Raw genomic sequence first — 55,573 nt, forward strand, 5'->3', positions numbered from 1 at the left:
CTGGCCTTCGGCTACCTGAAGAAGGCCCGAGCGCTGGGCGTCAAGGTGCACCCGGCCAGCCCGGTCCAGGGCTTCGAGACCCGCGGCGGCGTGCACTACCTGACCACCCCGGGCGGGGTGGTCAAGGCCCGGGCGGTGGGGATCGCCACCGGCGGTTACACCTCCCAGAGCCTGCATCGCGAGCTCAAGAACCGCCTGCTGCCGATCCTGTCGAACTCGATCGTCACCCGGCCACTGAGCGACGATGAGCTGACGGCCTGCAACATGCACACCCATCAGGTCATCACCGATACTCGGGTGCTGCGCCACTACTATCGGCTGCTGCCGGACAACCGGCTGCAGATCGGCAGCCGCAGCGCCATCACCGGCCGCGATGCCCCCCAGCAGAAGTACGAGAACCTGCTGATCGGCAACATGCATCGCAAGTTCCCGGCGCTCGAGGGCATCGAGATCGACTATTCCTGGTGGGGCTGGGTGGATGTCAGCCATGACATGATGCCACGCATCCACCAGCCCGATCCCGGGGAAACCGTCTACTATGCCCTCGGCTACGGCGGCAACGGGGTCATGTACTCGGCCCAGGCGGGACGGCGCCTGGCCCAGTGGATCGCCGGCCACGGCCAGGAGCTGGATCTGCCGATCTTCACCTCCAAGCTGCCGTTCCCCAACGTCCGGGAGATGGTCGAGTCCCAGGCCTTTGCCCCCTTCCGGCGCTTCGGCCAGCATTTCCTGTATCGCTGGTACTATTTGAAGGACGAGGTGCTCTAGGCGCTTATCCCGATATCCCCCGCCTGAAGCCGCCCTCGAGGCGGCTTCTCTGGTGAGCGAGGACGGGCAGTGCTCAGGACGTGCCGATCGCCTGGGGCACCAGCGCCGCCAGGCGCTCGATCCCCGGTTCGATGCGTGACTCGGCGATGGTCGAGAACCCCAGCCGGAAGTACTCGAGGCGCGGGGCATCGAAGAAGTGGATGTCGCCGCACTCGATCAGGATGCCCTGCTCGGCGGCCAGACGCTGGAGCGCATGGCAGTCGAGGCCGTCGGGCCCCTTCACCCAGAAGCAGGAGCCGCCATAGGTGGAGGGCACCGAGGCGTTGGGCATGTGCCGGGCCAGCGCATCCCCCAATCGCTGCCAGCGGCTGTGGAAGGTCTGATGGATCTGGCGCAGCAGGGCATCGTGATAGCCGCGATCCAGGAACAGGGCCACGGCCCGCTGGTTGTTGGTCGGCGGGTGGCGCAGCATCAGGCGTCGCAGGGCGCGGGCCTCGTGGATCAGCGTCGGGGGACCGACCATGTAGCCCAGGCGCAGGCCCGGTGCCAGGGTCTTGGAAAGGCTGCCCACGTAGATGACCCGGTTGTGGCGATCCAGGCTTTTCAGGGCCGGGGTGGGGTTGTCCAGGTAGTTGGTCTCGCTCTCGTAGTCATCCTCGATGATCAGGAAGTTGTCGGTCTCCGCCATGTCGAGCAACTCGCGGCGACGCTCCAGGGGCATGGTGACGGTGGTCGGTGACTGGTGGCTCGGCGTGACGTAGAGCAGCTGGCAATCGGCGATGTCTGCCTCGAGGCGCATGCCCTGGTCGTCCACCGGCAGCAGGCGGATATCATCGGTAAAGGTGCGGGCGATGTTGTACATGTCCACGTAGCCGGGGTTTTCCATGCCGAACCGCCGGCCGGCCTTGAGCAGCAGCATGCAGGTCATCCATAGCGCCTGCTGGGCACCCACCGTGACCAGGATCTCCTCGGGGGCGGCCCAGACCCCGCGGCGGGGGAGCAACCGCTGGTGAATCTGCTCGATGAGCAGGGGATCGTCGTCGTTGAGATGGTCGACCGCCCAGCTGCGAATGGCCGGCACGCTCATCGAATCCCGGCTGCATTCCCGCCAGTGCTGGGTCGGAAACAGCTCGGGGTCGATCTGGCCGTAGAGGAAGGGGTAGTCGTAGCGATACCAGTCGCTGGGCTTGCTGATGGTGGCCTGCCGCGACGGGTGCATGGTGAGCAACTCTTCCCAGGGCAGGCGCTCGGCATCGATATCGTTCAGGCGCACGGGCTTCTCGGCACGCCCCTCGAGGATCTCGGGATTGACGAAGTAGCCGCTGCGTTTCCTGGCGATCAGGTAGCCGTCATCGAGGAGTTGCTCGTAGGCCAGCATCACCGTGTTCCGTGCCACATGCAGTTCCTTGGCCAGCTTGCGGCTGGAGGGCAGCGCCTCGTCCAGGGGAAGATGACCGTCGAGGATGGCGCGAGCGATCTGCTCGCGCAGTTGTCGCTGGAGGCTTTCCGGCCGGTCGGGGTCGAGGTGGAAGAGAAGCTGGCTCATTGGAAGTTGTGTCTCGCCACGGCTGATGAATCGGCAATCCCCGAGTATGCCATACCCCCCGGCGGGCATGGGCCTGGCGCGCTGCACCAGGCGGGGTCCCGCCGGCCGACTGCGCCCTCTTTCCGGGCTGGACCAATCGACGGTGTCCCACTGGTTCTAGTGGCACGAAGAACGAGTGCGTAGAACATGATAATCAGGATATGGCGAACTGCACGTATCCCGATGATCGGCGAGGAGAGCGCCCGGCGGTCGCGATACAGGCGACAATACCAGGATGGCACCTCCGGGCTTGCCGCGGTGACTCACCTCGGACAGTCTTTCCAGGCTCACCGGTCATCCAGGAAGGCGTCGCATCACGCTTCCCTCCTGTCTTTCCGACAATAACAAGGTTTGGAGATCACAATGCGTATCCAGAATCTGATCATCCCCATGGCAGTATCCGCCGCAAGCCTGGCCCTGAGCGGTCACGTCATGGCCGAGACCTGGAAGATGGCCCTGGGCGATGCCGCCGGGGGCACCCAGTACGAGCTGGGCACGACCTTTGCCGATCTCGTCGAGGAGAAGACCGAGGGTGAGGTCACCATCGACCTCTTCCCCAACGGCCAGCTCGGCAGCGAGCAGGACACCGTCAACAATGCCAGCATGGGGCTGCTGGACCTGTCGGTCCTGGCCATCAACAACATCACCCCCTTCTCGCCGACCGTGGGCGTGATGACCTTGCCCTACGTGATCCAGGGGCCCGAGGATGCGCGCACCCTGACCCAGGGGGATATCGGCGAGGAGCTCACCCAGAACACCATCCGCGATGCCGGCGTCCGCATCCTGGGGTGGGCCTATTCAGGCTGTCGCCGCCTGACGAACTCCACCAAGCCGGTGGCGACGCCCGCCGACCTGGAGGGTCTGGTGATCCGGGTACCCAAGAACGAGATCATGATCTCCGCCTATCAGGCCTGGGGCGTCAACCCCAACCCGCTGGCCTGGTCCGAGACCTTCACCGCCCTGCAGCAGGGCGTGGTCGATGGCCAGGACAACCCCTATATCACCATCGATGCGATGAAGTTCTACGAGGTTCAGGACTACGTCACCGAGAGCTGCTACGTGTTCTCGATGGAACCGCTGATCATCAGCGAGGGCAAGTTCCAGAGCCTGAGTCCCGAGATGCAGGAACTGGTGCTGGAAGCCGGCCAGGAAGCCACCGATCACAGCTATGAGTATCTGCTCGAGACCGAGGCCTCCATCAAGGAGCGTCTCGTGGAGGAGCACGGCATGGAGATCACCCAGCCCGCCAACGACGAGCAGGAGTGGATCGAGCTGGCGACTGGTATCTGGCCCGAGTTCTACGACAGCATCGGCGGCAAGGAGAAGCTCGACGAGGTGCTCGCCGCCCTGGGCCGCGATCCCGCGCCAGCCGAGTGACCCCTGCCAGCATGGCATGCAGTGACTCCCGCATCGGCCCTGGGGCCGGTGCGGGAAGGTGCCCACCGGGAGCCTGATCGTCAAGGGGCCAGCCTCATGAAACAGCTACTCTTCAAGATCATCGACAACCTGGAAAGCGTCCTCTGTCAGCTTCTCCTGGTGTCTTTCGTCGTCCTGTTGTTCGCCCAGATCGTCCTCAGGAACCTGTTCAGCTACTCGCTTCCCTGGGGGGATGAGCTGGCGACCTATGCCTTCGTGTGGTTCGCCTACCTGGGGGCGGTCTATGCCACCAAGATGTCGGCCCATAACCGGGTCACCTTCCAGTTCAAGTTCTTTCCCCGTTGGGTCGAGACGTTCTGCGCCGTGCTCACCGACATGATCTGGATCGGCTTCAATGCGGTCTTCATCTACCTGAGCTACGACTTCGTCTTCAACAAGATGAACCTCTTCTGGAAGTCCCAGACCCTGGGAATTCCGATGAAGTATTTCTACCTGATCCTGCCCATCGCCTTTATCGCCATGACGCTGCGTATCCTCCAGAACAACTACCTCAAGTTCGTCAAGAAGGTGGATATCGTCGACCCAGAGTCCCAGGCGGTCGAGGAGCTCAAGCACCACGACGACGCGAACGGTGATGGCCCGAAACCGCGGGAGCAATGAGTATGGATCCCACGATTGTCTATATCCTGTTTGGTGCCTTCTTCCTGCTGTTGATCCTCGGGGCGCCCATTACCGTCTCGCTGGGGGTGGCAGCACTGGCTACCTATTTCAGCCTGGGCGAGAACCCCATGGCGTTCGTGCAGATCGCCTTTACCTCGGTAGGGTCCTTCCCCCTGATGGCCCTGCCGGCATTCATCCTTGCCGGAGCGCTGATGGAGGCTGCCGGTATTTCCAAACGCCTAGTCGATATCGCCGAGGCCTTTGCCGGCCCCGTCACCGGTGGCCTCGCCGCGGCAACGGTGTTCGCCTGCATGTTCTTCGGGGCGATATCCGGCTCCGGACCGGCGACCACCGCGGCGGTGGGCATGCTGATGATCCCCGCCATGGCCAACCGCGGCTATGACCGCGGCTACGGCTCTGCCATTACCGCCTCCTCGGGGGGGCTTGGGGTGGTGATTCCGCCCTCGATTCCGATGGTGATCTTCGGTATTTCCGGCATGGGACTACAGCCGCCGCCGGAGGCCGTCGCCGAGCATGGGGCCTTCCAGACGCTGTCGATCCCCAAGCTGTTCATCGCCGGCATCATGCCCGGGGTGGTCATCGCCGGCTGCCTGCTGACGATCAACTACCTCATCTCGCGAAAGCGCGGCTACCGGGGGCTGACCGACCACTGGTCCTTCCCGCAGATCCGCGGGACCCTGCGCAAGGGCATCTGGTCGATGCTGGCGCCCCTGATCATCCTCGGCGGCATCTACAGTGGGCTGTTCACGCCAACCGAATCGGCCATCGTGGCGATCTTCTATACGCTGATCGTGGGCATCTTCCTGCACAAGGAGCTGGCATGGAAGCCAGCCATGAGGACGCTGGAGACCACCACCTGGATCACCGGTAGGGTACTGTTGATCCTGTTCACGGCCACCGTGTTCGGACGCCTGCTGGTGGAGCAGCGAGTCCCCGCCTACATTGCCGAGGTGATGCTGGGGGTCACCGACAACACCTACGCCATCTGGGCGATGATCATCTTCTTTTTGCTGTTCGTGGGCATGTTCATGGAGACCCTGGCGGCGATCATGATCCTCACGCCGGTGCTGCTGCCGATCATGTACATGCTGGGCATGGATCCGGTGCACGTGGGCATCGTGGTGGTATGCGCCCTGGCCATCGGCTTCCAGACGCCTCCACTCGGGGAGAACCTCTTCGTGGCCTCGGGGATCGGCGGCGCCTCGATCGAGGAGATCTCGTTGAAGGCGCTGCCCTTCGCTGCCGGCTCCATCGTGGCGCTGTTCATCATCGCCTACTTTCCGCAGATCTCGCTCTGGTTGCCCAGCGTGATGGGCTACTAGTCGCTATCCGTTGCGACATCGCCGTGGCACTTCCCCGTGGGGGCCGCCGATGTGAGGAGGAATCATGAGTCATGGTATCCGTCGTATCCTGTGCTGTGTGGGGCTGAGAGGCGACTGCGAGCTGGTGCTGACACAGGCGGTGGGCCTGGCGCTGGCCACCGGGGCCGAGCTTCACGTTCTGCACGCGGTCAAGTCCCTGTCCGACGACGTGGTCAACACCCTCAAGGTCAATATCCGCGATCGCAAGGTGCTCGAGACCCTGATGGCGCAACGCCTCGATCAGGCCCACGAAGAACTCGATCAACGCATCGACACCTTCTGGACCCGCCATGCTGAGCTTCGTGAGGCCTTCGGCGACCGGGAGGTGACGCGCAGCGTGCTAGAGGGCTATCCGGCCTCGGTGATCACCCATTTCGCCACGCGCTCCGGCAGCGACATGATCGTGATGGCGGCCAACAAGCGAAGCTTCACGGCCACCTACGCGGGCAAGATCACCAAGGGCGTGATCAAGCGGGCCAGGGTGCCGGTGGTGGTGGTGCCGACCCGTCGTGACTAGTCCCCAGCCAGCTGGCTCGACGCTCCCGATCCTCTGAATGACGCCCGGCCTCGTGCCGGGCGTCGCCGTTGGTCCAGGGCCATGCCCTTGGTCTCAAGCCTCGTCCCTAACTGGTCCTAACTTCCCTCCCGGCACCCATGCACCATGGCCTTCATGTCGGCCGGCGAGGGCGTGCTCCTGCCGGGCTTGACGTCCTGGGAGGACGTCTCCGGCGCTCCCTTTCCGGGACCCGTATTCCAACAACGAAGGGCCGATCCCGTCGCAGGAGGCGACGATCGTCCCGTGGCTTACAAGGTGACGATATGACTCGTCGAGACGCCGATGGCGCATCCGATATGTCGACCCTTCAGGGTAACAAACGGGCTTTACCCCGTAGCCTGCAACCGCTCCAACGCATCATGCCGGGATTGATGATCTGCATCACCATCGCCCTGGCGACGACCTTTATCGCCGATCATTACGGCGGGCCGACCCTGCTCTACGCCCTGTTGTTCGGCATGACCCTGCATTTCCTCTCGGAGGAGGGACGCTGCCTGGCCGGTGTCGAGTTTGCCGCCAAGAAGGTCCTCCGGCTCGGCGTCGCGTTGCTGGGCGTGCGCATCACCATCGAGCAGGTCGCCGAACTCGGCATCGGACCGGTCCTGACCGTGGTCTGTGGCGTGATGCTGACCATTGCCCTGGGGGCCGTGCTGGCGCGCCTGATGGGCCTCGATCGGGACATGGGGCTGCTGACCGGCGGGTCGGTGGCGATCTGCGGCGCCTCGGCGGCGCTGGCCCTGTCGGCGGTCATGCCACGCCATGCCAGCCATGAGCGCAACACCATCATGACGGTGGTGGGCGTGACCACCCTGTCCACCATGGCCATGGTGACCTATCCCCTGATCGTCGGCGTGCTGGGGCTAAGTGATACCGACGCGGGGATCTTCCTTGGCGGCACCATCCATGACGTGGCCCAGGTGGTCGGTGCCGGCTACATGATCTCCGAGGGCACCGGCGATGTGTCGACCTTCGTCAAGCTGCTGCGCGTGGCGATGCTGGTGCCGGCGGTGCTGGTCTTCATGTTCCTCTTCCGGCGCCATCGCCATGAGGAAGGGAGCGGTAAGGTACCGATGCTGCCGGGCTTCCTGGTCGCCTTCGTCGCCCTGGTGATCGTCAACAGCCTCGGCTGGATCCCGCCGATGGTCACCGAGGGCTTCACCGACCTGTCGCGGTGGTGCCTGGTGACCGCCATTGCCGCCCTGGGCATCAAGACGTCCTTCCAGAAGTTGGCCGTGGTGGGCTGGAAGCCGGTGATCCTGATGGTGGCGGAGACGGTCTTCCTGCTGCTGCTGGTGCTGGCCTTCATCCACTTCGACCTGGCGAGCCTGTGATGATGAGAATCCACGTCAACGGCCAGGAACGCTCTGTCGAGGCACGAGGCACCCTGGCGTGCCTGCTCGAGGCGCTCGGCCTGGCAGCCTCGCGCATCGCCGTCGAGGTGAACGAGGAAGTGGTGCCCGCCAGCCGCCACGCCGATACCGTCCTCGCCGCCGGCGACCGCATCGAGGTCGTGCATGCCATCGGCGGCGGCTGAATCCCGCTCGACGAGGAGATCCCGGATGACAGTTTCCGATCAACCGCTGCGCATCGCCGGCCGCGAGTTTGCCTCGCGGCTGCTGGTCGGCACCGGCAAGTACCGCGACGCCGCGGAGACGGCGGCGGCGCTCGAGGCCAGCGCTAGCGAGGTGGTGACCTTCGCCGTACGTCGCACCGATCTGGGCCAGGGCAACGACGAGCCTGCCCTGCTCGAGGTGGTCCCGCCGTCTCGCTATACGTTGCTCCCCAACACCGCGGGGTGCCATGACGCCCGGGCCGCCGTGCGTACCTGCCGGCTCGCCAGGGAACTGCTGGACGGCCACAATCTGGTCAAGCTCGAGGTACTGGGGGACGAGACGACCCTCTATCCCAACGTGGTCGAGACCCTCAAGGCCGCCGAGGCGCTGATCGCCGATGGCTTCGAGGTCATGGCCTACACCAGCGACGATCCCATCGTGGCCGCCGAACTCGAGGCCCTGGGGTGTTGCGCGATCATGCCCTTGGGCTCGCTGATCGGCTCCGGCTGCGGCATCCAGAACCCCCACAACATCCGGCTGATCATCGAGCGGGCGTCGGTGCCGGTGCTCATCGATGCCGGTATCGGCACCGCCTCGGAGGCGGCGCTGGCCATGGAGCTGGGCTGCGACGCCGTGCTGATGAACTCCGCCATTGCCCATGCCCGGGACCCGGTGGCCATGGCCAGGGCGATGAAGGCGGCGGTCGAGGCCGGACGCGGCGCCTATCTGGCCGGGCGCATGCCGCGCCGAGGCCAGGCCAAGCCCTCCTCGCCCATGGCCGGTCGTATCAAGGAGTGAAGCCGCGCGCACCTCGCCAGGCCTCGGTGCGGTGATCCCTGGCGCCTCAGGGGCGGCAGTAGTAGAGCTTCGCCGGGAGGATGTTGAGCGGCTCGAAATCACACTCCACCTCGGAGAAGACCTGGCGCAGGTCGGGCAGCACCCTGGAGGAGAACTGGTAGATCAACATGGCGCCCTGGGGCGCGAGCGCGTCCAGGCTGCTGGTGAGAACGGACTCGCGGCTCGTGGCCGACATGGTGCTGAAGGGGATGCCGGCCAGCACGTAGTCGGCAGTGGGCAGCCCCAGGCGACCCAGCTCGGCCTGGACCGTCTCCGCGGAGCCGCGGACCACCCGGAGACGGGGATCCGGCAGTGACCGTTGGAGGAAGTCGACGAACTCCTGGTTGGTCTCCAGCACCAGCAGGGTACTCTCCGCTGGCATGCGTTGCAGGAGCTCCCGGGTGATGGTCCCGACTCCGGGCCCGTATTCGACGATGACCTGTACGGAGCGCCAGTCGATCTGTTCGAGCAGGCGACGAACCAGAAAGGGGGAGCTGGGGATGATCGAGCCCAGCATTCGGGGATGCTTGAAGAAGTTGCGTGCGAAGAGAGACAGCTGGGCGCGTCGCCCGTTTCCTGCCAAGGCCGTGGGCTGGTCTTGCGCGGTCATGGGCGAGCCTCCTGCCGTGGAATGGTGACCTATGCATCCACTCTAGGTCGGTAGAGTGGAGGGGGGAAGGGCGCGCCACTCCCATGTCGTCAGGCGCGGCCGGCGCCGGCGCACTCAATCGCCCTGTCCGGCCTGGATGGCGGTCAGGGCGATGGTGTAGACGATGTCGTCGACCAGGGCCCCGCGGGAGAGGTCGTTCACCGGCTTGTCGAGCCCCTGCAGCATGGGACCGACGCTGACCACCCCGGCGCTGCGCTGGACCGCCTTGTAGGTGGTGTTGCCGGTATTGAGGTCGGGGAACACGAACACCGTGGCGCGCCCGGCCACCGGGGATCCCGGCGCCTTCTGTCGGCCGACGCTCTCGATGGCGGCGGCATCGTACTGCAGGGGACCGTCGATCAGGAGGTCCGGGGCCCGCTGCCGGGCCAGCTGGGTGGCCTGGCGCACCTTGTCGACGTCGGCCCCGCGGCCGGATTCGCCGGTGGAGTAGCTGAGCATGGCGACTCGGGGCTCGATGCCGAAGGCGGCGGCGGAGCGCGCGCTCTGCACGGCGATCTCCGCCAGGGCCTCGGCATCGGGGTCGGGATTCACCGCGCAGTCGCCGTAGACCACCACTTGGTCCGGCAGCAGCATGAAGAATACCGACGAGACCAGCGAATAGCCGGGGGCCATCTTGATCAGCTGGAAGGCGGGGCGGATGGTATTGGCGGTGGTGTGCACCGCCCCCGAGACCAGGCCGTCCACCTTGCCCTCGGCGAGCATCATGGAGCCCAGTACCACGTTGTCGTGGAGCTGCGCCTCCGCGGTCAGGGCGTTGAGCCGGCCCTGGCGGCGCGCCACCATCGGCTTGACGTAGCGCAGGCGAATGCGGTCCGGGTCGATGATCTCCAGCGTCTCGGGCAGCTCGAGGCCGCGCTGGCGGGCCGCCTCGGCGATCGTCTCGCGCCGGCCGAGCAGCACGCAGTCGGCGATGCCGCGGCGCTGGCAGACGATGGCGGCCTCCAGGGTGCGCGGCTCGTCCCCCTCGGGCAGTACGATGCGTCGCCGGGTCTGCTGCGCCATCTGCACCAGCCGATGACGGAAGGCCGCCGGGGACAGCCGGTGGGGAAAGCCATGGCTCAGCGTCTGCCGGAGCCAGTCGAGGTCCAGGTGGTCGGCGACGAAGCGCGTCACCCGCTCGGCCCGCTCGGGATCGTCCCGGGGGATGTCGCGACTCATCTGGTCCAGTCGACGGGCCGTGGCATAGCTGTCGCTGTCCACGGCGAGCACCGGCAGACCGGTCTGCAGGGCCGGGCGGCAGAAGTCGATCATCGCCGCCTCCGGCGGCTCGCCATGGGTCAGCAGGAGCCCGGCCAGGCGGACCCCGTTCATGGTGGCCAGCGCCGTCGCCAGCAGGGTGTCATCGCGATCCCCGGAGCTGACGATCAGCCGCCCCGGCTGGAAGGCAGGCAGTGAGCGTGCCGCACTGCGGGCACACAGGCTGGTCCCCAGCACCCGGCGTGTCGTGGCCTCCCCCTCGTGGAGGAAGCGCGCGTCCAGGGCGCGGGCCACGTCCAGGATCCGCGGGGCGCTCAGGGCGGCGTGATAGGGGACCGCCGCGATCAGCGGGGGCGTCTCGGCATCGAGGTCGGCCAGGCGCTCCCGCCAGGTCGCGAGGATGGCCGGGGCCCGGTGGGCCGAGGCCTCCGGGGGTTCGGCGGTGGCCTCTTCCTGGGGCGGCAGCCGCATCAGCAGGCAGCCCAGGGTGCGCCGCGTCCCGTCGCCGTCGAAAGCCTGGGCATGCATGTCCAGCCGCTCGGCCAGGGCCTGGGGATCGGCGGGGTCGCCATCGGTGACCAGCAGGATGCGGGCATCCAGGGCGTGGGCCAGTTGGGCGTTGAGCCGGGTGGCATAGCTGCTGTGCGGGCTGGGCGCCAGCCCTTCCACCAGGATCAACTCGGCGGGCTCGCCGTCTGTCGGGGCGGCCAGCTCGGCGTGGCGCGCCACGGCATGCTCCATGAGGTCGTCGAGCCGGTCCTCGCGCAGCAGCCGCTCCAGGACGGGCTGGGGCAGCGGCAATGGCGGCGTCAGGCCCAGGGTGCTGGCCACCAGGGCCGAGGAGCGGTCCGGACCCTCGCCGTTGAGTTCGTCCTGGCGGAAGGGCTTCATGAAGGCGCTGCGCAGGCCCAGGGTGTCCAGGGCCCGCAGCAGGCCGAGACAGGCCGAGGTCAGGCCGACGCCGCCGTCGGTGGGCACCACCAGCAGGGTGCGGGGCTCGGTGGCCGTGGCATCGACGGGGCTCATGGGCAGGGGATCTCCAGCAGGCGGCGCGTCTCCGCGGCGATATGCGCCTCCTCGTCGGTGGGGATGACCCAGACCTGGGGGCTAGGCTCGCCGGCATCGATGCGTCCTTCCTCGCCACCCACGGCGCGGGCGTTGGCCGCCGCCGAGAGGCGCAGCCCGAAGTGGGGTAGCTGGTCGATCACTCGGGCGCGGATGGTGGCGGCATTCTCGCCGATGCCGCCGGTGAAGACGATGCCGTCCAGGCGGGGCAGGGCGCAGGTGAGGCCCGCCAGGGACTTGGCGAGCCGGTAGCAGAACACCTCGATGGCCAGGGTGGCGCCGGCGTGGTGCTCCGCGGCGGCTTGCTCGAGGCGGCGCATGTCGTTGGACAGCCCCGACAGGCCCAGCAGGCCGCTCTGCTTGTTGAGCAGGGTGTCGATGCGTTCCAGCGACCAGCCCAGCCGGCGGGACAGATGGACGTGCAGTCCCGGGTCGACATCGCCGCTGCGCGTGCCCATCACCAGGCCCTCGAGGGGCGTCAGGCCCATGCTGGTGTCGAGGCTTCGGCCCTGCCAGACCGCACAGGTGGAGCAGCCGTTGCCCAGGTGGGCGATCAGCCAGCCCCCGTGGGGGCGATCGCTCAGGTGCTCGACACGACGGCTGACATAGGCATGGCTGCTGCCGTGGAAGCCGTAGCGACGGACCCCCTGGTTGCGGTAGAGGGCCTCGGGAAGGGCATAGCGATAGGCCCGGGGCGGCAGGCTCCGGTGGAAGGCGGTGTCGAACACCGCCACCTGGGGCAGCGTCGGGAACAGCCGCCGCGTGGCGGCGACGCCCTCGAGGTTGGCGGGGTTGTGCAGCGGCGCCAGCTCGCTGATGGTCTCGAGGCCGCGCAGTGCCGCATCGTCGAGCAGGGTGGCGTCGCTGAAGCGCTCGCCACCGTGGACGATGCGGTGGCCCACGGCGATCGGCGCCAGGTCCTCCAACTGCTCCAGGATCGCCGACATGGCCTCGTGATGCCCGGCACCGTTCAGGGCGCGGGAGACGCGCTGGCCCCGGCGGTCGGTCCCCGTGAGTCGGGCATCCACGGCCCCCAGCCGTTCCACCAGGCCGGCCAGGCGAGGCGCCTGGGGGGCGCTCGGAACCAGCGCGTACTTGATCGATGACGAGCCGCAGTTGATCACCAGTACCGGGTCTTGCATGCTGCTTCCTGTCGTCTCAGGGGCCGCCCTGCCGGTGGGCGGCCGAGGTCTCGAATCTACCATGGGGAGGGGGTTCCCGCAGTGGCCGTGACGGCCATCCCGCACTCCCCCGGCATCGATCAAGGCAGCATGGCGGGTTGCCCCGCCTTGTACCAGACTGTCATAGGTGCGAGGAAACATCGTTTCCCGACTGGAGGAGAATCATGAAGAGATTGGCGATTCCTGTGGTGTCCGCGGCCTGCCTGCTCGCCGCGACGGCCGTCCAGGCCCAGGGCGGACCGATGATGTACCAGCCGAGCTCCTACGTCGGTGCCGACGCGCTGTTCTGGCAGCTGGATCCCGAGGGCCGGGGCGGGGATTTCGACAGCACCGGACTGCGCCTGCGGGGCGGGGTGGCCTTCAATGACTATTTCGCCCTCGAGGGGCACCTGGGCACCGGCGGCTCCGATGGCCCGGTGGACCTCGACTACCTGGCCGGCGGCTACGCCAAGGGCATGCTGCCGGTCACGCCGCAGCTGCGGATCTTCGGCCTGCTGGGGGCCACCGAGGTGGAGTTCGACGGCGGCGACGATTCCGAGAGCGATCTCTCCTATGGCGGGGGCGCCAGCTACGCCGTGATGCCCAATCTCTCGGTGGACGCCGATTACATGCGCTATCTGGAGGAGTCGCGCTTCGACTTCGATGCGGTCAGCGTCGGGGCGACCTACCACTTCTGAGCGCGATTCGCATCACAGGGCGCACCAACACGACGCCCCCGCCGATCACGGCGGGGGCGTCGTGCGTCGTGACGGGGCAGGGCGGCAGGGCGCGCAACGCATTCTGCCCTCTCTTGGTGCGTATCCGGGCGGGGGGAGCCGCCCACGGGGACGGCGCGGCCCCGCCGCCGCCCCCGACGACCATGGGCGGGGGCGCCGCGGGGACTCGCGGCCGACCTGGCACGTAGCGTGCAAGGCATTGCCCGTAACCGGGACACACAAGGTGATGCCATGCCCTGCGACTGGATGTTCCCCGATGAGGCGCCGTCCTCGCGCCTGCTCTTCACCGATCTCGACGGCTCCCTGCTCGACCACCGGAGCTACGACTGGTCGCCGGCCGCCCCCTGGCTGGAACGCCTGGCGACGCTCGGGGTGCCGGTCATCCCGGTGACCAGCAAGACCCGCAGCGAGCTGCTGCCCCTGCGCCAGACGCTGGGGCTGACGGCGGCGCCCTTCGTCGCCGAGAACGGGGCGGTGGTCGGCCTGCCCCCGGCCTGGTGCCATGCCCGGCTGGAGCGCACCCCGGGGCCCGACGGCCTGGTGATCCGCACGCTCGGGGTCGATATCGGCTTCATCCGTCAGCGCCTGGCGGTGTGGCGGGAACGGCTGGGCGTGCGCTTCACGGCGATGAGCGAGATGGCGCTCGACGCGCTGGTCGCCTTCACCGGCCTGGGCGAGCACGAGGCGCGCCTGGCCAGGATGCGCGAGGGCAGCGAGCCCTTGATCTGGGAGGACAGCGACGCGCGCCTGGCCACGTTCCGCGAGGGACTGGCCGGCGACGGCCTGCGGCTGGTGCGGGGCGGGCGCTTCTGGCATGTCACCGGCGAGTCCGACAAGGGCAGTGCCGTGAGCTGGCTGGTGGCACGCCTCGAGGCGCTGCGCGGCGTGCATCCCCTGACCCTGGCGCTGGGCGACGGCCCCAACGATATCACCATGCTCGAGGCGGTGGATCAGGCGGTGGTGATCCGGGGCTGCCACGGCCTCGAGGTCGCCCCGCGGCAGCCGGCGCTCTATCGCAGCCGGGCCAGCGGTCCCGCCGGCTGGGCCGAGGGGGTGGATCACTGGTGGGGGCGAGCCGGGCGCGGGCCTCGGCCGACGCCGTCCCCCGACGATCCCTTCACCCCGGGGAGGGACCTGGCATGAGCGACTTCCATCAGAACGGCATCATCACCGACTTCCACAACCTCACTCGCCGGCCCCTGGACGCCCTCGAGGCCGAGCTGGTGCAGTTCTCCCGGCGGCGGCCCATGAGCCTGATCCTGCCCTCGCTGTTCACCGAGTTGGAGGGGCCGGCGCTGGCCAACATCGTCGAGGAACTCGCCCGGGTGCCCTACCTGTCGGAGGTGGTGATCGGACTCGACCGGGCCGACCGGGAGCAGTTCCTGCACGCCCGGCGCTTCTTCTCCCGGCTGCCCCAGCACCATCGCATCCTGTGGAACGACGGCCCGGGGCTGCGCGGCCTGGATGCCGAGCTGGAGGCCCAGGGGCTGGCGCCCCAGCAGCCGGGCAAGGGGCGCAACGTCTGGTACTGCGCCGGCTATGTGCAGGCCTCCGGACGCAGCGAGGTGGTGGCGCTGCACGACTGCGACATCCTCACCTATGACCGCAGCCTGCTGGCGCGGCTCTTCTACCCGGTGGCCCACCCCTACTTCAACTACGAGTTCTGCAAGGGCTACTACCCGCGCATCGCCGACGGCCGGCTCAACGGCCGGGTGTCGCGGCTGATGGTCACGCCATTGCTGCGGGCACTGAAGCAGATCCACGGCCCGCTGCCCTACCTGGAGTACCTGGACAGCTACCGCTATCCGCTGTCCGGGGAGTTCGCCATGCGCAGCGAGGTGCTCGACGGCATCCGCATTCCCGCCGACTGGGGGCTGGAGATCGGGGTGCTCTCCGAGGTGCACCGCAACTATTCCACCAAGCGCCTGTGCCAGGTGGATCTCGCCGATGCCTACGACCACAAGCATCAGCCGGTCTCCGAGCAGGACGCCTCCGGCGGGCTCAACCGCATGAGCCTCGACATCGCCAAGGCGCTCTACCGCAAGCTGGCCACCCAGGGCGTGACCTTCAGCGCCGAGGGCTTCCGCACCCTCAAGGCCACCTACTACCGGCTGGCGCTGGACCTGATCGAGGCCTACGACCACGATGCGGTGATGAACGGCCTGAGCCTGGATCGCCACGGCGAGGAGCAGGCGGTGGAGCTGTTCGCCACGAACCTGCTGGAGGCCGGCAGCGTCTTCCTCGACAACCCCGGCGAGCGGCCCTTCATCCCCAGCTGGAACCGTGTCCGCGCCGCCATTCCCGACCTGCCCGCGCGCATGGCGGAGGTCGTGGAGCGGGACAATACCGGCCTCGGCTAGTCGAGCGGCCGGTTGACCAGCCACAGGGCGCCGTAGGGCGGCAGGCCGTCGCCGGGCGTCCAGGGACCGCCGGCCAGGCGATCGTGCCAGGCCTCGCCGGCCAAGGCATCCAGGGGCAATGGCTGGGGGGTGTCGGTGACGTTGTGCACCGCCAGCAGGCGCCGGCCGTCGTCCAGGGGCCCTCGCTCGAAGACCAGCAGCGACAGCGGCGTCTCCCACAGGCGCTGGGGGGCGTCGGGATGGAAGCAGGGTTCGCGGCGACGGGCCTCCAGAAGGCGCGTCAGGGCCGCGAAGACGTCGCGGGTCGGGGTGCCGGGGCTGTCGAGCAGCAGGTCGAGCTCCTCGCGTTGCCAGCGGCGGCGATTGATGGAACGCAGTCGCCCGCTGCGCTCCACCCCCTCCCGGTCGTTCAGGGTCCCGGTCAGCACGTGCAGGTAGAGCGCGGGGATGCCCCGCAGGCCCAGCATCAGCTGCTGGCTGCACAGGAAGCGCGGCACCTGCCAGGGATCCGGACCGCGGCGAGTGCCCTTCATGGCCTCGAACCAGGTGATGTTGATCTCGTAGGGACCGTCCTGGCCGTCGTCCGTCGTGCGCATGCTGACGAAGCCCCCGAAGCGATGCATCAGCTCGAGCAGCGCCTCGATCTCGTGGGCCGGCAGCCAGCCCTCCAGGGGGCGCACGCCGATGCCGTCGTGGCTGGCGGTGAAGTTGAGGAAGCCGCAGCCCGGCGGCAGCGCCGGCAGGCTCTTCAGCCAGGCGGCCAGGGTGCCCGCCTCGCCGCTGGTCAGGGTGTGCAGCAGCAGCGGCGGCAGCGGGAACTGGTAGACCAGGTGGGCCTCGTCGGGCATCGCCCCGGCCGCGTCGAGCCGCTCGTCCGGGAGACGTTCCAGGCCGAAGTAGCCGAGGTTCTCCCGGTGGGGCACGTTGGTCTCGGTGAGGATCAGCGTCCCCGGCGCCACATGGTCGACGATGGCCCGCAGCAGGCGCACCACCTCATGGGTCTGGGGGAGGTGGATGCAGGGCGTGCCGACCTCCTTCCACAGGTAGGCGATGGCGTCCAGGCGGATCACCCGGGCCCCCTGGGACAAGTAGAAGAGCAGGATGCCGACGAACTCCAGCAGCACGTCCGGGTTGGCGAAGTTCAGGTCGATCTGGTCCTCGGAGAAGGTCGCCCACAGGTGGCGAGGGCCGCGCCGGGTGGGCACCTTGACCAGCAGCGGCGAGCTGCGCGGGCGCACCACCGCGGTGAGGTCGGTGTCCGGCGCCATCTCGATGAAGTAGTCGCGGCCCGGCTGGCTGCCGGCGAGGTAGTCGACGAACCACAGCGATTCCCGCGAGACATGGTTGAGCACCAGGTCGACCATCAGGTCGAAGCGCTCGGCCAGGCGGCGCACCTGATGCCAGTCACCGAGGGTCGGGTCGACCTCCCGGTAGTGGATGACCGAGAAGCCGTCGTCGCTGCTCCAGGGAAAGAAGGGCAGCAGGTGGACCCCGCTGAAGGTCTCGGCGAGGCGGGTCGCGAGGAAGTCGTCGAGCACGCCGAGGGGCGCGCCCTCGCCGTCGACCAGGCTGTCGCCGTAGGTGATCAGCCACTGGTCGCGCTCGCTCCACAGTGGGCGGGCCTCGGGCGTCGTGCCCTGGGTGGATTCTCCCTCGGGGTGCAGCGATGGGGCCTGGTGCGCCAGGAGAGTGAGCAGGCGGCGCAGCACCTCGTCGGCGCGTGGGCCGTAGAGCTGGCTCAGGTGACGGTGGGCCCGCTCGCGGAAGCGGGCGGGGTCGAGCGGGGTCGTGAGCGAGTCGGCATGGGGCATGGGGGGTACCGCCGTGTGGTCCACTTTCCCTGACCATGCAGGGGACGTGCCAGCGGCCGCACGGCGGTACCGGCGGCGGGAGGGCCCCGCCGCCGTGCCTCACACCTCCTTGTAGAGCTCGGCGCCGGCCTGGCGGAACTTCTCGGCCTGCTCCTCCATGCCCTGCATCACGGCGTCCCGGTCACCGTCGAGGCCCCTGTCCCGAGCATAGTCGCGGACCTCCTGGCTGATCTTCATCGAGCAGAACTTGGGCCCGCACATGGAGCAGAAGTGCGCCACCTTGGCGGAGTCCTTGGGCAGGGTCTCGTCGTGGTACTCCCGGGCGGTGTCCGGGTCGAGGCCCAGGTTGAACTGGTCCTCCCAGCGGAACTCGAAGCGCGCCTTGGACAGCGCGTTGTCGCGGCGCTGGGCGGCGGGGTGCCCCTTGGCCAGGTCGGCGGCATGGGCGGCGATCTTGTAGGTGATGATGCCGGTCTTGACGTCGTCCTTGTTGGGCAGCCCGAGGTGCTCCTTGGGCGTCACGTAGCAGAGCATGGCGCAGCCGTACCAGCCGATCATCGCCGCGCCGATGCCGGAGGTGATGTGGTCATAGCCGGGCGCGATGTCGGTGGTCAGCGGGCCGAGGGTGTAGAAGGGCGCCTCGTCGCACTCGGCGAGCTGCTTGTCCATGTTCTCCTTGATCAGGTGCATGGGCACGTGACCGGGGCCCTCGATCATCACCTGGACGTCGTGCTGCCAGGCGATGCGGGTCAGCTCGCCCAGGGTCTCCAGCTCGGCGAACTGGGCTTCGTCGTTGGCGTCGGCCACCGAGCCCGGGCGCAGGCCGTCGCCCAGCGAGAAGGCGACGTCATAGCGCTTGCAGATCTCGCAGATCTCCTCGAAGTGGGTGTAGAGGAAGCTCTCACGGTGGTGATAGAGGCACCACTTGGCCATGATCGAGCCGCCCCGGGAGACGATGCCGGTGACCCGCTTGGCGGTCAGCGGCACATAGCGCAGCAGCACGCCGGCGTGGATGGTGAAGTAGTCCACGCCCTGCTCTGCCTGCTCGATCAGGGTGTCGCGGAACACCTCCCAGGTCAGGTCCTCGGCCACGCCGTTGACCTTCTCCAGGGCCTGGTAGATGGGCACGGTGCCGATCGGCACCGGGGCGTTGCGGATGATCCATTCCCGGGTCTCGTGGATATTGGCCCCGGTGGACAGGTCCATGATGGTGTCCGAGCCCCAGCGGATGCCCCAGGTCATCTTGTCGACCTCGTCCTCGATGGAGGAGGTCACCGCCGAGTTGCCGAGGTTGCCGTTGATCTTTACCAGGAAGTTGCGGCCGATGATCATCGGCTCGGATTCCGGGTGGTTGATGTTGCAGGGGATGATGGCGCGGCCGGCGGCCACCTCGTCGCGCACGAACTCCGGGGTGATCTCCTCGGGGAGTCGGGCGCCGAAGCCCTGGCCCGCATGCTGGTGGCCGAGGATGCGTTCGACCTCCTCGCTTCCCAGGGCTTGCCTCCGCTGGTTTTCCCTAATGGCAATGAATTCCATCTCCGGGGTGACGATGCCCTGGCGCGCGTAGTGCAACTGGGTGACGTTGCGGCCTTCCCTGGCGCGGCGCGGGGTGCGGGTCAGGTCGAAGCGCAGCGGGGCAAGCATGGGGTCGTTGGCGCGGCGGCGGCCGTATTCGGAGGTGGGGCCGTCGAGGAAGTCGGTGTCGCCGCGCTCCTCGATCCAGCCGCGGCGCAGCTCGGGCAGGCCTTTCCGCAGGTCGATCTCGGCCTCGGGGTCGGTGTAGGGGCCGGAGGTGTCATAGACCAGCAGCGGCGGGTTGGCCTCGTCGGCGCCGGAGGTGCGGGTCGGCGACAGGGCGATCTCGCGGAAGGGCACCCGGATGTCGGGGCGCGAGCCCTCGACGTAGCGCTTGCGCGAGCCGGGCAGGGCCTGGATGGCGGCCTCGTCGACGCGGGCGCTCTCGGCGAGGAAGTGATCGGTCTTGGCCATGGGAGTCTCCTTGGGGTCCATCACGGTTGTGGTTGTATCGGGAGGAGACGTAGGCGGGCGGCGTCCGGCCGGGCCGGGGCGTCGCTTGATCCCTACGCTGGTCCCCTCCCTGGTGCAGCAACATCAGGGCATTAGCCAGTTCAGGTTCAACGGGATCCATGCTCGGGCGCCTTGCGCCGCATGATCTCAGCCGTCATCAACGGCACCCCGTCAAGCGTTGTGGTGCCCGCCATCGCCGGCGGGCGGAGTCATCGTGGCTACGTGCTTGCCTCGGTCTCGGGGCTGATCCGGGAGCAGGCCTGCGAGGAGGCGCTGTGAACCCCTCCCTGGGCGCTACCGACGCCCTGCGGCGCTCTCGCGTCCCGCTCCGCTTGCAGGTCCGGTGCTGGCCATCCATGGCCAGCCCGTTCGGAGCCGTGCTCCTCACCCATGGCGTAGGACCTCCTCTTAGGCCTGCCCCCGGCGCCCCGGATGGTCCGGCGGGATGTGGTCATGGTGTCAGTCCGCGCGATCCAGGCCCATCTGCCAGAAATCGATCTCGAGCCGCGTGGCATCGCGGAAGATGGTCGTCAGGCGCGCGAAGCGCTCCGGCGTGACCTCGGCCAGCCGGGCGTCGAGCCAGGCCCGCTCCTCGTGCATGGCGGCCTGGAAGGCGTCGCCCTCGTACATGGCGATCCAGGCATCATAGGGGTTGGCCGCGCCGCGCACCGTGGAGGCCTGGGCGTTCAGCCAGTTGGCGATCTCGCCGTAGCCGATCAGGCAGGGGGCGAGCGCCACGTGCAGGTCGAGCAAGTCGCCGCGGCAGCCGGTGTCGAGCACGTAGCGGGTATAGGCGAGGGTGGCCCGGGCCTCGGGCAGCGCCGCCAGGTCGTCCTCGCCGATGCCCCACTCGCGGCAGTAGCCGACATGCAGGTCGAGCTCCACGTCGAGAATGGTCTTCAGGCCCTCGAAGGCGTGGCGCAGCTCGGCCAGGGTCTGGCTCTTGTAGGCGGCCAGGGCATAGGCCCGGGAGAAATGCACCAGGAACAGGTAGTCCTGTTGCAGGTAGTGGCGGAAGGCGTCCTCGTCGAGCCGGCCGGCGCCCAGCGCGCGGACGAAGTCGTGCTCGAGGTAGGCGCGCCAGTCCTGCTGGCAGGCGTCGGTCAGGTCGCTGAAGCGGTAACCCATCTTGCCTCCGGTGCGGTCGGGATCCGGGGGCGGGCGAAGCGGAAGACGGGAGGAGGGCCGGACGGAAAGGGGGCGTGCCGGGCCCACCGCCTGATTCCCTACGCCGGTACACGTGCGGGCCCGCGGCCACGCACCCACCCGGATCAGGTTCCACGGGATCGGCGCTGGGTTCTCTCGATCTCTCTCGAAGTCGAACCTGCGCCATCTCAGCCGGTTCCACCGGCACCCCGTCAAGCGAGTGGGATCAGTCTAGCAGCTTGGATCGGCATTACCAGCCCCGGCAGGACGGCGGTCCCTTCGGGGCCGGCGGGCGGGGGCCTATGAGGCGGCTGGCCTCAGTAGAGGCGGAAGCGCTTCCAGTCGGCGCGTCCCGCCTCGCGCTCGGGGACCTTGCGATAGCGCTTGTATTCCCACTGGTACTGGGCCGGGTCCAGGGCGATGGCCGCCTCCACGCTGGCGTTGACGCCGGCGGCGGAGCTCGCCTCGTCGGGGTCGTAGACCCGCGCGTCGGCGGCCAGGAAGTGCAGGGCGAAGCCGCGCCCGGGCAGGCGCCGGGCGACGCCGGTGACCACCCGGGCCTCGGTGCGCGCGACCAGCTTGGGCAGGAGGGTGGCGGTGTAGGCCGGGCGACCGAAGAAGGGCGCGAAGACCCCGCTGCCCCAGTCCGGCTCCTGATCCGGGAGGATGCCCACCGCCTCGCAACGCTTGAGCGCCTTGAGCAGGGCCGCCACGCCGCGGGGGTTGGTGGGCACCAGGCGAGCCCCCTGGCGCTCGCGGCCCTGGCGGGTCACCGGGTCCAGGGCGGCGAGCTTGGGCGGCTCGTACATGGCGGTGAAGGGGAAGTGGCTCGACAGCCAGAAATTGAGGATCTCCCAGTTGCCGAAATGCGGGGCCAGCACGATCACCCCGCGGCCCTCGGCGCGCGCCTCGTCGAGCAGCTCGCGGCCATGGACCTCGAGGATCGAGGCCGCCACCCGCGCCGGGTCGCCCATCCAGGCGAATCCCAGTTCGAGCATGGTGGCGCTGGAATGGGTCAGGCTGTCCCGGGCCAGGCGGCGGCGCTCGGCCTCGCCAAGCGAGGGGTAGGCCTGGGCCAGGTTGACCCGGGTGACCCGTCGCTCCCGGGAACTGACGGCCTGGACGAGGGGGCCGGCGAGGCGGGCCAGCCGCCACAACGGGGCCGGCCGCCAGGCGGCCAGCCAGCGCCACAGGGTGGCGACGGCGCGGGCCTGGTGGCGGCCGGCGTGGGTCTGCGTTGCTGCCATGGACTCAGACCAGCCAGGTGTCCGGGTTGTCCGGCGCGCGCTTCTCCTGCAGGCCCTTGAAGCCCTTGACGCAGCGGATGATCAGCCACACGGCCAGGGCGATCAGCAGCGGGAAGCCGATCACGATCAGGGTGAGCAGGGCGGCGGCGGCCCCGTAGAGCAGGCCGATCCAGAAGGTGCGGATCTGGTAGCGGTAGTGCTCGTCCAGCCACGCCGGGCCCTTGCCGCGGTAGACGTAGGCGATCACCACGCCCACCAGGGAGGTGAACCCCACCACGAAGCTGGCCAGGTAGAGGGCATAGACCACCATGGCCAGGGTGGTGTCGGGCGGCGGGTGGGACTCGGCGACCACGGGATCGCGATGGGTGGTCTGATTCTCGTTCATCGGTCGTCCTTGAGGGTGATGGAGCGGGACAGCGGCTCGCCACATGATACCCGCTGAGGGCCATGATGCCACCGAGGCGGCCGGGTCAGCGCAGGGGGCGACTGATCTCCAGCAGGTTGCCGTCCGGGTCGCGCAGGTAGAGGGACTCGAGCTCGCCATTGGCGCCCTGGCGAGTCACCGGGCCCAGCTCCACCTCGACGGACAGGGCCTCCAGGTGCCGGCGGAACTCGTCGAGGGGCAGCTGGCTGCGCAGGCACAGGTCCAGGCTGCCCGGCGTCGGCGTGGCGGCCCGCGGCTGGATGTCGGTGGCGGTCCAGTGCAGGCGCAGGGCCATGTCGCCCAGCATCAGGTCGACGCGCTCCTGGTCCCGGTAGCGCACGTCGAGGCCCAGTACCCGAGTGTAGAAGTCCACGGCGCGGGATATGTCGGTCACGGTGATGACCAAATGGTCCAGACCTGACAGCATGCATGTCTCCTTGGAAGAGTGATCTGGTTCAGAGAATACGATGATGCCGTCCTGTCCGCTATGTGCATCCCCCGAGACCGCCCCCTACCATCGCGATGCGCGGCGCGACTATCGGGCCTGCCGGGACTGCGCGCTGGTCTTCGTGCCCGCCCACCAGCGCCTGGCGCCGGACGACGAGAAGGCGGTCTACGACCGGCACCAGAACTCCCCGGACGATGCCGGCTATCGACGCTTCCTGTCACGGCTCTTCGACCCTCTGGTCGCCCGACTGGCCCCCGGGGCCCGGGGACTCGATTTCGGGGCCGGCCCCGGGCCCACCCTCTCGGTGATGTTCGAGGAGGCCGGCCACCCCATGGCCATCTACGATCCCTTCTACGCGCCGGATACCGGGGTGCTGGAGCGGACGTACGACTTCATCACCGCCACCGAGGTGGTCGAGCACCTCTTCGCCCCCGGCCGCGAACTCGAGCAGCTGGCCGAGCGCCTGGCGCCGGGGGGCTGGCTGGGCCTGATGACCAAGCGGGTCAGCACGCCCGAGGCCTTCGTCGACTGGCACTACATCCTCGACCCCACCCATGTGTGCTTCTTCAGCGAGGCCAGCTTCACCTGGCTCGCCGGGCGCCTCGACATGCGCGTGCACTTTCCCGCCAACGACGTCGTATTGCAGCAGCGTCGGTGACCGACTCCCTTTCGATAACGTGCCGTTATCGAAAGGAAAAAACCTCGCTCCGGCGGGGCACGGGGGATTGGCGGCGACCGGCGCCGAGCGTATATTCGAGCCCATATCCTGTTCCCTGCGCGGCTGCGGCGGCGCCCGTCATACCGTCCGTCTCGAGGCTTCCGCACATGTCCCGGCAGTTGCTGCTCATGGCCCTGGCACCCCTGCTGGGGCTGTTCATTCTGGGGATCGGCAATGGCTTTCTGGCCACCCTGATCACCCTGCGCCTCGACGCCGCCGGCGAATCGCCGCTGGTGATCGGCTGGGTGTCGTCCGCCTACTTCATCGGCCTGGCGCTGGGCGCGATGCTCAACGACCGCCTGCTGCTGGCGATCGGCCATATCCGTGCCTACGGCAGCTTCGCCTCCCTGGTGGCGGTCACGGTACTGCTGCAGGGGCTGTTCTTCGAGCCCGTCGCCTGGTTCGCGCTGCGCCTGATCGGTGGCTGGGCCACGGTGGGCGTCTTCCTGGTCATCGAGAGCTGGCTGCTGACCGCCGGCGACCCCACGGTGCGCGGTCGCCTGCTCGCGCTGTACATGATCGCCATCTATGCCGCCGGGGTGCTGGGCCAGCTGCTGCTGGGCGTCACCCAGTCCATGGGCCCCACGGCGCCCTTCATGGTGATCGGCCTGCTGGCCTCGTTGTCGGTGCTGCCCATGGCCATGATCCCGCGGGTCACCCCGTTGCTCGAGAGGGCCGAGCCGCTCTCGCCGCTGCGCCTGATCACCCTGACGCCCACCGGTGTGGTGGGCAGCTTCGGCTCGGGACTGGCCGTGGCGGCGGTCTACACCCTGCTGCCGCTCTACCTGCAGCGGGTCGGCTTCGCGGTCGACCGGGTCGGCCAGTTGATGGCGGTGATGGTTCTCGGCGCCATGCTCCTGCAGTACCCGGTGGGACGCTGGTCGGACCGCCACGACCGTCAGATGGTGCTGATCCTGATCGGCGCCTTCTGCGCCCTGATCTCCGCCGGCATCCTCTGGCTGCCGCTGCCGCCCTGGGGGCTGGCCGCGCTGCTGTTCCTGCTCGGTGGCGGGGTCTTCTCGCTGTACCCGGTCTCGGTCGGCCATGCCGCCGACCGTGCCCCCGCCGGCGCCCTGGTGCGCATGAGCCAGGGCCTGCTGCTGATCAACGCCATCGGCTCGACGCTGAGTCCGCCGGTCATCACCCCGGTGATGGCCGTGGTCGGCGATGCCGGCCTGTTCTGGTCACTCGGCGCCCTGGGCCTGATCCTGGTCGGCTTCTTCGGCTGGCGGCGCAGCGTGCGGCCGGCGCCGGTACCGGTGGCGCCGTTCTCGCCCACCACGCCGCTGAGTGCCGCGGGGGCCGAGCTGTCGGTGACCGAGGAGTGGGTGCAGGGGGCCCTGGAGCACGAGCACGTGGAAGACCTGTCCGGGGCCGTGCCCGACGTGGAGGTGGCTGAGCCCCTGGTGGGGCCGCCGCCCCCCGACGAGGCGCATATCGTCTACTACGCTGACGACGGGGCGGCCCCGCCCGAGGCGGAGGCGCCGGAGCAGGAGCAGGAGGGCATGGCCGGCGCCTCGCGGTCGTGAGACGGGCATGCGACCTAGGCCCAATGGTTAGCGGAAAGTAGTGAACCTACTATCGCCGGTATCATTTTTCCCGAGGTGCCGTCATGACTCCCTTCGCCGCTCCCGTTCGCGACGCCCGTTTCGTGCTCGAGGAACTCCTCGAGCACGACTCGCTATCGCTGCCCGGCTTCGAGGAGACCACTCCCGAGCTGGTCGAGGCGGTGCTGGAGGAGGCCGCCCGGCTCGCCGGCGAGGTCTGGGCGCCACTCAATGCCAGCGGCGACAGCCAGGGCTGCCGCCGGCGCGAGGACGGCGGTGTCGGCGTGCCGGACGGCTTCGCCGAGGCCTATCGCGCCTACGCCGAGGGTGGCTGGAACGGCATCGGGGTCGCCGAGGCACTGGGCGGCCAGGGCCTGCCCGAGGTGGTGGCCAGCGCCGTGCAGGAGATGCTGCATGGCGCCAACATGGCGCTGGGCCTGTGTCCCATGCTCACCGCCGGCGCCATCGAGGCCCTGGCCCATCACGGCAGCGCGGCACAGCGGGCCCGCTACCTGGCGCCGCTGGTCGAGGGCCGCTGGACCGGCACCATGAACCTCACCGAGCCCCAGGCGGGCTCGGATCTCTCCCGGGTGCGCACCCGGGCGGTCCCCTGCCCGGAGGAAGAGGGCGACCACTACCGCCTCACCGGCCAGAAGATCTACATCACCTGGGGCGAGCACGACTGCGCCGAGAACATCCTGCACCTGGTGCTGGCGAGGACCCCGGACGCCCCCGAGGGCAACCGGGGCCTCTCGCTGTTCCTGGTGCCCAAGTTCCTGGTCAACGACGACGGCTCCCTCGGCGAGCGTAACGACGTGACCTGCACCTCCCTCGAGCACAAGCTCGGCATCCATGGCTCGCCGACCTGCACGCTGAGCTTCGGCGAGCAGGGCGGCGCCATCGGCTACCTGATCGGCGAGCCCGGCCGCGGCCTGAATCACATGTTCACCATGATGAACGAGGCCCGCCACAAGGTCGGCCTCCAGGGCATCGGCGTGGCCGAGCGGGCCTGCCAGCAGGCCCTGGCCCATGCCCTGGAACGGACCCAGGGGCGCCGTCCCCCGGCCCGCGGCGGCAGGGAATGCATCATCGCCGAGCACCTCGACGTCAAGCGCATGCTGCTCTCCATGCGGGCCCGCACCGATGCCCTGCGCGCCCTGGCGCTGACCTGCGCCGCCCGGATGGACGTGGCGCGCCATGCCGAGGACGCCGAGGCGCGCCAAGCCGCCCAGGCCCGGGTCGACGTGCTGATCCCGGTGGTCAAGGCCTTCTCCACCGACCAGGCCGTGGACATCGCCTCCCTGGGGCTGCAGGTCCATGGCGGCATGGGCTATGTGGAGGAGACCGGGGCCGCCCAGCTGCTGCGCGATGCCCGCATCGCGCCCATCTACGAGGGCACCAATGGCATCCAGGCCCTGGACCTGGCCGGGCGCAAGCTGACCCGGGACGGTGGCGCCGCCCTCGACGGCCTGATCGACGAGGTGGAGGCCACCGCCAGGGCGCTGTCCATCAGCGAGGATCTGCACTACCTCGGCGAGAGCCTGGCCGCCGGCGCCGCCGACCTGCGCCTGGCCGCGTCGCTGGTGCTGGAGCAGAGTCACGACCCCGAACTCGGCCCGGATGCCGTCCAGGCCCATGCCACGCCCTTGCTGACGCTGACAGGGCATGTGCTCTGCGCCTGGCAGATGGGCCGTGCCGCCCTCAAGGCCGAGGCCGCCCTGGCCGATGGCAGCGCCGACCCCTTCTATCGCGCCAAGCTGGCCAGCGCCGACTTCGCGCTGCGTCACTGGCTGCCCGTGGGCCGCGCTCAGCTGGCGGGGATCGAGGCCGGCATGACGCGCCTGGCCGACCTCGACCCGGCCAGCCTCTGAGCCCCGGCCACCGGCCACCGGCCACCGGCCCCCGGCCGGCGGTCCTTCCGTCTCGCGCCGCCCCGAGCGAAGGCGGTGATCGTCAACGAGCCGCCCAAGACGTCCATCGGCAAGATCCAGGCGTTCGTGCTGCGCGGGGAGGCGCGCAACCGGTAACCTGCAGGACGCGACACACGCTTCCTTCACCCGAACAGGAGAGTGCAGCAATGAGCCAACAACCGATCGGCGTGGTCGGCGCCGGGACCATGGGGCAGGGCATCGCCCAGGTGCTGGCCACCAGCGGCTTCCCGGTCCAGCTCTACGACGTGGCCGACGCCCAGCTCGAGCGTGCCCGGGGCGCCATCGACAAGGGCCTGGGCAAGCTGGTGGCCAAGGACAAGCTGGCCGAGGCCGACAAGGACGCCGCCCTGGGTCGCCTCGCCACCAGTACGGCGCTGGATGCCCTGGCCGACTGCGAGGTGATCATCGAGGCGGCGCCGGAGCAGCCGGCGCTCAAGGAGAAGCTGTTCCGCGATCTCAGCCACCTGACCGGCGACGCCATCCTCGCCTCCAACACCTCCTCGCTGTCGCTGACCCGCCTCGCCGCGGTCTGCGAGCGCCCCGAGCGGGTGGTGGGCATGCACTTCTTCAACCCGGTCCCGGTGCTGAAGCTCGTCGAGGTGATCCGCGCCGAGCAGACCTCGGACGCCACGGTGGCGTGCATCGAGGCATTGGCCGAGGCGCTGGGCAAGACCGCCGTACCGGTGGGCGACTCCCCGGGGTTCGCGGTCAACCGCCTGCTGGTGCCGATGATCAACGAGGCGGCCTTCCTGGTGCAGGAGGGGGCGGCCACGCCCGAGGCGGTGGACGAGGCCATGAAGCTCGGCGCCGCCCATCCCCTGGGGCCGCTGGCCCTGGCCGACCTGATCGGCCTCGACGTCTGCCTGGCGATCATGGAGGTGCTGCAGGACGGCTTCGGCGACCCCAAGTACCGGCCCTGCCCGCTGCTCAGGCGCATGGTCGATGCCGGTTACCTGGGCCGCAAGAGCGGCCGCGGCTTCCATACCTATTCGTGAGGCCGACAAGAGACGGGATTGCCGACCAACCAAGCGTTCGCTAGGGTGAGAGGGTCGTCCATCCCAAGACATGCCGAGGAGGCCCCATGAGCGAGCAATTGATCGAGATGCAGGACAACGCCGGTGTCGTGCGTCTGACCATCAACCGTCCCCAGGCGCTCAACGCCCTGAACAGCGAGGTGATCGCCGGACTCGAGACGGTCCTGGTCGAGCTGGAGGCCCGCGACGACCTGCGGGCCGTGTTGATCACCGGCGCCGGGGAGAAATCCTTCGTCGCCGGCGCCGACATCGCCGAGATGAAGGACCAGACCCCGGAGCAGGCGCGGGCCTTCGCCGGCCAGGCCCTGCGCACCATCAAGCGCCTGGAGACCCTGCCGGTGCCGGTGGTGGCCCTGGTCAATGGCTTCTGCCTGGGCGGTGGCTGCGAGCTGGCCCTGGCCTGCGACTGGGCGGTGGCCAGCGACAACGCCGTCTTCGGCCAGCCCGAGGTGCTGCTCGGGGTGATCCCGGGCTTCGGTGGCACCCAGCGCCTGCCGCGCCGGGTCGGCCCGGCCATGGCCCTGGACCTGGTCACCACCGGCCGCAAGATCGATGCCCAGGAGGCGCTGAGCATCGGCCTGGTCAACCGGGTGATGTCCCAGGCCGAGCTCGAGGACTACGTGGGGGAACTGACCAGGCAGCTGGGCGGCAATGGCCCGCAGGCGGTGCGCGGGGCCAAGCAGGCGGTGCACGACGGCATGGACCAGGACCTCGACAGCGCCCTGGCGCTGGAGACCAGCCTGTTCGCGCTGTGCTTCGCCGGCGAGGAGCAGCAGGAAGGCATGAGCGCCTTCGTCGAGAAGCGCAAGCCGAACTTCTGACCCGGCGCTGCCCTGGACAGTCGACCGGCCGTGGCGAAGACGCCACGGCCGGTCTCGTTATGCGCCCGGTTCATTGCAGGGGCGCGACGCCCTGTCCCGCCAGTTCGGGGAAGGCGTCGTGCATGGTCAGGGCCGCGGTGTTCTCCCGAGCGGCGAGGAACTCGGGCCGTCGCATGGGCGCCGCGAAGGGCTCCTCCAGGAGATTGTCCACGCTGTTGTAGACGAAGAACAGGTTGGAGCGCGGCCAGGGCGACATGTTCTCGTTCGAGGCGTGCAGGGTGTTGCACTCGAACAGCAGCAGCGACCCCGCCGGACCCTTGGGCGCCTGGATACCGCCATGCTCGGCCAGCCGGGCCAGCGCCTGGCGGTCCGGCACGCCGATCTTCTGGGCCTTCAGGGATTCCTTCCAGTTCATCGCCGGGGTCTCGCCCACACAGGGCACGAAGAGGCGGTGGGAGCCGGGGATCAGCATCAGCGGGCCGTTGAACTCGTTGTTCTCGGTGAGCATCAGCGAGGCGCTCACCGCGCGCATCCGCGGCATGCCGTCCTCGGCATGCCAGGTCTCGAAGTCGGAGTGCCAGTCGAACCCGCTGCCCTGGAAGCCGAACTTGTCGTTGATGCGGGATTGATGGATATAGACCTCGCTGCCGAGCAGCTGGCGCACCATGCCGAGGATGCGCGGATCCCGGGTCAGGCGGTCGAAGCGCGCGGAGAGCTCGTGCATGCCGAACACCGAGCGGATGGCGCCGCTATGGGGGTCCTGAATGATCTGCTCGGAGTCCATCAGGTCCTCGTTGCGGGCCATCTGGCGCAGTTCCTCGAAGAAGGGCTCGGTGATGTCCCGCGAGAAGAAGCCGTTGAACCACAGGAAGCCGTCGCGCTCGTAGCGCGACAGGGCCACCTCGTCCAGGGGGCCGTCCCAGCGGTATTGGTTGCGGGCGTGGACGATCGGCTCGTTGCGGGGAAGGGCGGCCCTGGGGGTAGTGAGCCGGGTGGGATAGTGGTCCTCGCGATCGCTCATCTGCTCTGCCTCCTGGCTTGGCGGGGCAAGCCTTGACGCGATGGGGGCAAAGCAAGCTGACGACCCTCCTGGCGAGCCCCCATCGGGTGACGGATGTCCGGGCTCGGTCCCTGAGAGACGGGTCTGTTATCTACTGTGGTGGTCAGGGGGCGGGGATTTCAAGGCGTCGCCTGAGCCGATCGACCAGGGCCTCCATGTGGGCCACATGACTGCCGTGCCAGTAGACCTGGCCACAGCCCTCGCACTGCAGGAAGTCGTCCACGTAGCGTCGGGTCAGCGGCTCGAGGCGGTGGTCGACGGCGGCCTTGTCCACGCTCGCGAGCCGGCCGTTGCAGCGAGTGCAGCGGGTGAAGGGCGCCAGTTCGCCGAGCAGCGAGAAGGCGCGGGCGACCTCCTCGAGCTGGATGAAGGGATCGTCGGCACGCACGAAACGGCCGAGAGCGACGCGCTTGCGCTTGAGCAGGTTGCGATCCCGGGTCAGCAGGATGTGCCCCTCCCGCTCGGCGCGGGCGGCGAGCTCGGCGTCGCCGGCCCGGGGATGATAGCGGCAGTCGAAGCCCAGCAGGCGCAGGTAGCGGGCCAGGCGGCCCAGGTGGACGTCGAGCAGGAAGCGCGGGGGATGGGGCAAGGGCGGGCGAAGCGGGCGTGGGGCGCGCGCCGGCACGGCCGCGCCGGCGGGATAGACGTCCACCCGGTCGCCGTCCCGGAGGCGGTGGTCGAAGCCCACCGAGGCGCCGTCCACCAGGATGATGTTTACCTCGGGGTGGGGCACGCCCAGGGCCTCGATGGCATCCTTGATGGCGGCCTGGCGATCGAAGGGGTAGGCGAAGCGGCGCTCCCGCCGCTGTGGTGGCAGGAAATCGTTCAGCTCGGCATGGAAGCGGAAGCGGGCGATGGCCATGGCGTTGCCCCGGCGGCGGGAAGGCCTCGGCCTCAGTCTAGGCGCTGGCCGCGGCCCCGGGCGAGACGCCCGGGCCAGAGGCGGCGCAGGCGAAGCAGCCCGGTGGTGATCGCCGTGCCGGTCAGGGTGATGGCCATGCCGGCGAGGACCTGCAGGCTCAGGGTCTCGTCGAGCAGCAGGTAGCCCCACAGCAGGGCGCTCACCGGCACCAGGAAGGTCACGGTGGAGGTGGCGGTGGCCCCGGCGCTGGCGATCAGCCCGAAGTAGAGCAGGAACCCCAGGGTGGTGCTGAACACCGCCAGCCCCAGGCCATTGGCCCAGCCCTGGCCGCTGATGGGAGCCTCCGGCCACAGCCACAGGCCGGGCACCAGCAGGATCACCGCCGACATGGCGCAGCTGCCCGCCGCCAGCACCCGCACCGGCAGGTGGGCCAAGTAGGTCTTGGAGTAGTTGCTGGCGATACCGTAGCAGAAGGTGGCGCCGAGCACGGCGAGGATGAACCAGCCATCGCCGCCCAGGCGGAAGTCCAGCCGGTCGGCGGAGAGCACATAGACGCCGAGGAAGGCCAGGGCCAGGCCCAGGTACTGGCGACGTTGCACCGGGGTGGCGAAGAAGAGCGCACCGAGCAGGGCGGTGAACAACGGCGTGGTGGCGTTGATCAGCGAGGTGAAGCCCGCCTCCAGCCGGGTGGTGGCCAGGGCCAGCAGCGAGAAGGGCAGCACATGATTGACCAGGCCCAGCAGGGCGAGCTTGCCCTTGTTCTCCCAGGCCAGCCGCAGGTAGCGCAGGCTCAGCAGCAGCGGCACCATCAGCAGGGCGCCGACCCCCATGCGCACCAGGATCAGTGGTACGGGACCGAACTCCGGCACCGCCACTCGCATGAAGATGAAGGACATCCCCCACAGCGAGGACAGCAGGATCAGGCGGAGGCTATCGGCCGGGGTCATGCGCGGCTCCTGATGGGAGAAGAGCAGAACGGGTAAACGGTAAGCAGGTTAATCGCTTGTTCGTCGCCATGCCACCTGCCCGGGGCTGGGTGGGAAGCGGTGAGGCCGGCCGCGTCGTACCGGCGGATTTCTTGACGCAGCGCAAGTGTCATCGTCGGGCCCTATGCTGTGATGGCTTTCCCATCCCGCAGCGAGGAGTCGAGCATGCCTGCCATGATGAAAGCCGCCGTCTTCGTCGAGCCCGGTCGCATCGAGATCGACGACAAGCCGATCCCCGACATCGGCCCCGACGATGCCCTGATCCGCGTGACCACCACGACCATCTGCGGCACCGACGTGCATATCCTCAAGGGCGAGTATCCGGTGGAGAGGGGCCTGACCATCGGCCACGAGCCGGTGGGCGTGATCGAGAAGCTCGGCGCCAACGTCCAGGGCTACGAGGAAGGGCAGCGGGTGATCGCCGGGGCCATCTGCCCGAGCTTCACGTCCTATGCCTGTCAGGACGGCTGCAGCGCCCAGGACGGCGGCCACCACGGTCATGGTTACAAGCCCATGGGCGGCTGGCGGTTCGGCAACACCATCGACGGCGCCCAGGCCGAGTACCTGCGCGTGCCCGATGCCCAGGCCAACCTCAGCCCGGTGCCCGACGGCCTCACCGACGAGCAGGTGCTGATGTGCCCCGACATCATGTCCACCGGCTTCGCCGGGGCGGAGTCGGCCAATATCCGCATCGGCGACACGGTGGCGGTATTCGCCCAGGGCCCCATCGGCCTGTGCGCCACCGCCGGTGCCCGGCTGCGCGGCGCCGGGCTGATCATCGCCGTGGACGGGGTGGACGAGCGCCTGGCCATGGCGCGCCGGCTCGGAGCCGACGTGGTCCTCGACTATCGCCGGGTGGACGTGGTCGACGAAATCCTGCGGCTCACCGGTGGACGCGGCGTGGATGCCTCCATCGAGGCGCTGGGCCTGCAGACCACCTTCGAGAACGCCCTGCGCGTTCTCAAGCCGGGCGGCACGCTCTCGAGCCTCGGTGTCTACTCCGAGAACCTGACCCTGCCGCTGGATGCCTTCAGCGCCGGGCTCGGCGACCATCGCATCGTCACCTCGCTGTGTCCCGGGGGGAAGGAACGCATGCGCCGGCTGATGCAGGTGATCGAGTCCAACCGCCTGGACCTCGGCCCCCTGGTGACCCACCACTATTCCCTGGAGGACATCGCCGAGGCCTACGAGCTCTTTTCCCACCAGCGCGACGGGGTGCTCAAGGTGGCCATCCGCAACGGCTGAGCGTCTGCGGCGGCGCTGCCGTGCAGGACGCGCCCGTGGCCAGGGGCAAGGCGCCGCCGGGCTTGGTAGAGTGGGGCCTTCCACCATCGCCAGGGAGGCACGGATGCGCATCACCCAGCTCAATATCTATCCGGTCAAGTCGCTGCGGGGGATTGTCCTCGAGACGGCGACGCTCACCCGCCGCGGGCTCGCCTGCGACCGCCACTGGATGCTCGTCAACGACGACCATCGCTTCGTCACCCAGCGCGAGCTGCCGGCCATGGCGGGCGTGACAGTACGGCTGACCGACGAGGCGCTGGTGCTGGAACACCCCCGGGTCGCGCCCCTGATCGTCCCCCTGGCGCGGACGAGGCAGCCGCGGTGCACCGTGCGCATCTGGAAGGATACCTGCGAGGCCCTGGACGAGGGCGATGCCGCGGCCGACTGGCTCGCCGAGGCGCTGGGCCGCAGCCTGCGCCTGGTCCGCTTCCCCGATGACTCTCGCCGCGAGGTGGAGGCGGGCTATCTCAGGGCCGAGCGTGGCGAGCGGGCCCATACCGCCTTCCCCGACGGCTATCCCTTCCTGGTGGCCAGCGAGGCCTCGCTGTCGGCGCTCAACGAGCGGCTCGCGGCCCAGGGGCTCGAGGCCGTGTCCATGAATCGTTTCCGTCCCAACATCGTGGTGGAGGGCACCGCGCCCTTCGCCGAGGCCGGCTGGGACGAGCTCGGCGGCGGCGCCGGCGTCCGCCTGGGGCTGCGCAAGCCCTGCAAGCGTTGCAAGATCATCACCCTGGACCAGCGCACCGGCGAGGCCCCGGTGCCCAAGGAGCCCCTCAAGACCCTGGTGGCGATGGACACCCAGCCGGGCTGGCGGGGCGCCTACTTCGGCCAGAACGCCATCCTGCTCGACGGCGAGGGCCGGGCGATCGCCGTTGGCGACCGGCTGACGATTCACCCGCGCTGAGCCCGGGGGCGCTGGCTGCCTGCATCGCACCGCACTGGGCTGGACACCGGCGACCAGGCATCGCGCGTTAGCCGCCCTTCGGCACTTCCAGGGCGAAGTCCAGGATCCGGCGCTTGCCGAGCCAGACCTTGCCCAGGTAGACCCCCGGCTCGATCTCGCGGATCTCGTCGCGCACGGCACGGAAGAAGAACGAGGTGCGCGAGTAGTCGATCACGATGGTCGGCTGGCCGTCCATCCAGCTGGGAGCCCGGTAGACCTTGGCGACGATGAAGCCCAGCCCGAAGGGCGAGACCTTGTTGATCAGCACGCCGGCGGAGCCGTCCTCGGCGAACATGTCGAAGACCTTGCCCTGCCAGGCGAACAGGCGGGCGAAGGTAGCGAAGGCCTTGGCCAGGGACGTACCGGCGACGATGGGCGTGCCGCGGGTATCGCCCTGGGGAATCTCGCCCGGCGACGCCTGGCGGTAGAGGGCGTCGAGCTCGTCGCGACTCATGCGTAGCCAGTCCTGGACCGTTGCGCTCATGGGGAACCTCCCGGTGGGTGTCGGCGCGCCTCGGCGGGGGAGGCGGGCGCGGCATGATGCTCGGTGCGCAGCGCGCCGACCGCCCGGTAGATGCCGCGTCGCACGCGATTGATGCCGCCCAGCGGGCGGTGGTCGGGATGGCCGCTCCAGGGGTTGAAGGCCATGCCCTCGCAGTGCGACAGCGCCGCCGGGTCGTCCACCCGCTGAAGCGGCAGGGTCAGGCGTGCCACGGTATGGAAGGGCGAGCGGGCCTCGTCCCAGGCCACCGAGGCATCCTCGATGGGCATCCGCTGCGGGTCCTGCTGGAACTGCACCTGCAGCGCCAGGCAGGCGCTGTCCTCGGCCAGGCGCTCGGCCAGGGCATGACGCAGGAAGTCGGGATCGTCGTCTCCGGACGGCGCGGCGGATGCGGGCGTGTCGCCGTCACAGGGGCGCACCGCGTACTTGATTGCCTCGCCCTCGCCGTAGCGATAGGGCGTGGTGCTCCAGAAGCGCATGTCGAGCAGGCTGTCGGGCTGGCCGCGTGCCCGCCAGGCGATCCACAGCGAGCGGGGGTGGGTCAGGAAGTACCACCACATCCGCTCGCCGGTGACCGCCTCGACGAAGGCATGGAAGTCCTCGGGCGTGCCGGCGAACAGCACCGGGTGACTGTTCAGCAGCAAATCCTGGCGTCCCGGGGTGCCGTCGACGCCGACGGCGCCGGGCACGTCCTCCACGCGGATCGACAGCCCGCGCAGGTCCTTCTCCCGGTCATCCTGACGGGTGGCATTGGCGTAGCGCAGGGTGGCGGGGTACTCGCCGGGCCGGGCGAAGAGGCCCCGGGCCAGCCGCTCGGGGAGATCGGGCACCCGCAGCACGGCCGAGGGGCAGGCCAGGGTCTTGGGCTGGTTGAAGCGGGGGATGGGGCGGTCGGGGTGCGCGGTGCGCTGGCGCCGGTAGTGCACCAGGATCCACTCGGTCATCTCGGCCTCGAGGCGGGGTTCCGCGGGGGAGGCTCGCTCCTCGGCGATGGCCAGGGGCGGGTCGGCATCACCGCAGCCCGCGAGCCCGGCCACCATCAGCGCCAGCCCCGCATGACGGGACAGGCGGCCGCGCTCAGGGCACGAAGGCATCATCGGCCTCGGCGCCCGGGCGCGGGGTCCAGTCCAGGGAGTAGTAGTCGCCGCGATCACGCGCCCAGGGGTCGAAGACATTGACGACCGGGTCCAGCTCCGCGGCGAGGGACGGCACCGTGCGCTGCAGCACGCGCTTCATCGGCGACACCGGCTGGCGATGGCCGTTGGGGGCCCCGTCCTCCATGACCATGCCGTCGGGGCCGTTGTGCATCACCCAGTCGTGCCCCAGATGGGTGTAGAACTCGGGGCGGAAGCTGGACGTGAAGAAGCGGTCGCTGAACAGGCGCCGTGAGGCGTTGAGGATGAAGACCACGAACTGGGTCTCGGAGATGGCATAGCCGTGGGGGCGCACCGGCTCGGCGAGCCAGCCGACCACCGTATCCAGGTCCTCCACGTTGTCCACCAGGGTGCCGTCGGGGTGCCCCAGGCAATCATCGGGATAGTCGCCGTCGGCGTCGCGATAGGCATGGGAGATGATCTTGTCGGCGTCGCAGACATGCTGGCCGTAGATCTCGCGCATCCTGGCGGCCATGGTCTCCTGGTGTTGGCGCTCGGGGTGGTCGGTCGGCAGCGTGGTGTCGATGAAGTCGTCGAAGCTGGTCATCTGGCGCAGGCCGTACTGGCGACGGTACTCGTTGAAGCGCGGCACGCCCCGTTCACGGTCGCGGATGATGTCGAGGGCGGCGATGTCGAGCCGGCCGGTCTCGGAACCCAGGTGTCCCATGGCCAGGTTCTGCAGGAAGCGGCCGTGGTTGCCCAGGGTCAGCAGGCCCAGCCGCTGGCGGCCCATGCTCAGCGCCCAGTCGGCCAGCCCCTCCTGGCGCAGCAGGTCGCTGGCACCGGCGCGGAAACCCTCCAGGGCCGGGACCTTGGCGTGGATGCGGTCGGGGTCGGCGAGGTCGCGCAGTTCCAGCAGGTCGGGGACCAGCGGGTGCAGCCGATAGACGGTGACGAATTCCTCGGGGAAGTTGAACGGCGAGCCGAAGTGGTTCGTGCCGCCGTTGACATGGTCGGGATTGGCCAGCGACCAGAGGTCCTCGCGCTCCCCGCCGAGGGAGGTGAAGACCGGGGCATCCGCGTAGCGCTCGCTGCCCAGGCCGAAGATGCCCGGGCCCGCCGCGAGCACCGAGTACCAGGCGTTGGCATGGCGGTCGTCGTCCGAGGCGCGCAGGCGGTCCAGGACCCGGGAAAGGGCCTCCTCGACCAGGTCGTGCTCGTGGAAGAGCCCCTTCCAGTTGGCATTCATGCCGCGATACAGCGGCTCGTCGTAGAGCAGCTGTGTCGTCCATTCGATGGTGTGGATCTTGGCGATCATCGCCGAGACCACCAGGCGTGCGGCCTGGAACAGCTCCTCGTCGGTGACCTCGGCATAGCGGATCACGGCCTCCGGCGCGGCGGGGTCGCGCAGGCCGGAATCGGCGTCGGGGGTCGCGGCGGCCCGGGTGCGGAAGGCCTCGACGAAGGCGTTGTGCTCGCGGGCGAAGACGTTATGGAAGAAGGCCACGCCCAGCGTCCAGTTGTCGGGGAAGGCGGTGGCCGCCTGGCCCGACCAGGCCGGGTGGATGGGGTCGCAGCCCCGGGTGTCGGCCGAGGCGCAGGGCGGCCCGAAGCGGGGCAGGTAGCCCCCGTCGTCGGCCTGGCCGGACAGGGGCGGCAGCAGCAGCTTGGCCGGGTCCTCGGGGTCGCGCTTGACCCGCTGCACGCTGGTCGCGTCATAGCCATACAGCTGGGAGGCATCCCACCAGGCGGTCACGGTATTGTCGAAGGTGCGGTGGGCGCGTGCCTGGTAGCGCTGGCCCCGGTGCTCGAAGGTCTCCGGTGCCTCGTCCTGGGCCACCAGGCTGGGCTGGAAGGCGTCGCCCGGGCGGCAACCCAGCGCCGCCGCCTGCTCTTCGGGCAGGTCGCAGCCCGCCGGGTGCAATCCGGCGCGATCGTTCTCCCCGCCCTCCAGGTGAGAGAACCAGTCATGGGTCATGAACTGGATCCAGAAGGCCGCCAGCACGTTGAAGAAGGGGGCCTTGCGATAGTCGCAGTGCGCCTCGGGGGCGTGGCCGTCCAGGCCGCGGCCCTCGTTGCACAGCTCGGGCCGTGACTGCGCCCGGCTGAACAGCCGCCGGCTGATGCGCTGGGGATCGGGGGTCATCAGGTCGAGCCGCTCGCCATGGCGGGCCCGGGTCAGGGCCGTATGGCCCGCGGCGGGAAAGGTCTCGTCGAATGCCACGTTACGGGCGAAGCGGGTATCGCTGGCGCCCATCAGGGGATTGCGCAGGTCGTTGCAGATCCCGGTCAGGGTGCGGTGGCGGATCAGCTCGCCCTGGCACAGCTGCTCGCCGTCGCCGCCCACCGCCTCGTAGGCCGGGTGGTCCGGCGGCAGGCGCATGGCATCCCAGCGGGTCAGGGTGGTGCCGGGGGCGCCGTCCCGGCCCTGCACGTATTCGCGGTAGGTGGCGTTGTCGAAGAGGTTGAACTTGATCAGCTCGATGCGCTGGAACTCCAGGTCCATCAGGGCGCCGTCGATGCCGCGGTCGTTGGGGTTGAGATGGACCCGCTCGCCGAGGTCGCCGACCAGCGAGCGCAGCCAGCCGTCATCGTAGTTGGCGTTGCGCGAGGCAGCGTCGCCGGTGGCCCAGTAGGTCTGCCAGTCGACCCAGGGACGGTCGCGGCGATGCGCCTCCAGGGCGCGCTGGCCGCCCCGGCAGTGGGCGGTGTCCTCCTCGACCTTGCCGAGGAAGCGGTCGGCGCGGTCGTCGGGTACCTCGCGCAGGCCCGAGGCCACCATGCGCTTGCAGGCCCGCAGCGCCGCCCAGGTGTCGAGCCAGGAGGGCCGGTCGGCCTCGGGGTGGTCAGGCGACGGGGCATCGGCCATCAGCGGTGCGGCGGGAAGGACCAGCAGCAGGGCCAGGGCGAGACGCCAGGGGCCCCGGCATACGGGAGACCTGTCCAGGCGAGAGATCGACATGCCGGAAACCTCCTCGGGAAATGCGGCGTGCCGGCCGGCCCTTCCCTGTCATATCGTCGATGAGGCATGAAAAGTATAGTCACCGCTTTTCTTATGCCGCCATGCCGGAGTCTGACTAGACTACCTAGAGTCATAACCGTCACTCAGTCGATCAGCCGGGACAAGGATGGTGCGATGGTCATGCAGTCGGCGCTGAACCTGGTGATGCCCGTCCGGTCGGGCCACGTGGCGCTCCTCGAGGAGTGGCTCGCGACCCTGCGCGAGGATCCGGCCGACAACACCATCCTGCCCTTTGGCCAGCTGGAGGGGGTGCATTTCGCCCGCTGGGTGCTGCTGCCGGTGGCCCACCGTCGCGGTGGGCGGCACTATCCGGCCCAGCTGGTGCTGACGGCCAATCTCGACGGTGATGCCGAGGCGGCGCTGGAGGCCATCGTCGTGCTCGGGGGGGCTCGCCTGCGCGCGCTGCTGGCCCACTGCGCCGACTTTCCCGTTGGCGCCGATGCCGGGGCGGCGCGTGCCTACCTGACGGCGCATCGCCAGCGGGTGGGGGCCTTCTACGTCAATACCCTGGGGCGTAGCCTGGCCCAGGTGAGCCTCGAGGCCCGTCTGCATGCGGCCCTCCAGCGGCACCTGGATGCCGGCGACTGGCGGGGCCGTTCGCCCCGCCAGATCCGCCAGGCGCTGATCGACTTCGTGGCCGGCCGCGACGACCTGCGCGAGGCACTGACGCCCGCCGAGGGGCCGAGTCCCTGGCGCTGGTTGCGGGGCTGGCTGGTGCTGGGCGTGATCGCCCTGTCGGGGCTGGTCCTGGCCGTGCTGCTGCTGCCCCTGACGCTGCTGGCCCTGGCCGTGCTGCGCCTGCACGAGATGGCCAATGCCCCCCACAACCGGCGTCCCCGGGATGGCCGGGTCCGTGCCCTCGAGGTCGACGAGGACCACGGCGTGCACAACCAGCTGTCCGCGGTGGGACATATCCAGGCGGGGCCCTTCCGGCGAGGTGTCCTGCGGGTCGCGCTCTGGCTGCTGCAGTTCGCCGTGTCCCATGTCTTCTACCGGGGCAAGCTCGCCGAGATCGACACCATCCACTTCGCCCGCTGGGTGATCATCGACCGGGGCGAGCGGGTGGTGTTCTTCAGCAACTTCGACGGCAGTCCCGAGAGCTACCAGGACGACTTCATCGAACGCGTCGCCTTCGGCCTGAACCTGGTGTTCAGCAACGGCGAGGGCTGGCCGCGTACGCGCCTTCTGCTGTTCGGCGGGGCCTCCGACGAGCAGGCCTTCAAGGCCTACTACCGCGACCACCAGGTGCCCACCGCGGTGTGGTACCGGGCGCCGGCCTATGCCGGGCTGACCGCGGTCAACCTGGCCAACAACGCGGCCATCCGGGCGGGGCTCTCGGGGGCCATGAGCGATGCCGGGTGCCGTGCCTGGCTGCAACGGTTCTGATGCCATGTCCAGCCTCGAATTCGACGATATCCAGGGCATCGTCCTGAGTGGCTACGGGGAGTTGCCCCACGCCGCCTTCCTGATGCTGCACTTCGGCGAGCCGGCGGCGGCCCGGGATTGGGTGGGGGCGATGGCGCACCGGGTCGCCACCGGCGCCGAGGGCCGGCCGGTCAGGGATGAGGGACGGCTGCAACTGGCCTTCAGCTGGCCGGGGCTGGCCCACCTGGAGCTGTCCTGGCAGGCCCTGAAGGGGTTTTCCCGCGAGTTCCGCGAGGGGCTCGCGGGTTCCCCGCGACGCAGCCGGGTGTTGGGTGACAGCGAGGAGAGCGCCCCCTCCGGCTGGCACTGGGGGCGGCCCGAGGCGCCGGCCATCCACGCCCTGCTGATGGTCTACGGGGCGACCCCGCGCAGCCTCCAGGCACTGGTCGCGAGGCAGCGCGAGACCCTGGAGGCGGCCGGTATCCGCGTGCTCGAGACCCTGGAGAGCCAGCCCCTGCCGGGTGCCAAGGAGCATTTCGGCTTCCGTGACGGCATCTCCCAGCCCAAGCTGGCCGGGGTCAGCAACAGCAAGGATCCTCGTCACCGGGTGGCGGCGGGGGAATTCGTGCTCGGCTATCCCAACGAGCGCGGCCAGTATACCGCCCGCCCCCTGGTGTCGCCCATCGAGGATCCGCACAGCCTGCTGCCGGAGGTGGCCGGCGGCGAGGCCCGCGACCTGGGGCGCAACGGCAGTTACCTGGTGTTCCGCCAGCTCAGCCAGGATGTTCACGGCTTCTGGTCCTGGCTCGATGGCCAGGCCCCGGGCAGCGAGGCGCGACGCGCCCTGGCGGCGAAGATGGTGGGGCGCTGGCCGGACGGCACGCCGCTGGTCGGCTCCGCCGAGGGGGAGACCGGGGATGCGCAGGCCAACGCCTTCGGCTATCACCACGAGGACCCGGAGGGACTGAAGTGCCCGCTGGGGGCCCATGTGCGGCGCACCAATCCCCGCGACATGCTGCCGCCCAAGCCCGGCAGCGAGGACTCGCTGGCCATCAACCGCCGTCATCGGCTGCTGCGGCGTGGCCGGGCCTATGGCCCGCCCCTGGCGGAGAGCCTGGCGCCGGACGACCTGCTGGCCGCCGGTGACGACGGCGTCGAGCGGGGCTTGCTGTTCCTCTGCGTCAACGCCGACATCAGCCGGCAGTTCGAGTTCGTGCAGCAGACCTGGGTCAACAACGCCAACTTCGCCGGCCTGCACGCCGACACCGACCCGCTGATCGGGCCGCGCGGCGCGGGGCGCGAGACCTTCACCGTGCCCGATGCGCCGCTGCGTCGACGCCATCATGGCCTGCCGCGCTTCGTCCGGGTACGCGGTGGCGCCTACTTCTTCCTGCCGGGACGCCGGGCACTGCGCTACCTGGCCGAGCCTCCCCCCGGCCTGACGACCCCGGCGAGCGCCCCCGCCGCCCCCGCCACGCTGCTGCCGGACACCTGGTGGCTACGCGCCGGGCGGCTCTTCAACCGGGCGGTACAGCAGGGCATCGTGCTGTCGCGGCGTTGCACGACGCTGCGCAATGGCCTCGATCGCCTCGTCCAGAAGCCGGCGACCGAGGCGCTGCAGGCCATGATCCGCCGGCGTCGACAACGCCTGGGCATCGACGCCGACCTGGCCATCGCCGAGGAGCGCATCCTGCCCGAGGAGGCCGAGGTCACCCGGCGCATCACCGAGCGGATGAGCGCCTTCCTGCTGCGCACCTACCGGCATGGCACCGCCGAGCGGGCCGGTAACACCAAGACCTATGGCCTGCTCGAGGCCGAGTTCGAGGTGCTGGCGCTGCCGCAGGCCCTGCGCTGCGGGCTGTTCGCCGCGCCGGGGCGCTACCATGCCTGGGTGCGCTTCGGCGGGCCCGGGCCGCGGGTCACGCCGGATATCCGCAACAACGGCGTGCTGAGCCTGGGGGTCAAGGTGACCGGCGTCCCGGGGGAGACCCTGCTCGATGACGAGGCCCACACCCAGGACTTCTCGGCGATCAGTGCGCCCACCTTCACCACCCCCGATGTCTACGAGAATGCCAAGCTGCAGCGACTGATCGGGGCGGGGATGCCGGTGTGGTACTTCCTCAATCCCTTCGATTCCCACTACCGGGACATGCTGCTGCAGGCCCTCTACGCCAAGGCCCACGGCAGTCCCTTCGAGACCGACTACTGGAGCTGCGTGCCCTACCTGTTCGGTGAGGGTCGGGCGATCAAGTACCGGTTCGTGCCGCTGCTGGCGGGGCGCTCGCCCGTGCCCCTGCCGGCGCCGGACGACTACCTGCGGGAGGCCATGCAGCGCACCCTCGGCTCGGCCGAGGAGGTGGTCTTCGAGATGCGCATCCAGTGCCAGGAAGATCCCGTGACCATGCCCATCGAGGATGCCTCGGTGATCTGGACCTCGCCGGAGGTCCCGGTGGCGACCCTGCGCATCCCGGCACAGGCCTTCGTCACCCCGGAGCGTGAGCGCCTGGCTCGGGAGCTGACCATCAATCCCTGGCATGCCTTGCCCGACCACCGGCCGCTGGGCAATCAGAATCGCGCCCGCCGGGAGATCTACTACGAGACCTCCCGGGTGCGCCAGCGCATCAATGGCGAGGCCCACTTCATCCCCGATACCCAGGCGTGGCGTCGGCGCCGTGAAGACGCGCATGCAGGCCGTGGACGCGCCGGTCGAGCCCCGTGACGGGGCCGTCCACCCTGACGCCGGGCACGACCCGCTGGATCGGGAGGGGCGCCACCGGGGGTGGGGCGACGCCCAGCTCGCGCAGCCAGCCGACGAGTTGCTCGGCGGAGCTGGCGTAGACGATGCGCCCCAGCCCCACCCAGCCATGGGCGGCGGCACACATCGGACAGTGCTCGCCGGAGGTGTAGACCGTGGCCGTCGCGCGTTCCTCGGGGCTCAGGTGCTCGGCGGCCCAGCGTGCGATGGCGAACTCCGGGTGACGGGTCGCGTCTCCGTCGGCAATGCGGTTGCGATCCTCGAACAGCACCCGGCCGTCGGCGGCCACCAGCAGCGAGCCGAAGGGCTCGTCGCCGGCCTCCAGCGCCTCCTCGGCCAGTCGCAGGCAGCGTTCGAGATGGGGCATGTCCTCGTCGTGGATCATCGTCCTGTCTCCTCTCCGGGTGTCTCGTGTCCGGGCAGTCTACTCCCTCGTCACGCTTCCCGGGGAGAGAGGCCGGGCCCGTCGGTGCTCGGTGCCCCCGGCCAGATCCGGCTCGACCGGCCAGGATCTGTGCTAGCTTCAATTTCAACGGCCGGTCCCATGCCTCGCGAGGTGACGCCTCATGCTCTTCATCACCAACCGCTTTCCCCGCCAGAGCATCAAGACGAGGATTCACCGCAATTTCGACTTCGATTTGGCCAATAATGCCGCCAGCAATTCGGTGTTCTTCTGTGAGCGACTCGGCCGTGAGGTCTACGAGGAAATCGGCAGCAAGCGGTTCCTGCAGCGGCTCAAGGCCGCCAAGCACCGGCAGATCCTGATCTACCTGCATGGCTACTCCAACCTGCCGGAGGATGTCTTTCCCGCCGTCGAGGAGTTTCAGGCACTGTGTGAGGCCCAGGAACCCGAGGAAGCTCTGGTGGTGCCGCTGATCTGGCCCTGTGACAACGACATGGGGGCGGTCAAGGACTACTGGGACGATCAGGAGTCGGCGGATCTCAGCGGTTTCTCCTTCGCCCGCGTGCTGCAGAAGTTCCTGGCCTGGCGGGAACACGACCAGTTCGAGGAGGACGCCGCTCTCTGCCTCAAGCGCATCAACCTCCTGGCCCACTCCATGGGTAATCGGGTGCTTCGCGAGACCCTGAGAGTGTGGCGCAAGTACCACCTGCCCGATGGCGTGCCGCTGATCTTTCGCAACACCTTCCTGGTCGCCCCCGACATCGTCAACGAGGCGCTCGATGTCGGCGCGCCGGGGGAGGTGATCTGCCACGCGTCGCGTAACGTGACGGTCTACTTCGCCGCGGATGACCTCTCCCTGCGCGCCAGCAAGGCGGTCAACCTCAAGAACCGGATCGCCTCCCGTCGCCTCGGCCATACCGGTCCGGAGGACCTGGCACTGGTGCCGCGCAATGTGTACGCCGTGGACTGTGACGACGTGAACATCCGCTACGATGCCGACCGGGGCCATACCTACTTCCGTTCCGGGGTGAATCCCGGCGAGCCGGGAGCCGTCTTTCTGCATCTCTTCGCCGCCCTGCTCTCGGGTCGTGTCTTTCCCGAGGACCCGGCGCGTCGCATGACCATTCTCAAGGAGGGGTGACCCGGGAGGGGGGATGTCGCTATCACTGACCCGCGCGCTGCGCGATGAATATGTCCGCCTCTTCGAGACCTGTCGGGTTCGACCCGAGCGCACCCGGAGCATCGGGCAGGCGGTGGATCGGCTGGTGGAGAATCGCGAGCGTTACCGTGATGTCGCGGCCCGTCAGGGCGTGCCCTGGGCCTTCGTGGGACTCGTCCACCAGATGGAATCCAGTGGCGACTTCGGCTGCCACCTGCATAACGGTGATCCGCTCCGGGCGCGTACCGTGCACGTGCCGGCGGGGCGGCCGAGGCGAGGAGCCCCGCCCTTCACCTGGGAGGAGAGTGCGGTCGATGCCCTGGCCATGAAGCGGCTCAACCGGCACACCGACTGGAGCCTGCCCGGCCTGCTCTACCAACTCGAGAAGTACAATGGCTGGGGCTATCGACGCTTCCATCCCGAGGTGTTGTCACCCTACCTGTGGAGCTTCTCCGAGCACTATGACCGCGGCAAGTACGTGGCCGACGGGCGCTGGTCGGATACCGCCGTCTCGCGCCAGGCCGGCGCCGCGGTGATCCTCCGACGCATGGCGGAAACCGGGGTGGTGGCCTTCGACGAGGGGCCCGTCCCCCGGGAAGGGGAGGCGCCGCTGGTGCCGCGCTACTCGATGCGGCGCTCCTCGAAGGCCGAGACGGTGGCCAGCGTGGAAGCCCTGCAGCAGTGGCTGAACAGCTTTCCTGGCTTGTTCGTCAAGGTGGACGGGGTGCCCGGGCAGCGCACCTCGATGGCCTTTCGCTTCGCCACCGGCCACTACCTTCCCGGCGATCCGCGCAGCGAGGCGAGCTGACGGGGTCAGCCGTCGGGCAAGGGCGGCACCAGCCCCAGGGCGGTGACCATGCGCACCAGTTCTGCCAGGTTGGCGGCCCCCAGGGCCTTCATGGCCCGCAACCGGTAGATCTCCACGGTCTTGGCACTGATCGCCAGGTGCTCGGCGATCTCCCGACTGGTCTTGCCTTCCGCGACATGGATCAGGATCTCGCGTTCCTTGGGGCGCAGGGCGTCGAAGCGGGCCTGCAGGGCCTCGAGACGCGCCCGCTCGTGGCGCTGTCGCCGGTGCTCGGCCAGTGCCTGCTGGACGATGTCGATCAGTTGCTGATGGTTGAAGGGCTTCTCGACGAAGTCGAAGGCGCCCGCCTTGAGTGCCGTGACGGCCATGAGCACGTCGCCATGCCCGGTCATGAAGATGATCGGCGTATCGTCGCCGCGCTCGCGCAACCGCTGCTGGACCTGAAGCCCGCTGAGGCCGGGCATGCGGACGTCGAGCAGGATGGCGTCGTGGGCCGCGGAATCGGCGGCCAGAAAGGCCTCGCCATCGCCATAGGCCAGGGTCGCGAGGCCCACGGACTCGAGCAGCCAGGCCAGCGACTCGCGAAGGGCCGGGTCATCGTCGACCACGGCGATGCAGGACGGTCGGCTGGCGGATTCGGTCACGCGGAGCTCCGGTGAGACTGGGTGGGGTGGTCGAGCTTGAACAGGGCAGTGTAGCGCCTCGGGGCTGCTCGGGGCAGCTCGGCCGCGCCGGTCCTGCTACGCTTTGTCTGAAAACTGCCTGTGCTCGCCCATCCAGCGTTAAAAATCGGCTCAAAGTACTCATTTACACCGCGTAAACTCCGTATTTTCGCCGATTTTTGCCTTGCCTGGCCATCGCTCGCCAACTTTTCAGGCAAAGCTGGCTGGAGGAGGTGGTCGCGACGCCCGTCTGCCGAGGCGGTCATCATCATGGCTCATCCCTCGCCCCGGAGGTGCTCGGACATGTCCCGACCCCGTACCAACAGTCTCACGCCCGCGGCCAGCGCCTCGCAGGCGACCTCGGGCGCCGACAACGGACAGCGACTGGATCGCGCCTTCCTCGCCAGCCTCGCGCGCCTGACGGCGGGGGTCTCGCCGGCGGGGCTGGCGAGCCTGTATGCCGAATGGCTCATGCATCTGGCGCTGTCCCCGGGCAAGCAACTCGAGCTCGGCGAGAAGTACCACCGCAAGATGCTGCGCTTCGGCCAGTACGTGCAGCGCCTCGCCGCCAACCCGGGGGCGGAGGCCTGCATCGAGCCACTGGCCCAGGACGAGCGCTTCAGCGGCGCGGCCTGGCAGCAGTGGCCCTATAACCTGATCCACCAATCCTTCCTGTTGACCCAGCAGTGGTGGCACAACGCCACCACCGGCGTGACGGGGCTCTCGTCGGAGCGCGAGCAGGCGATCAACTTCATCACCCGCCAGTGGCTGGACCGCTGGTCGCCCTCCAACTCGCCCTGGCTCAATCCCGAGGTCGGCTCGGTGACCCTGGCCACCGGCGGCCAGAACCTGGTCCAGGGCTGGCAGAACCTGCTCGAGGACTGGGAGCGGGCGATGGCCGGCAAGCCGCCGGTGGGCGCCGAGGCCTTCGGGGTGGGGAGCGAACTCGCCGTCACGCCCGGCAAGGTGGTCTATCGCAATGCGCTCATCGAGTTGATCCAGTACACCCCGACCACCGAGCGCGTGCATGCCGAGCCCCTGCTGATCGTGCCGGCCTGGATCATGAAGTACTACATCCTCGATCTGCAGCCCGGCAAGTCGCTGGTCGAGTACCTGGTCGACCAGGGGCATACGGTGTTCATGATCTCCTGGCGCAACCCCGGCACGCAGGATCGCGACCTGGGGATGGCGGACTACCGGCGGCTGGGGCCGATGGCCGCCCTGGACGTGGTCACCGAGATCACCGGCTGTCCGCGTGTCCACGGCGTCGGCTATTGCCTGGGCGGGACCCTGCTGTCGATCGCCGCGGCGGCCATGGCCCGCGACGGTGACGACCGGCTGGCGACCCTCACCACCCTGGCGACCCAGGTGGACTTCTCCGAGGCGGGCGAGTTGATGCTTTTCATCGGCGAGAGCGAGGTCTCCTTCCTGGAGAGCATGATGTGGGACCAGGGCTACCTGGACGGCTACCAGATGGCCGGTGCCTTCCAGATCCTGCACTCCAACGACCTGATCTGGTCCCGGGTGATCCACGAGTACCTGCTAGGGCGTCGCCGGCCGATGAACGCGCTGATGGCCTGGAACGCCGACCTCACCCGCATGCCCTATCGGATGCACTCCGAGTACTTGCGCTGGCTGTTCCTGGACAATGACCTGTCCGGTGGTCGCTACCTGGTGGACCGGCGGCCGGTGGCGATCCGCGACATCGAGGCGCCGATCTTCACGGTGGCGACCACCGGCGACCATGTCGCGCCCTGGCGCTCGGTCTTCAAGATCCACCTGCTCGGCGACCCTCACGAGGTGACCTTCCTGCTCACCAGCGGTGGCCACAATGCGGGGATCATCAGCGAGCCCGGCCATCCCCGCCGTCACTTCCAGATGCACACGCTGGGCAAGGACGATCACTACATCGACCCGGACACCTGGCGGGAGACCGTGCCCGAGCGGCGAGGCTCCTGGTGGCCGGCCTGGCAGCAGTGGCTGGCCGAGCACTCCTCGGGGCCGGTGGCCCCGTCGCGGCTCGGCGGCGATCGCCATCCGCCTCTCGACGCGGCGCCCGGCCACTTCGTACGGATGCCCTGAGCCACGCCGGCTCAGGGCCGGAACGCGACGCCGGAGGCTGGCCCCTCCGCACGCAGGGTGGCGACGAAACGGGCGCCTCCCGTCTCGGGGGGCGGCGCCAGGGTCAGGCCGCCGCCCATGGCCTCCATCAGCGAGTGGCTGATGGCGAGCCCCATCCCCAGGCCGTCGTGGCGACCGGAGTGGAAGGGCATGAAGAGGCGCTCCCGGTCCCCATCGGCCACCCCGGGGCCGCGGTCGCAGACCGTGACGCCGACCTCGCGGGGGCCCGAGCGCCGGGCCGCGATCTCCACCTTTCCGCCCCGGGATGCCCGTGGCTGGCCTCCATGGCGTTGAGCAGCAGGTTGACCAGCACCTGTTCGAGGGCGATGGGGGGCGGCCAGGACCCGGGGCAGGTCCTCGGGCAGCGCCTGGACCAGGGCCACGCCGGCCTGCTGGAACTGCCACTCGCACAGCCGGCAGGCCCCCGCCACGGCCTCGTTGGAATAGAACAGGCGCTCGGCGTCATCGGCGAAGAGCACGTAGTCGGTGGTGGATTCCACCACCCGGGCCAGGCGCTCGCGGTTGGCTTCCGCGCGCAGGCGTCGCTCCACGTCCCGTGATACGCAGAGGATATCCAGCAGCTCGCCGCTCTCGGGATCGCGGCGGGTGCGACTGGTGGTCTCGAACCACACGTAGTGGCCGTCCCGGGCGCGGAAGCGATAGGTGTACTGATAGAAGCCGTCATGGTGGTAGACCCGGGGAGACTTGTTGAGCAGGTCGGCGAGGTCGGCCGGGTGGAAGAGGTCGTAGGCACAGGCGCCGATCAGCGCCTCGGGGGCATAGCCGAGCAACTCGCGGGCCGCCCGGGAAGCATAGAGGAAGGTGCCGTCCCGGGCATGGCGCGAGATCAGGTCGGTGGTGCTCTCCGCCAGCCAGCGGTAGTGGCGCTTCTCCGCGTCGAGGGCCGCGTTGCGTGCCTCGAGCTCGACGATGCGTGCCTCGAGCGCCTGCCGCCGGCGGGGCTGGTCATTCGCCATCAGTGGGCCGGGTCCACCATGCCGCCGAGCGAGGCATTGCGCCGGAACCAGCCCGCGATGCTGGCGCGGGGCCGCCGGGTCGGCAGGACCTCGTGGGGCACGCGGTCGGAGAGGAAGCAGGCGAAGGTGCCGGCCTCGGGGCGGACCCGGGCCACTTCGCGCTGTGGGTCGTCCGGGGCGAAGATCGCCATCTCGCCGCCGGCGTCCGGGGGCCAGTCGGGGTTGAGGTAGCCCACGGTGGAGATCACCCGGTTGGCCCGGCCGCGGAAGCTGTCCAGGTGGCGGCGGTAGAAGGCGCCCGGCGGATACTGGGCGAAATGGGCCTCGTACTCGAAGAGCCCCAGGAACAGGGCCTGGTTCAGCGCCTGCTGCAGCTCGCCCATGACCTCCAGGTAACGGCGTTGCGCCAGGCTCTCGCGGTCGAGCCAGCGAATGGCGTCACCGCGGATGTCCCGGCGCAGGTGATGCGCGTTGCCGCGCCCGATGCCGGCGGCCTCCAGGGCGTCGCGTCGGGCCATCTCGGCCAGCTCGTCGAACAGCGGCCGGTGCAGGGCAGCGGGCAGGAAGTCCTCGCCGACGTACCAGCCCCGGTCGACCAGGGCATCGACCAGTTCGGCCAGGCGGGACTCGGGGAGCCGGGCGGGGAAGAGACTTTCGTTCATCGATCGAGCAGCCGGCGTTCGGGATGGTAGCGGAGCTCGCCTGCCGGGCGGGCGAAGAGACTGATCGGCATGCCCCAGCCCTCGGCCAGCAGTTCCACCAGCATCATCGACGACAGGCCCCAGATGACATGGCCGTCGCGGCGATAACTGGGCACATAGTAGTCTCGCCCCTCGACCCGGATCACGTCGGTGTGGGTGCGACGATCCTCGAGGAAATGCGCCACCGGGACCTCGAAGATGGCATCCAGCTCGCGGCGGTCCGGGACCAGGGGCAGGTCGGGCGGGATCACGCCCACATAGGGCGTGACCTTCAGTCCATGCAGGGAGAGCACGTCGGAGAGCCGGCCGAGTATCTCGACCCGGGACGCTGGCAGGGCGATCTCCTCCTCGGATTCGCGCAGGGCGGTGGCCAGCAGGTCGTCATCCTGTTCCTCGCGCTTGCCGCCGGGAAAGGCCACCTGGCCGCTGTGGGTGGAGAGGTGGGCGGCGCGGCGGGTGAAGAGCAGCGTCGGTTCGGGACGTGCCACCAAGGGCATCAGCACGGCCGCCTGGGGCAGGTCGAGTCGCAACCGCCGGGGCGCATGCGCTTGCAGGCGCTCGCGAAGTTTCTCTAACATGGTGCTTCCGTCGGGTTTCATCTCATTTACCCAGTCGCCGCGAGCGGCGTCAAGCCCGGGCCATGGCCTGTCGCCAGCCTGTCAGGGAGCCACATGAACTTCTGCAGCCATTGCGGCCAGCCGGTCAGCTTCGCGATTCCGGACGGTGACGACCGACCGCGGTATCTCTGCGCGGCCTGCGGCACCATCCATTACCAGAACCCGCGCATCGTCGCCGGCACCCTGCCGATCCTCGGTTCCCGGGTGCTGCTGTGCCGTCGGGCGATCGCCCCGCGCAAGGGCTACTGGACCCTGCCGGCGGGGTTCATGGAGAACGCCGAGACCACCGTGGAGGCGGCGGCTCGGGAGACCCGCGAGGAGGCTCTGGCCGAGGTGGCGATCCATGACCTCTACACCCTGATCAACCTGCCGCACATCAATCAGGTGTTCATGATCTTTCGCGCCGACCTCGCCGGCGACTTCGGGGCCGGCCCGGAAAGTCTCGAGGTCGCGCTGTTCGAGGAGCACGAGGTGCCCTGGGATGCGCTCGCCTTTCCCACCATCGAGCGCACCCTGCACCACTTCTTCGCCGATCGCGCCAGCGGCGACTACCCGCTGCACATCAGCGACATCACCCCGGAAGACCGCGAACGCTACTTCGGCTCGGCCTGACGCTCGCCCCGCCCGCCGGGGGAGGGCAGGCGATGGCCTGCCTGGCTCGAGCCCCTAGAACGTCGCCAGCGGCCAGACATCATAGGCCGGCTCCTCGTAGGGGTGCGCCAGCCTGAGGGCCGCCACCGCCTCGCGGATCCAGGCATCCGCGCAGACCAGCTCCACCCTGAGCTCCTCCACCGTCTCCAGCTCGCCGACCCGGCCGATATGCGGCTGGGCACCCGCCAGCGGGCGAAACTGGCCGGTGCCGGCGGTCTGGAAGCAGCAGGCCTCGTAATCGCCGATGCGTCCGGCGCCGCTGGCGAAGACGGCTTCCTTCACCCGCTCGGCGTCGTCGGCGGGTACGAAGAACACAAGCTTGTACATGGTGAGCCTCCTTCCCGGGGGTGTCCTCTTGTTGTGCCATAACCGGACGCCGCCGTCAGCCTGGAAGGCGGGCGTCGGGTAGAGAAAAATAATACTTGTGCAAATATTGTACGTTAACTAGATTATGTACAGCTTGAGGCGGCAGCGGTCTCGTCGCCAGGCAAGCGTCTCGCCGAGCGCCCGTCAGGTGCAGGCGTTATCCCCAGAGGAGTGAGCCAACATGAAAGCGATCACCACCCACGCCCCGCAATGGATCGGCACCGGCATGCTGGGCCTGATGCTGGCCGGCAGCGTCCAGGCCGACAGTCATGGCATGGCCAAGGACATCGTCGACACCGCCGTGGAGGCCGGCCAGTTCGAGACGCTGGTCGCGGCCGTCGAGGCCGCCGACCTGGTCGACACCCTCGAGGGCGAGGGGCCCTTCACCGTCTTCGCGCCCACCGACGAGGCCTTCGCGGCCCTGCCCGAAGGCACCGTCGAGGACCTGCTCAAGCCCGAGAACCGGGAGTCCCTGCGATCCATCCTCACCTACCACGTGGTGGCCGGTACGGTCATGGCCGAGGATGCCATGGCCGCCGACAGTGCCACCACGGTGCAGGGCCAGGATCTCACCATCACCACCCTGGATGGCCAGGTGATGGTCGATGACGCCACCGTCATCCAGGCCGACATCGAGGCCAGCAATGGGGTCATCCACGTGATCGACGGCGTGCTGATGCCCGAGTGAGGGCCTGCATCCCCTGGGGTTGTCTCGTGCAACCTCCTTGCCGCCCGCCTGGGCGGCTTTTTTTGACAAGGCAGCGGGTGTCGGACGAGGCTTTGGGCCATCGCAGCAGGGGAGGAGACGCATGCACCGGGACATCGAGCGCCTGTTGGCGCGCATCGGCCTGACCCCCCGAGGGGAGTCGACGGCCCTGGCGGGAGGCGACATCGCCGCGGTCTGCCGGCTGGACACCGACCAGGGCGCGGTGGTGGTCAAGCGGGATGCCGCCGAGCGCCTGGCCGGGGAGGCGGAGGGGCTGAGGGTGTTGGGCGAGGCCGTGACCCGGTTGGTGGTGCCGGAGGTCCTCGCCCGGGACGGAGAGTGGCTGGTGATGGAGGCCCTCGCCCCCCGCGGACGGGCAGCAGGGGACGAGGTTGCCCTGGGCGAGGGACTGCGTGAGCTGCATGCGGTGACCGGGGGACCGCATGGCTGGCACCGGGACAATGCCTGCGGCACCACGCCCCAACCCAACGCTCCCCTCGCCGATGGCCGCGCCTTCCAGCGAGAGCGGCGGCTGTTGCCGCTGGCCCGGGCCTGCCATGAGCGGGGGCTGCTGGACCCGCGGCTGCGGGCACGCCTGGAGGCCCTGTCGGAGGGGCTGGAAACGTGGTTGCCGGATGCCCCGGCGAGCCTGGTCCACGGCGATCTCTGGTCCGGTAACGTGCTCCATACCGATCGGGGACCGGCCATCATCGACCCCGCGGTCTATCGCCATTACCCCGAGGTGGACCTGGCCATGCTGACCCTGTTCGGCACCCCCTCCGAGGCCTTCTTCGAGGCCTACTGGAACGGCCCGTCCCCGGACGACTGGCCGCGGCGCGAGGCCCTGTTCCAGCTCTATCCGCTGCTCAACCACCTGCTGCTGTTCGGGGGCGGCTATCGGGGCGCCGTGGAGCGCACGCTGGATCGGCTGGGCAGGGACTGAGTCATCGCCGGAGGCGGTGAGGGGGAGGGGCTCGCGCTGCCGACCGGGCAGGGTCGCTCAGGCCATGCCGCCGAGCTGGCGCAGCCAGCGACGGCCGCGCCGCCACCACCCGGCCAGCGGGGTCGCGGCATGCGGCAGGGAGGGCGGGGCGGACAGGAAGTCATCGATCGGCCCCACCTGGCGGGGCCGGTCGAGCATGGGGGCATGGCCACAGCCGGGCACCTCGAGGTTGACCAGGCCGGGCTGGGTCTCGCGCATGCGGGTCACGCTCTCGGCGCTCAGCAGCGGCGAGCTCTCGCCGCGCACCACCATCAGCGGGCAGCGGATCGCCTGCCAGTCGGCCCAGGTGTCCCGGGGGGTATCATGGACGAATTGCTCGCCGATGCGCGGATCATAGTGGTAGGTCCAGCTGCCATCGGGGAGTCGGCGGGCGCTGGCCAGGGCCAGGCGCCGCCAGGCGTCGTCGCCCTCGATGCCGAAGCCGGCATAGTGGCGGCGTAGTTCGTTTTCCAGTTCGCTGAAGCGACAGAAGCGGTGGGGGACGCCGAAGTAGGCGGCCAGCGAGGCCAGGCCGTCGGGGGCGAGTTCCGGGCCGACATCATTGAGGACCAGGCGTTCGATGCGCCCCGCGGTGGCCGGCTCGGCGGCCAGCAGCATGCCCAGCAGGCCGCCCATGGACGTGCCGACCCAGGGCACCCGCTCCAGGCCGAAGTGATCCAGCAGCGCAACTGCTATTGTCATGTAGTGCGAATATAGATAGTCGTGTGACGGATACAGCGACCAGCTGGACAGGCCCCGCCCCGGGGTGTCGGGCGCCAGGACCCGCCAGCCGGGGCCGAGTGCCCGGGCGAAGTCGGCGAAGTCGCCACCGTGGCGGGCCAGTCCATGCCAGGCGATGACGGTTCGCGGGGCCTGGGGGTGCCAGATGCGCACCGCCACCTCCAGTTCCCTGACCCGCAGCAGTGTCAGTGCATCCATGTGGGGCTCTCCCGGGTTCGACTATGCTGCAAAGCAGCATAGCGGATTCGCCGGCTGCTGCCGAGGGCCGCGGAAAATTTCACGCGGCTTGCATGGTTGACGATGGATTGACGCCATAAACATGCGACAATGAATGTATAACCCCAGTCGACACAAGGAACTTGCCGATGATGCCGTTTCGTTCGGTGTTTCCGGGCTCTGGTCCGCGCCCCGCGGCGCGGGCCCTGCTACCGCTCCCTTTGCTGGTGGCCTCGCTGATGGCGGCGCCGGTCCAGGCGGCCGACCTGCTGACCATCACCCGGGATGCCCTCGACAACAATGCCGAGCTGGCCTCGGCCCGTGCCCAGTACGGCAGCGTGGAAGCCGGCCGCGACGTCGAGCGCGGTGACCTGCTGCCCCAGGTCAACGCCTCGGGCCAGCTGGCCCACAACCGCGAGTACCAGAGCCAGACCTCGCCGCTGCTCTCGCAGCTTGGCATCGACTCGGAGACGGGAGGCGACAACTACAACAGTGGCACCCTGACCCTGGAGGCCACGCAGGCCCTCTTTGACGCCCGCAATGGCGCCGAGGTGGAGCAGGCCGACCGCCAGGTCAACCAGCAGACCTACCAGCTGGCCGCCACCGAGCAGCAGGTGCTGATCGACGTGGCATCGGCCTATTTCGATATCCTGCGTGCCCACGAGATCCTCGAGGCGCGCCGGGCCCAGGAGCGGGCCATCGGGCGTCAGCTCGAGCAGGCCCGCGAGCAGTTCGATGTGGGGCTGATCGCCATCACCGAGGTGGAGGAGGCCCAGGCGAGTTTCGATCAGTCCCGGGCCGAGCGGATCGCCGCGGAGAGCGACCTGCAGGTCAGCTTCGAGGCCCTCGAGCGTCTCACCGGCAAGCGCTACGACAGCATCGAGTCGCTCAAGGAGGCCATGCCGGTCACGCCGCCCGAACCCCGCCGGCGCGATGCCTGGGTGGAGAAGGCCCTGGACAACAACCCGCTGGTGCTGGCCAGCCAGGCCGGCGTCGAGGTGTCGCGCAGTGGCGTGGACATCGCCCAGGCCCAGCGCCTGCCGGTGGTCGAGGCCTTCGCCAACTACAACTACGGCGACGACGATCGCGACAGCGTCGAGGGATACAATTCCGCCAGCCAGGTCGGGGTCGGGGTGAGCCTGCCGCTGTATACCGGGGGGCGCACCACGGCGAGCATCCGACAGAGCACCTATGCGCTGGAGGCGAGCCAGTATGACTTCGAGTCCCAGCGCCGCGACACCGTCCAGCAGGTGCGCTCCCTGTTCACCCAGGTCAGCAACGACGTGACCACGGTGGAGGCCCGTGCCCAGGCCATCGTCTCCAACCAGAGCGCCCTGGATGCCACCCGGGCCGGCTATGAGGTCGGGACCCGCAACATCGTCGACGTGCTCAACGCCGAACAGAACCTCTACGATGCCGTCGCCGACCATGCCGATGCCCGCTTCAGCTACGTGACCAACCTGCTCACCCTGCGCCAGCAGTCGGGCACCCTGAATGTCGAGGCCATCGAGGCCCTCAATGCGTGGCT

Annotated in this window: 51 protein-coding genes and 2 riboswitches (2 of these 53 cut by a window edge); of the genes, 28 read left to right on the forward strand and 23 right to left on the reverse strand. The window is 69.1% G+C overall.

Going from position 1 to position 55,573, the window contains the following annotated elements; translation table 11 throughout:
• On the forward strand, positions 1 to 768 hold the 3' portion of the coding sequence (locus tag FHR97_RS00260) for an NAD(P)/FAD-dependent oxidoreductase (RefSeq protein WP_221187628.1). The gene continues 660 nt to the left of window position 1, outside the view; only the last 768 of its 1,428 coding nucleotides appear in the window; the start codon falls outside the window, past its left edge; its stop codon occupies positions 766 to 768.
• A 73-nt stretch (positions 769 to 841) separates the two neighbouring features.
• Here FHR97_RS00260 and pdxR read toward each other — a convergent pair whose 3' ends face one another.
• On the reverse strand, positions 842 to 2,314 hold the full coding sequence (pdxR, locus tag FHR97_RS00265; RefSeq protein ID WP_183381778.1) for a MocR-like pyridoxine biosynthesis transcription factor PdxR: 1,473 nt from the start codon (positions 2,312 to 2,314) through the stop codon (positions 842 to 844).
• A 402-nt stretch (positions 2,315 to 2,716) separates the two neighbouring features.
• On the opposite strand from pdxR, the gene FHR97_RS00270 reads away from it, so the two are divergent.
• The 7 genes from FHR97_RS00270 (at position 2,717) to FHR97_RS00300 (ending at position 8,679) form a co-directional block, all read left to right on the forward strand.
• Positions 2,717 to 3,730 carry a TRAP transporter substrate-binding protein gene (locus tag FHR97_RS00270; protein WP_246403636.1) on the forward strand — a complete coding sequence of 338 codons (1,014 nt, stop codon included), beginning with the start codon at positions 2,717 to 2,719 and terminating at the stop codon, positions 3,728 to 3,730.
• Positions 3,731 to 3,826: 96 nt separating this feature from the next.
• Entirely contained in the window at positions 3,827 to 4,390 is a 564-nt protein-coding gene (locus tag FHR97_RS00275; RefSeq protein WP_183381779.1) for a TRAP transporter small permease, read from the forward strand.
• A gap of 2 nt (positions 4,391 to 4,392) precedes the next feature.
• Positions 4,393 to 5,733, forward strand: a complete 1,341-nt coding sequence (locus FHR97_RS00280; RefSeq protein WP_183381780.1) for a TRAP transporter large permease — start codon at positions 4,393 to 4,395, stop codon at positions 5,731 to 5,733.
• A 64-nt stretch (positions 5,734 to 5,797) separates the two neighbouring features.
• A complete protein-coding gene (locus FHR97_RS00285) occupies positions 5,798 to 6,289 on the forward strand; it encodes a universal stress protein (protein WP_183381781.1) in 492 nt (163 codons plus the stop codon).
• A 410-nt stretch (positions 6,290 to 6,699) separates the two neighbouring features.
• Positions 6,700 to 7,659, forward strand: coding sequence for a YeiH family protein (locus tag FHR97_RS00290; protein WP_246403637.1), 960 nt, complete (start codon positions 6,700 to 6,702; stop codon positions 7,657 to 7,659).
• Positions 7,660 to 7,661: 2 nt separating this feature from the next.
• Entirely contained in the window at positions 7,662 to 7,862 is a 201-nt protein-coding gene (gene thiS, locus FHR97_RS00295; RefSeq protein ID WP_183382462.1) for a sulfur carrier protein ThiS, read from the forward strand.
• A gap of 25 nt (positions 7,863 to 7,887) precedes the next feature.
• Positions 7,888 to 8,679 carry a thiazole synthase gene (locus FHR97_RS00300; protein WP_183381783.1) on the forward strand — a complete coding sequence of 264 codons (792 nt, stop codon included), beginning with the start codon at positions 7,888 to 7,890 and terminating at the stop codon, positions 8,677 to 8,679.
• A gap of 46 nt (positions 8,680 to 8,725) precedes the next feature.
• On the opposite strand, the gene FHR97_RS00305 is transcribed toward FHR97_RS00300, so the two are convergent.
• The 3 genes from FHR97_RS00305 to FHR97_RS00315 all read right to left on the reverse strand — a co-directional run bounded on the left by FHR97_RS00305 (position 8,726) and on the right by FHR97_RS00315 (position 12,792).
• Positions 8,726 to 9,328 (reverse strand): class I SAM-dependent methyltransferase, encoded by a 603-nt coding sequence (locus tag FHR97_RS00305; protein ID WP_183381784.1) that lies wholly within the window; start codon positions 9,326 to 9,328, stop codon positions 8,726 to 8,728.
• Positions 9,329 to 9,442: 114 nt separating this feature from the next.
• Entirely contained in the window at positions 9,443 to 11,611 is a 2,169-nt protein-coding gene (pta, locus tag FHR97_RS00310) for a phosphate acetyltransferase (RefSeq protein WP_183381785.1), read from the reverse strand.
• A complete protein-coding gene (locus FHR97_RS00315) occupies positions 11,608 to 12,792 on the reverse strand; it encodes an acetate/propionate family kinase (protein WP_183381786.1) in 1,185 nt (394 codons plus the stop codon). Before FHR97_RS00315 ends, pta begins: the two co-directional genes overlap by 4 nt.
• A 203-nt stretch (positions 12,793 to 12,995) precedes the next feature.
• Here FHR97_RS00315 and FHR97_RS00320 point away from each other — a divergent pair, with 203 nt between their 5' ends.
• From FHR97_RS00320 to FHR97_RS00330, 3 genes are all read left to right on the forward strand, one after another.
• Positions 12,996 to 13,508, forward strand: a complete 513-nt coding sequence (locus FHR97_RS00320) for a porin family protein (RefSeq protein WP_183381787.1) — start codon at positions 12,996 to 12,998, stop codon at positions 13,506 to 13,508.
• A gap of 270 nt (positions 13,509 to 13,778) precedes the next feature.
• Positions 13,779 to 14,690 carry an HAD-IIB family hydrolase gene (locus FHR97_RS00325; protein ID WP_183381788.1) on the forward strand — a complete coding sequence of 304 codons (912 nt, stop codon included), beginning with the start codon at positions 13,779 to 13,781 and terminating at the stop codon, positions 14,688 to 14,690.
• Positions 14,687 to 15,907: a glycosyltransferase family protein gene (locus tag FHR97_RS00330; RefSeq protein WP_183381789.1), complete on the forward strand. Its 1,221-nt coding sequence runs from the start codon at positions 14,687 to 14,689 to the stop codon at positions 15,905 to 15,907. Before FHR97_RS00325 ends, FHR97_RS00330 begins: the two co-directional genes overlap by 4 nt.
• On the opposite strand, the gene FHR97_RS00335 is transcribed toward FHR97_RS00330, so the two are convergent.
• Both FHR97_RS00335 and thiC read right to left on the reverse strand, forming a co-directional pair.
• A complete protein-coding gene (locus FHR97_RS00335) occupies positions 15,904 to 17,718 on the reverse strand; it encodes an alpha-amylase family glycosyl hydrolase (RefSeq protein ID WP_183381790.1) in 1,815 nt (604 codons plus the stop codon). The genes FHR97_RS00330 and FHR97_RS00335 overlap by 4 nt on opposite strands.
• A gap of 99 nt (positions 17,719 to 17,817) precedes the next feature.
• Positions 17,818 to 19,707, reverse strand: a complete 1,890-nt coding sequence (gene thiC, locus FHR97_RS00340) for a phosphomethylpyrimidine synthase ThiC (protein ID WP_183381791.1) — start codon at positions 19,705 to 19,707, stop codon at positions 17,818 to 17,820.
• A gap of 72 nt (positions 19,708 to 19,779) precedes the next feature.
• A riboswitch (TPP riboswitch) is annotated at positions 19,780 to 19,927 on the reverse strand.
• On the opposite strand from thiC, the gene FHR97_RS00345 reads away from it, so the two are divergent.
• Complete coding sequence (locus tag FHR97_RS00345) at positions 19,888 to 20,025, forward strand: hypothetical protein (RefSeq protein ID WP_183381792.1); 138 nt, start codon at positions 19,888 to 19,890, stop codon at positions 20,023 to 20,025. Its footprint overlaps the riboswitch before it by 40 nt.
• 180 nt (positions 20,026 to 20,205) lie before the next feature.
• Here the strand turns inward: FHR97_RS00345 and tenA are convergent, their stop codons facing one another.
• From tenA to FHR97_RS00365, 4 genes are all read right to left on the reverse strand, one after another.
• Positions 20,206 to 20,874, reverse strand: coding sequence for a thiaminase II (gene tenA, locus FHR97_RS00350; RefSeq protein WP_183381793.1), 669 nt, complete (start codon positions 20,872 to 20,874; stop codon positions 20,206 to 20,208).
• A gap of 77 nt (positions 20,875 to 20,951) precedes the next feature.
• Positions 20,952 to 21,114, reverse strand: a riboswitch (TPP riboswitch).
• Positions 21,115 to 21,209: 95 nt separating this feature from the next.
• Positions 21,210 to 22,139: a lysophospholipid acyltransferase family protein gene (locus tag FHR97_RS00355; RefSeq protein ID WP_183381794.1), complete on the reverse strand. Its 930-nt coding sequence runs from the start codon at positions 22,137 to 22,139 to the stop codon at positions 21,210 to 21,212.
• Positions 22,140 to 22,143: 4 nt separating this feature from the next.
• Positions 22,144 to 22,524, reverse strand: a complete 381-nt coding sequence (locus tag FHR97_RS00360) for a DUF4870 family protein (RefSeq protein ID WP_183381795.1) — start codon at positions 22,522 to 22,524, stop codon at positions 22,144 to 22,146.
• Positions 22,525 to 22,609: 85 nt separating this feature from the next.
• Complete coding sequence (locus tag FHR97_RS00365; RefSeq protein ID WP_183381796.1) at positions 22,610 to 22,990, reverse strand: VOC family protein; 381 nt, start codon at positions 22,988 to 22,990, stop codon at positions 22,610 to 22,612.
• A gap of 40 nt (positions 22,991 to 23,030) precedes the next feature.
• On the opposite strand from FHR97_RS00365, the gene FHR97_RS00370 reads away from it, so the two are divergent.
• From FHR97_RS00370 to FHR97_RS00390, 5 genes are all read left to right on the forward strand, one after another.
• Positions 23,031 to 23,669, forward strand: coding sequence for a class I SAM-dependent methyltransferase (locus tag FHR97_RS00370; RefSeq protein WP_183381797.1), 639 nt, complete (start codon positions 23,031 to 23,033; stop codon positions 23,667 to 23,669).
• Between the two features lie 167 nt (positions 23,670 to 23,836).
• Positions 23,837 to 25,258: an MFS transporter gene (locus tag FHR97_RS00375; RefSeq protein WP_183381798.1), complete on the forward strand. Its 1,422-nt coding sequence runs from the start codon at positions 23,837 to 23,839 to the stop codon at positions 25,256 to 25,258.
• Between the two features lie 83 nt (positions 25,259 to 25,341).
• Complete coding sequence (locus tag FHR97_RS00380; protein WP_183381799.1) at positions 25,342 to 27,147, forward strand: acyl-CoA dehydrogenase; 1,806 nt, start codon at positions 25,342 to 25,344, stop codon at positions 27,145 to 27,147.
• A gap of 206 nt (positions 27,148 to 27,353) precedes the next feature.
• Entirely contained in the window at positions 27,354 to 28,202 is an 849-nt protein-coding gene (locus FHR97_RS00385; protein WP_183381800.1) for a 3-hydroxybutyryl-CoA dehydrogenase, read from the forward strand.
• 86 nt (positions 28,203 to 28,288) lie between these two features.
• A complete protein-coding gene (locus FHR97_RS00390) occupies positions 28,289 to 29,062 on the forward strand; it encodes an enoyl-CoA hydratase-related protein (RefSeq protein WP_183381801.1) in 774 nt (257 codons plus the stop codon).
• 70 nt (positions 29,063 to 29,132) lie between these two features.
• On the opposite strand, the gene thpD is transcribed toward FHR97_RS00390, so the two are convergent.
• The 3 genes from thpD to FHR97_RS00405 form a co-directional block, all read right to left on the reverse strand.
• Complete coding sequence (gene thpD, locus FHR97_RS00395) at positions 29,133 to 30,083, reverse strand: ectoine hydroxylase (protein ID WP_183381802.1); 951 nt, start codon at positions 30,081 to 30,083, stop codon at positions 29,133 to 29,135.
• Between the two features lie 142 nt (positions 30,084 to 30,225).
• On the reverse strand, positions 30,226 to 30,984 hold the full coding sequence (locus FHR97_RS00400; protein WP_183381803.1) for a Mut7-C RNAse domain-containing protein: 759 nt from the start codon (positions 30,982 to 30,984) through the stop codon (positions 30,226 to 30,228).
• Between the two features lie 32 nt (positions 30,985 to 31,016).
• Positions 31,017 to 31,931, reverse strand: coding sequence for a DMT family transporter (locus tag FHR97_RS00405; protein WP_183381804.1), 915 nt, complete (start codon positions 31,929 to 31,931; stop codon positions 31,017 to 31,019).
• Between the two features lie 204 nt (positions 31,932 to 32,135).
• Between FHR97_RS00405 and FHR97_RS00410 the strand changes: the two genes are divergently transcribed.
• Both FHR97_RS00410 and FHR97_RS00415 read left to right on the forward strand, forming a co-directional pair.
• Positions 32,136 to 33,215: an NAD(P)-dependent alcohol dehydrogenase gene (locus FHR97_RS00410; RefSeq protein ID WP_183381805.1), complete on the forward strand. Its 1,080-nt coding sequence runs from the start codon at positions 32,136 to 32,138 to the stop codon at positions 33,213 to 33,215.
• Positions 33,216 to 33,318: 103 nt separating this feature from the next.
• Positions 33,319 to 34,158 carry an MOSC domain-containing protein gene (locus FHR97_RS00415; protein ID WP_183381806.1) on the forward strand — a complete coding sequence of 280 codons (840 nt, stop codon included), beginning with the start codon at positions 33,319 to 33,321 and terminating at the stop codon, positions 34,156 to 34,158.
• Between the two features lie 67 nt (positions 34,159 to 34,225).
• Here the strand turns inward: FHR97_RS00415 and FHR97_RS00420 are convergent, their stop codons facing one another.
• The 3 genes from FHR97_RS00420 to FHR97_RS00430 are packed head-to-tail and all read right to left on the reverse strand — an operon-like array spanning position 34,226 to position 38,755.
• Entirely contained in the window at positions 34,226 to 34,681 is a 456-nt protein-coding gene (locus FHR97_RS00420) for a hypothetical protein (protein WP_183381807.1), read from the reverse strand.
• Entirely contained in the window at positions 34,678 to 35,793 is a 1,116-nt protein-coding gene (locus FHR97_RS00425; RefSeq protein WP_183381808.1) for a catalase family protein, read from the reverse strand. The genes FHR97_RS00420 and FHR97_RS00425 overlap by 4 nt, the downstream gene beginning before the upstream one ends.
• A complete protein-coding gene (locus FHR97_RS00430) occupies positions 35,777 to 38,755 on the reverse strand; it encodes a peroxidase family protein (RefSeq protein ID WP_221187629.1) in 2,979 nt (992 codons plus the stop codon). Before FHR97_RS00430 ends, FHR97_RS00425 begins: the two co-directional genes overlap by 17 nt.
• A gap of 174 nt (positions 38,756 to 38,929) precedes the next feature.
• Between FHR97_RS00430 and FHR97_RS00435 the strand changes: the two genes are divergently transcribed.
• The gene (locus FHR97_RS00435) at positions 38,930 to 40,201 is read left to right on the forward strand and encodes a hypothetical protein (RefSeq protein ID WP_183381809.1); all 1,272 of its coding nucleotides are present in this window, start codon (positions 38,930 to 38,932) and stop codon (positions 40,199 to 40,201) included.
• 4 nt (positions 40,202 to 40,205) lie between these two features.
• Complete coding sequence (locus tag FHR97_RS00440) at positions 40,206 to 42,899, forward strand: hypothetical protein (RefSeq protein ID WP_183381810.1); 2,694 nt, start codon at positions 40,206 to 40,208, stop codon at positions 42,897 to 42,899.
• Here the strand turns inward: FHR97_RS00440 and FHR97_RS00445 are convergent.
• Complete coding sequence (locus FHR97_RS00445; protein WP_183381811.1) at positions 42,820 to 43,320, reverse strand: nucleoside deaminase; 501 nt, start codon at positions 43,318 to 43,320, stop codon at positions 42,820 to 42,822. The genes FHR97_RS00440 and FHR97_RS00445 overlap by 80 nt on opposite strands.
• Positions 43,321 to 43,501: 181 nt before the next feature.
• Between FHR97_RS00445 and FHR97_RS00450 the strand changes: the two genes are divergently transcribed.
• Together FHR97_RS00450 and FHR97_RS00455 are read left to right on the forward strand one after the other, a co-directional pair.
• Positions 43,502 to 44,479, forward strand: a complete 978-nt coding sequence (locus FHR97_RS00450; RefSeq protein ID WP_183381812.1) for an alpha/beta hydrolase — start codon at positions 43,502 to 43,504, stop codon at positions 44,477 to 44,479.
• A gap of 13 nt (positions 44,480 to 44,492) precedes the next feature.
• Entirely contained in the window at positions 44,493 to 45,305 is an 813-nt protein-coding gene (locus FHR97_RS00455; RefSeq protein WP_183381813.1) for a hypothetical protein, read from the forward strand.
• Positions 45,306 to 45,310: 5 nt separating this feature from the next.
• On the opposite strand, the gene FHR97_RS20590 is transcribed toward FHR97_RS00455, so the two are convergent.
• Positions 45,311 to 45,949, reverse strand: coding sequence for a response regulator (locus FHR97_RS20590; protein ID WP_183381814.1), 639 nt, complete (start codon positions 45,947 to 45,949; stop codon positions 45,311 to 45,313).
• 321 nt (positions 45,950 to 46,270) lie between these two features.
• On the opposite strand from FHR97_RS20590, the gene FHR97_RS00465 reads away from it, so the two are divergent.
• On the forward strand, positions 46,271 to 48,049 hold the full coding sequence (locus FHR97_RS00465) for a PHA/PHB synthase family protein (RefSeq protein WP_183381815.1): 1,779 nt from the start codon (positions 46,271 to 46,273) through the stop codon (positions 48,047 to 48,049).
• Positions 48,050 to 48,060: 11 nt separating this feature from the next.
• Here the strand turns inward: FHR97_RS00465 and FHR97_RS00470 are convergent, their stop codons facing one another.
• The 3 genes from FHR97_RS00470 to FHR97_RS00480 are packed head-to-tail and all read right to left on the reverse strand — an operon-like array spanning position 48,061 to position 50,344.
• Positions 48,061 to 49,065, reverse strand: a complete 1,005-nt coding sequence (locus FHR97_RS00470) for a PAS domain S-box protein (RefSeq protein WP_246403638.1) — start codon at positions 49,063 to 49,065, stop codon at positions 48,061 to 48,063.
• Positions 49,065 to 49,727 (reverse strand): 2OG-Fe(II) oxygenase, encoded by a 663-nt coding sequence (locus tag FHR97_RS00475; RefSeq protein WP_183381816.1) that lies wholly within the window; start codon positions 49,725 to 49,727, stop codon positions 49,065 to 49,067. Before FHR97_RS00475 ends, FHR97_RS00470 begins: the two co-directional genes overlap by 1 nt.
• Complete coding sequence (locus tag FHR97_RS00480) at positions 49,724 to 50,344, reverse strand: CoA pyrophosphatase (protein ID WP_183381817.1); 621 nt, start codon at positions 50,342 to 50,344, stop codon at positions 49,724 to 49,726. Before FHR97_RS00480 ends, FHR97_RS00475 begins: the two co-directional genes overlap by 4 nt.
• 93 nt (positions 50,345 to 50,437) lie before the next feature.
• On the opposite strand from FHR97_RS00480, the gene FHR97_RS00485 reads away from it, so the two are divergent.
• Entirely contained in the window at positions 50,438 to 50,995 is a 558-nt protein-coding gene (locus FHR97_RS00485; protein ID WP_183381818.1) for an NUDIX hydrolase, read from the forward strand.
• A gap of 54 nt (positions 50,996 to 51,049) precedes the next feature.
• Here the strand turns inward: FHR97_RS00485 and FHR97_RS00490 are convergent, their stop codons facing one another.
• Entirely contained in the window at positions 51,050 to 51,361 is a 312-nt protein-coding gene (locus FHR97_RS00490; RefSeq protein ID WP_183381819.1) for a YqfO family protein, read from the reverse strand.
• 220 nt (positions 51,362 to 51,581) lie between these two features.
• On the opposite strand from FHR97_RS00490, the gene FHR97_RS00495 reads away from it, so the two are divergent.
• Both FHR97_RS00495 and FHR97_RS00500 read left to right on the forward strand, forming a co-directional pair.
• Complete coding sequence (locus FHR97_RS00495; RefSeq protein WP_183381820.1) at positions 51,582 to 52,088, forward strand: fasciclin domain-containing protein; 507 nt, start codon at positions 51,582 to 51,584, stop codon at positions 52,086 to 52,088.
• Between the two features lie 121 nt (positions 52,089 to 52,209).
• A complete protein-coding gene (locus FHR97_RS00500; RefSeq protein ID WP_183381821.1) occupies positions 52,210 to 53,049 on the forward strand; it encodes a fructosamine kinase family protein in 840 nt (279 codons plus the stop codon).
• Between the two features lie 57 nt (positions 53,050 to 53,106).
• On the opposite strand, the gene FHR97_RS00505 is transcribed toward FHR97_RS00500, so the two are convergent.
• Positions 53,107 to 54,027, reverse strand: coding sequence for an alpha/beta fold hydrolase (locus tag FHR97_RS00505; RefSeq protein ID WP_183381822.1), 921 nt, complete (start codon positions 54,025 to 54,027; stop codon positions 53,107 to 53,109).
• 167 nt (positions 54,028 to 54,194) lie between these two features.
• On the opposite strand from FHR97_RS00505, the gene FHR97_RS00510 reads away from it, so the two are divergent.
• Positions 54,195 to 55,573, forward strand: partial view of a TolC family outer membrane protein gene (locus FHR97_RS00510; RefSeq protein WP_183381823.1) — the 5' portion only. Its footprint extends 103 nt past the window's final position; only the first 1,379 of its 1,482 coding nucleotides appear in the window; the start codon lies at positions 54,195 to 54,197; its stop codon lies off the right edge, out of view.

The sequence above is a fragment of the Halomonas stenophila genome (genome assembly GCF_014192275.1).
GTDB classification, from domain to species: Bacteria; Pseudomonadota; Gammaproteobacteria; order Pseudomonadales; family Halomonadaceae; genus Halomonas; species Halomonas stenophila.

Coding starts and splice junctions, on each gene's coding strand:
- FHR97_RS00475 (WP_183381816.1), bottom strand. CDS start 49,727: ATGAACGAAAGTCTCTTCCCCGCCCGGCTCCCCGAGTCCCGCCTGGCC.
- FHR97_RS00505 (WP_183381822.1), bottom strand. CDS start 54,027: ATGGATGCACTGACACTGCTGCGGGTCAGGGAACTGGAGGTGGCGGTG.
- FHR97_RS00385 (WP_183381800.1), top strand. CDS start 27,354: ATGAGCCAACAACCGATCGGCGTGGTCGGCGCCGGGACCATGGGGCAG.
- FHR97_RS00375 (WP_183381798.1), top strand. CDS start 23,837: ATGTCCCGGCAGTTGCTGCTCATGGCCCTGGCACCCCTGCTGGGGCTG.
- FHR97_RS00405 (WP_183381804.1), bottom strand. CDS start 31,931: ATGACCCCGGCCGATAGCCTCCGCCTGATCCTGCTGTCCTCGCTGTGG.
- FHR97_RS00400 (WP_183381803.1), bottom strand. CDS start 30,984: ATGGCCATCGCCCGCTTCCGCTTCCATGCCGAGCTGAACGATTTCCTG.
- FHR97_RS00450 (WP_183381812.1), top strand. CDS start 43,502: ATGCTCTTCATCACCAACCGCTTTCCCCGCCAGAGCATCAAGACGAGG.
- FHR97_RS00315 (WP_183381786.1), bottom strand. CDS start 12,792: ATGCAAGACCCGGTACTGGTGATCAACTGCGGCTCGTCATCGATCAAG.
- FHR97_RS00285 (WP_183381781.1), top strand. CDS start 5,798: ATGAGTCATGGTATCCGTCGTATCCTGTGCTGTGTGGGGCTGAGAGGC.
- pdxR (WP_183381778.1), bottom strand. CDS start 2,314: ATGAGCCAGCTTCTCTTCCACCTCGACCCCGACCGGCCGGAAAGCCTC.
- FHR97_RS00305 (WP_183381784.1), bottom strand. CDS start 9,328: ATGACCGCGCAAGACCAGCCCACGGCCTTGGCAGGAAACGGGCGACGC.
- FHR97_RS00430 (WP_221187629.1), bottom strand. CDS start 38,755: ATGTCGATCTCTCGCCTGGACAGGTCTCCCGTATGCCGGGGCCCCTGG.
- thpD (WP_183381802.1), bottom strand. CDS start 30,083: ATGAGCGATCGCGAGGACCACTATCCCACCCGGCTCACTACCCCCAGG.
- FHR97_RS00470 (WP_246403638.1), bottom strand. CDS start 49,065: ATGGCGAATGACCAGCCCCGCCGGCGGCAGGCGCTCGAGGCACGCATC.
- FHR97_RS00485 (WP_183381818.1), top strand. CDS start 50,438: ATGAACTTCTGCAGCCATTGCGGCCAGCCGGTCAGCTTCGCGATTCCG.
- FHR97_RS00495 (WP_183381820.1), top strand. CDS start 51,582: ATGAAAGCGATCACCACCCACGCCCCGCAATGGATCGGCACCGGCATG.
- FHR97_RS00480 (WP_183381817.1), bottom strand. CDS start 50,344: ATGTTAGAGAAACTTCGCGAGCGCCTGCAAGCGCATGCGCCCCGGCGG.
- thiS (WP_183382462.1), top strand. CDS start 7,662: ATGAGAATCCACGTCAACGGCCAGGAACGCTCTGTCGAGGCACGAGGC.
- FHR97_RS00490 (WP_183381819.1), bottom strand. CDS start 51,361: ATGTACAAGCTTGTGTTCTTCGTACCCGCCGACGACGCCGAGCGGGTG.
- FHR97_RS00420 (WP_183381807.1), bottom strand. CDS start 34,681: ATGAGCGCAACGGTCCAGGACTGGCTACGCATGAGTCGCGACGAGCTC.
- FHR97_RS00370 (WP_183381797.1), top strand. CDS start 23,031: ATGATGCCGTCCTGTCCGCTATGTGCATCCCCCGAGACCGCCCCCTAC.
- FHR97_RS00465 (WP_183381815.1), top strand. CDS start 46,271: ATGTCCCGACCCCGTACCAACAGTCTCACGCCCGCGGCCAGCGCCTCG.
- FHR97_RS00415 (WP_183381806.1), top strand. CDS start 33,319: ATGCGCATCACCCAGCTCAATATCTATCCGGTCAAGTCGCTGCGGGGG.
- FHR97_RS00270 (WP_246403636.1), top strand. CDS start 2,717: ATGCGTATCCAGAATCTGATCATCCCCATGGCAGTATCCGCCGCAAGC.
- FHR97_RS00290 (WP_246403637.1), top strand. CDS start 6,700: ATGATCTGCATCACCATCGCCCTGGCGACGACCTTTATCGCCGATCAT.
- FHR97_RS00280 (WP_183381780.1), top strand. CDS start 4,393: ATGGATCCCACGATTGTCTATATCCTGTTTGGTGCCTTCTTCCTGCTG.
- FHR97_RS00325 (WP_183381788.1), top strand. CDS start 13,779: ATGCCCTGCGACTGGATGTTCCCCGATGAGGCGCCGTCCTCGCGCCTG.
- FHR97_RS00365 (WP_183381796.1), bottom strand. CDS start 22,990: ATGCTGTCAGGTCTGGACCATTTGGTCATCACCGTGACCGACATATCC.
- FHR97_RS00445 (WP_183381811.1), bottom strand. CDS start 43,320: ATGATCCACGACGAGGACATGCCCCATCTCGAACGCTGCCTGCGACTG.
- FHR97_RS00345 (WP_183381792.1), top strand. CDS start 19,888: ATGATCTCAGCCGTCATCAACGGCACCCCGTCAAGCGTTGTGGTGCCC.
- FHR97_RS00320 (WP_183381787.1), top strand. CDS start 12,996: ATGAAGAGATTGGCGATTCCTGTGGTGTCCGCGGCCTGCCTGCTCGCC.
- FHR97_RS00390 (WP_183381801.1), top strand. CDS start 28,289: ATGAGCGAGCAATTGATCGAGATGCAGGACAACGCCGGTGTCGTGCGT.
- tenA (WP_183381793.1), bottom strand. CDS start 20,874: ATGGGTTACCGCTTCAGCGACCTGACCGACGCCTGCCAGCAGGACTGG.
- FHR97_RS00330 (WP_183381789.1), top strand. CDS start 14,687: ATGAGCGACTTCCATCAGAACGGCATCATCACCGACTTCCACAACCTC.
- FHR97_RS00500 (WP_183381821.1), top strand. CDS start 52,210: ATGCACCGGGACATCGAGCGCCTGTTGGCGCGCATCGGCCTGACCCCC.
- pta (WP_183381785.1), bottom strand. CDS start 11,611: ATGAGCCCCGTCGATGCCACGGCCACCGAGCCCCGCACCCTGCTGGTG.
- FHR97_RS00355 (WP_183381794.1), bottom strand. CDS start 22,139: ATGGCAGCAACGCAGACCCACGCCGGCCGCCACCAGGCCCGCGCCGTC.
- FHR97_RS00425 (WP_183381808.1), bottom strand. CDS start 35,793: ATGCCTTCGTGCCCTGAGCGCGGCCGCCTGTCCCGTCATGCGGGGCTG.
- FHR97_RS00440 (WP_183381810.1), top strand. CDS start 40,206: ATGTCCAGCCTCGAATTCGACGATATCCAGGGCATCGTCCTGAGTGGC.
- FHR97_RS00435 (WP_183381809.1), top strand. CDS start 38,930: ATGGTCATGCAGTCGGCGCTGAACCTGGTGATGCCCGTCCGGTCGGGC.
- thiC (WP_183381791.1), bottom strand. CDS start 19,707: ATGGCCAAGACCGATCACTTCCTCGCCGAGAGCGCCCGCGTCGACGAG.
- FHR97_RS00335 (WP_183381790.1), bottom strand. CDS start 17,718: ATGCCCCATGCCGACTCGCTCACGACCCCGCTCGACCCCGCCCGCTTC.
- FHR97_RS00410 (WP_183381805.1), top strand. CDS start 32,136: ATGCCTGCCATGATGAAAGCCGCCGTCTTCGTCGAGCCCGGTCGCATC.
- FHR97_RS00455 (WP_183381813.1), top strand. CDS start 44,493: ATGTCGCTATCACTGACCCGCGCGCTGCGCGATGAATATGTCCGCCTC.
- FHR97_RS00300 (WP_183381783.1), top strand. CDS start 7,888: ATGACAGTTTCCGATCAACCGCTGCGCATCGCCGGCCGCGAGTTTGCC.
- FHR97_RS00380 (WP_183381799.1), top strand. CDS start 25,342: ATGACTCCCTTCGCCGCTCCCGTTCGCGACGCCCGTTTCGTGCTCGAG.
- FHR97_RS00360 (WP_183381795.1), bottom strand. CDS start 22,524: ATGAACGAGAATCAGACCACCCATCGCGATCCCGTGGTCGCCGAGTCC.
- FHR97_RS00275 (WP_183381779.1), top strand. CDS start 3,827: ATGAAACAGCTACTCTTCAAGATCATCGACAACCTGGAAAGCGTCCTC.